This window comes from Methylosinus sp. Sm6, assembly GCF_019802345.1.
Classification (GTDB): Bacteria; Pseudomonadota; Alphaproteobacteria; order Rhizobiales; family Beijerinckiaceae; genus Methylosinus.
The window spans coordinates 1-57039 of sequence record NZ_JAINDZ010000011.1; the positions used below are offsets into that span (position 1 = coordinate 1).

A 57039-nucleotide genomic window follows, 5' to 3' on the forward strand; every position below is an offset into this window, starting at 1 on the left:
GCCGACGCCGAATAACAAGCCGGACCCACGCCAATACGAGATAATACTATGCCTATCTTGAACCGGACAGCCGTGGGGCGAGCCCGGCCATGACGGCCTCCTGGAAACGTGTGACTCCCTTAGCCCTGAAGGGGAGGGTGATACGCCCCTTCCTGCGTTGCCCTGCCCGCTCGCGGCCGCGCTCTGGCCTATCGGAGCGTCTTGCGTTAGAAACTTGTTTGGAATTTCGGGTCCAGTGTCGGCGCCAGGGTCTTGCGAGGTGTGATTCGCGTCGCGGGACCAAGTCGAAAAGCGGGGCGAGAATGACTCTCATCCGGACGATCGGGCGCTTCGCCCCTTACGGCGTCGCCGCCGGAGCGGCGCTCGCCCTCGGCGCCTGCAACGACTCGGGTCTTTCTCAGCGCTCGCTGCAACCCATTCCGCCCGAGACCCTGGCGCTCATGGAGCAGGCCGGCGTCGCCAAGGAATCGCCGACCCTCATTCGCAGCTATAAAAAGGAATCCGAGTTCCAGATCTGGAAGCAGCGTCCCGACGGCCGTTATGTCTATCTGAAGACATTTCCCATGTGCCGCTGGTCGGGCCAGCTCGGCCCCAAGGTCCGCGAAGGCGACCGCCAGGCGCCCGAAGGCTTCTATTCGATCACGCCGGGGCAGATGAACCCCAATTCGGCCTATTATCTCTCCTTCAACGTCGGCTACCCCAACGCTTATGATCGCGCGCTCGGCCACGGCGGCGGCTCGATCATGGTGCATGGAGCCTGCTCCTCGGCCGGCTGCTTCTCCATGACCGACCATCAGATCTCCGAGATCTATGCGATCCTGCGCACCTCCTTCAACAATGGCCAGCGCGCCATTCAAATGCAGTCCTACCCGTTCAAGATGACGGCGGAAAATCTCGCCAAGCACCGGCTCGACCCCAATATCGAGTTCTGGAAGCAGCTCGAGAACGGCTCGGATCATTTCGAGGCCACTTGGCGGGAGCCGACGGTCGGCGTCTGCGGCCGTCGCTATGTCTTCGACGCGACGCCGGCGAGCGGCCACTCGTTGGACGCCTCGGCGCCCTGCCCCGCGCTGAAGCGGGATCCTCAGATCGAGTCGCTCGTCGCGGAGAAGTCCGCCAAGGACGCGGCGAAAATCGCGGAGCTGGTCGGCGCCGGCGTGAAGCCGGTGCGCGTCGTCTATCAGGATGGCGGCCAGCATCCGGATTTCTACGCCCGCGTTGCGGAGGTCAGCCGGCCGGAGGCCCTGGCCGTGTCGCCGACCGAGATCCCGCTCGACGAGAAGCCGGCCAAGGGGCCGGTCAAGCTCGCCGCCAAATCTCCGGTCGTCGCGGTCGCGGCGGAGAAGGCCGCGCGCGCCCATGCCGCGGCCGAGACGCTCGCCGCGGCGCCGCAACAGCCGGCCCCGGCCAATGCGCCGGCGGCCGAGCCGGCGCTCGAAACGACAAAGCTCGCCGCCCTGGCGGCCGGCGCCGGCGCGATCGGCGGATGGCTCGGCCTGCGCAAGGACGGGGAGGCCGCGACCGAAGTGGCGAAATCCGAGGCGGAGCCGGCGAAGCCGGAGCCAGTCGTCGCCAAGCCGGCGCCAGCCCTCGCCAAGCCGGAGCCGTCGCGCCGCGCCGAAGGCGGCAAAAAGCCGCAGGCCTCGACCGAGGCGAAGAAGCCGCAAGCGGCCGTGGAGACGAGAAAGCCGCAGGCGTCGATCGGAACGAAAAAGCCCGAGGCTTCGCTCGAGACAAAAAAGCCGAGGAATGAAGCCGCGGCCGCCGCCACGCCCCCCGGCGTCGCGACCGCCAGCCTGCGTGACGCTCCCGTGCAGCCCACGCGGCCCTGACTCTAAAGCCACGGCGACAAGCCCATGACTTCGGCCTGCGGCCGTCCTTCGAGACGCTGCCTGCGGCGGCTCCTCAGGACGAGGTTCAGGATATTCTGCGAATCCGATCGCCCGGCCCGGCCTCACACCGTCGCCCGGCTGACGAGCGGCGGGGGCCGCCGCAACCGCCACGCAGCAGCGAGAGGCGGCAATTCTGTCGGCGCGCGCCGGAAATGCCGCAGAATCATGGAGGTTGCCTCGAGCGCGGCAGCGTATGGATTTTTTACGCTTGACACTTGTGCGCCGCAGCAATACAACAGTGCGACGCAGCGAGATTGATCTCGCTCCGTAGCCCTCCTTGGGCGTTTCCTCCCTTGACTTGGGCCGCTGGCTTCCGGCGGCCCTTTTTTTTGCGCCGCTCCAGACGCGGGGACGTTCCCCCGTCTGTGATTTGCGGTGACGACGCCGCTTTCAGAACGCGCCCGAATCGCGCGAGATGCTAGAAAGCTCCTTCCTCGACGCCGGGCGCCCATGCGATTTCCTCCCTCCTTCCTCGATGAGATCAGAGCCCGAGTGCCCGTCTCGGCCGTCGTCTCGCAAAAGGTCAAGCTGAAGAAGCATGGCCGCGAATGGCGCGGCCTGTCGCCCTTCAACGCCGAGAAAACCCCGTCTTTCTATGTGATCGACGAGAAGGGGTTCTTCCACGACTTCTCCTCCGGAAAGAGCGGCGACGGCTTCACCTTTCTGATGGAGACGGAGGGGCTCACCTTTCCCGAGGCGGTCGAGAAGCTCGCGGGGATGGCCGGCCTCCCCATGCCGGTCGAGACGAAGGAGGCGCGCGAGCTCGAGGAGAAGCGCGCCTCGCTCGGCGATGTGCTGGAATGGGCGGCGCAATTCTTCGAGGCGCAGCTGCGCGGGAGCGCCGTGAGCGCGGCGCGCGCCTATCTCTCGAACCGCGCGATCGGAGAATCGGATCGCGCGCGCTTTCGGCTCGGCTTCGCGCCGCCCGAGCGCCATGCGCTGCGCGACCATCTCGCCGGCAAGGGCGCGAGCGTCGAGGCGATGATCGAGGCCGGGCTGCTCGTGCATGGCGAGGACATCGTCGTCCCTTACGACCGCTTCCGTGATCGGATCATGTTTCCGATCTGCGACCGCGCCGGGCGCGTGATCGCCTTCGGCGGCCGCGCGATGCAGAAGGACGCGCAAGCCAAATATCTGAACTCGCCGGAGACGCCGCTCTTCCACAAGGGCGCGACGCTCTACAATCAGCACAATGCGCGCAAGGCCGCGCATGAGGCCGGCTATGTCGTCGCCGTCGAGGGCTATGTCGACGTCATCGCCATGACCGCCGCCGGCTTTCCGCAAACGGTGGCCCCGCTCGGCACGGCGCTGACGGCGGAGCAATGCGCTTTGCTGTGGACCATGGCCGAGGAGCCGATCCTGTGCTTCGACGGCGACAAGGCCGGCCGCAAGGCCGCCGACCGGGCGATCGACACGGCTCTGCCGCTGCTCGGCCCCGGCCGCAGCTTTCGCTTCGCGCTGCTGCCCGACGGCCAGGACCCGGACGAGCTGTTCCGCGCCGGCGGCGCCGCGGCCATCGCCGAGGCGATCGGCGCGGCGCGGCCGCTCGTCGATCTTCTGTGGGCGCGCGAGACGGAAGGCGCGCGGCTCGACACGCCGGAGCGGCGCGCCGCGCTGGAGCGCCGATTCGCCGAGCTCGCCCGCAGCATCGCCGACGAGGCGCTACGCCGGCACTATTCGCAGGAGCTCAACGACCGCTGCGCGACGCTGTTCGGCCGCTCGCGGAATTATCCGCCACGGCGCGAATGGCGCTCGAGCGGCGGCGGCGGCCGCGGGCCGATGCGGCGGTTCAATGAGCAGCCTTCGCTGCGCGGGCCGCTGACCATCGGCGCCTCGCTCGCGCGGTCGCCGCTGTTTCGCGGCCAGGCCGCCGCCATCGCCCCGCGCGAGGCGCTGATCCTGATCATCCTGTTGAACCATCCGCAGCTGCTGCAGACGCAGCTCGAGGCCGTCGCGGCGCTCGATCTCGACTCGGCGGAGGCGCGCGAGCTGCGCGCGGCGCTGATCCGCTGCGCCGCCGACGGGACCACGGATCGCGAGGCGATCGAGCGCGAGATCGCCGCGGCCGGATTGGAGGCGTTCTGCGCGCGCCTGGCGAATATGACGGCGCACGCCTCGCTGTGGAACGTGCGCGCCGGGGCGGCGGCGACCGACGCGGCCGAAAGCCTGCGTCAGGCTTTGATCTTGCAACATCGGGCGCGGGCGCTACATAAAGAACTCAGAAAAATCGAGTCCAGGCTGGCGGACGCGCCGAGCGACCATGATTTCGCCCGCCTGAGCGATATTCAAGCCCAATTGAACACGATCGAGGGAACCGAAGCCATGGTGGAGGGGTTCGGCTCTTTGTCCGGTCGGACGACTCGAACGGTTTGATTTCGCGCTGGACTCGATGTCTGGAGCGAAAGCGGGGCATTCGGTTAACGGAGTGTCAAGCCGGCGCTCCGACTGTGAGGCGACCGGCGAATCACCGCGGCGGCGGGGCCGGCCGCGGCTTGTCTTGTGCTTGCTCCTGTGGTTCGTAGGCGGCGAGCAAAGGCGACGGACCTGGGGCGCGGCCGCGGCGGAACGGCGGGCTTTGGAGCGAGGAATGGCGAAGAAAGACGACGAGAAAGTCGAAACCGAGGGCGCGGTCGCGGTGGAAACCGCCGACGGTCCTCTGCTCGACCTCAACGACGCCGCCGTCAAGCGGATGATCAAGCTCGCCAAGAAGCGCGGCTTCGTCACCTATACCGAGCTCAACGCGGTCTTGCCCTCGGAGGAAGTCTCCTCCGACCAGATCGAGGACATCTATGCGATGCTGCAGGAGATGGGCATCACCGTCTCCGAGGGCGACGATCCCGACGACGCCGAGGGCGAGGAGCAGGCGGAGGAAGAGGAGGCGGAGACCGGCGGCGAGGTCGTCGAGTCGGCTCGCTCGACCGCCGTCGCCACCCGCAGCGCGGAGCCGGCCGACCGCACCGACGATCCCGTGCGCATGTATCTGCGCGAAATGGGCTCGGTCGAGCTCTTGTCGCGCGAGGGCGAGATCGCCATCGCCAAGCGCATCGAGGCGGGCCGCGAGGCGATGATCGCCGGGCTGTGCGAAAGCCCCCTCACCTTCCAGGCCATCATCATCTGGCGCGAGGAGCTCGAGGCCGGCAAGGTCCTGTTGCGCGACATCATCGACCTCGAAGCGACCTACGCCGGACCCGAGGGCAAGAACGCCAAGCCCCCGGCCGGGCAGGACGAGCTCGCCCCGGCGACGGCGCCGCGCACGCCGCCGGCGGCGCTCGGCGAGGCCGGCGCGCCCGCCGAGGAGAGCTTCGAGGAGGAGGACGATCTCGAGAATTCGGTCTCGCTCTCGGCCATGGAGGCCGAGCTGAAGCCGCGCGTGCTCGAGACCTTCGCCCGCGTCGCCGACGCCTATAAGAAGCTGCGCCGGCTGCAGGACCAGAATGTCGAGAACAAGCTCAAGAACGAGACGCTGACGCCGGCTCAGGAGCGCAAATACAAGCAGCTCAAGAAAGAGATCGTCACCGATGTGAAATCTCTCTCGCTGAACCAGAACCGCATCGAGGCGCTGGTCGAGCAGCTCTACGACATCAACAAGCGCCTCGTCGGCTATGAGCGCAAGCTGTTCCTGCTCGCCGACGCGCAGGGCGTGCAGCGCGAGGACTTCATCGACAAGTTCCAGGGCTCCGAGCTCGATCCCAAATGGATCATGCGCGTGTCCAAGCTCGGCTCGCGCGGCTGGAAGGAATTCGTCGCCAACGAGAAGGACCGGATCAAGGAGCTGCGCGGCGAGATTCACGCGCTCGCCACCGAGACCGGCCTCGAGATCGCCGAGTTCCGCAAGATCGTCCACATGGTTCAAAAGGGCGAGCGCGAGGCGCGGCAGGCGAAGAAGGAGATGGTCGAGGCCAATCTGCGTCTCGTGATCTCCATCGCCAAGAAATACACCAATCGCGGCCTGCAGTTCCTCGACCTCATTCAGGAAGGCAACATCGGCCTGATGAAGGCGGTCGACAAATTCGAATATCGCCGCGGCTATAAGTTCTCGACCTACGCGACCTGGTGGATTCGTCAGGCGATCACGCGCTCGATCGCCGATCAGGCGCGCACGATCCGCATTCCGGTGCATATGATCGAGACGATCAACAAGATCGTGCGCACCTCGCGCCAGATGCTGCATGAGATCGGCCGCGAGCCGACGCCGGAGGAGCTCTCCGAAAAGCTCGCCATGCCGCTCGAGAAGGTGCGCAAGGTCTTGAAGATCGCCAAGGAGCCGATCAGCCTCGAGACGCCGATCGGCGACGAGGAGGATTCGCATCTCGGCGATTTCATCGAGGACAAGAACGCCATCCTGCCGATCGAGGCGGCGATCCAGTCGAACCTGCGCGAGACCACCACTCGCGTGCTCGCCTCGCTGACGCCGCGCGAGGAGCGCGTTCTGCGCATGCGCTTCGGCATCGGCATGAACACCGACCATACTCTGGAAGAGGTCGGCCAGCAATTCTCGGTGACCAGAGAGCGCATTCGCCAGATCGAGGCCAAGGCGCTGCGCAAGCTCAAGCATCCGAGCCGGTCGCGGAAGCTGCGAAGCTTCCTCGACAACTGACGGAGCATCCGCGAGCGAATTGCGAGCCTTAAAGGCTCGCATCTTTTCGTCGCCGAGCGCCTGATCTCCCATGTCCGCAGCGATCATCATTCCGGCGCGCTACGGCTCGTCGCGCTTTCCCGGCAAGCCGCTGCAGATCATCGCGGGCAGGTCGATGCTGGAGCGCGTCTGGCGGATCGCCCGCGCAGCGCGTCGCTGCTCGCGCGTCGTCATCGCGACCGAGGACGAGCGCATTCTCGCTCACGCCGCCGCCTTCGGCGCCGAGACCGTGCTCACCTCGCAGGACTGTCGCAACGGCACGGAGCGCGTCCATGAGGCCGTCGCATTGCTCGAGCTGCGCGAAGACGTCGTCGTCGGACTGCAGGGCGACGCCGTGCTGACGCCGCCATGGGCGCTCGACGCGCTGATCGAGGAATTGGAAGCGCATCCCGATGTCGAGATGGCGACGCCGGCCGTGCGGCTCGACGCGAAGGCCTCGCGCGACTTCATCGCGCATAAGGAGATTTCGCCGACGAGCGGAACCACGGTGGTCTTCGATCTCGACAGAAACGCGCTCTATTTCTCGAAAACCGTCATTCCTTCTCTCGGCCGGGAGGCGGCGGCTCCCGTTCATCGCCACATCGGCCTCTACGGCTTTCGCCGGGCGGCCCTCGCGAAATTCGTCGCTCTCGCGCCGACGCCGCTCGAGCGCGCCGAAGGGCTCGAGCAATTGCGCGCGCTCGAGCATGGATTGAAGATGCGCATCGTCGTCGTCGATTATAGAGGCCGCACTCATGCGTCCGTCGACACGATGGAAGACGTCGCCCGCGTGGAGGCGCTGATCGAAGCCGAAGGCGAATTGCTCGGCCATGAGGATCGCTGAATGAGGATCGCTGAATGCGGCTGATCCTCGCCCGACACGGAAACACGTTCGGCCCGAATGACGAGGTTCGCTGGATCGGCGCGCGCGCCGATCCGCCGCTCGTCGATAAAGGTCGCGAGCAGGCCGAAGCGATCGGCAGGGCGTTGGCGTCGATGACCATCGATCCTGCGCGCATTCTCACGGCGCCGCTCGCCCGCACGCTGGAAAGCGCTCGTCTCGCGGCCGCCGCCGGCGGCTATTCGTCCGCGCGGATCGAGATCGAGCCGCGGCTGATCGAGATCGACTATGGCGCCTGGGAAGGCCGGACCTCGGACGAAATCCGCGCGACGCGCGGAGCGCGGGAAATCGATGCATGGGAGCGCGACGGCCTGTGGCCGCAGGACGCCGGCTGGTCGCCGTCCGAAACGCAATTGCGTTCACGCATCGCGCAGACGCTCTCGTCGCTGCGCGCGAAACACGCGGACAGCGACACGATTCTGGTCGTTTCCAGCAGCGGCGTGCTCAGATGCGTCGGCGAAATTTGTGGCCTCGATCGCAAATCCGCGAAGATGCGGACGGGCAGCCTGTCGATTGTTCGAGCCGCTCCGCATGGGTTTTCCATCGAGCTGTGGGACCGGCGGCCGAACGAACGCTCGCCGAAGTAGCGGGCCGTCCGGCTCGCACCGCGAGAATGTCATTATCTTTCAACATGAACGTCACCGCACTGTAGTGACGGCGGCGTAACGAGGCCCCGGGGAAACAAAGGGGCCCGACACATGACGACCACTACCGATCGCCGCGATTTTCTGCGCCTCGTCGGAGGCGGCGCTCTCGCCACCGCATTCTCGCAGAGCATCGAGCGCGCATTCGCGATTCCGGCGAGCCAGCCGACCGGCACCATCAACGACATCCAGCATATCGTCGTTCTGACGCAGGAGAACCGCTCCTTCGATCATTACTTCGGCGTCATGCGCGGCGTGCGCGGCTACGGCGACCCGCGTCCGGTGCTGCTGCCCAATGGCAAGCCGGTGTGGAACCAGCCCGACGGCGCCGGCGAGGTGCTGCCCTTCCGTCCCGACGCGCGTCCGCTCGGCGACAAGTTCCTCGACGGCACGCCACACAACTGGCCCGACGCGCATCAGGCCTGGAACAACGGCAAATATGACCAGTGGGTGCCGGCCAAGGGCCGCCACACCATGGCCCATCTGACGCGCGAGGACATCCCCTTCCACTATGCGCTCGCCGACGCCTTCACGATCTGCGACGCCTATCATTGCTCGGTGATGGGCGCGACCGATCCCAACCGCTATTATATGTGGACCGGCTGGGACGGCAATGACGGCGCCAATGGCGGTCCGGTCATCGACAATTCCGAAGCCGGCTACGACTGGCGCACCTATCCGGAGCTGCTGGAGCAGGCCGGCGTCTCCTGGAAAATCTATCAGGACGTCGGAGCGGGACTGGACGCCGAGCATTGGTGGGGCTGGGGCAACAATCCCTATATCGGCAATTACGGCGACAATTCGCTGCTCTATTTCCATCAGTATCAGAACGCCGCGCCGGGTTCCGCGCTCTATCAGAAGGCGCGCCGCGGCACCAATATCTCCAAGGGCGGAACGCTGTTCGACATCCTCCGCAACGACGTGCGCAACAACGCCTTGCCGCAAGTGTCCTGGATCGCCGCGCCCGAGTCCTATACGGAGCATTCGAACTGGCCGTCGAATTTCGGCGCCTGGTACATCTCGAAGGTCCTCGACGCGCTGACGTCCAATCCGGACGTGTGGAGCAAGACCGTCCTGCTCATCAATTATGACGAGAACGACGGCTTCTTCGACCACGTCGTGCCGCCGACGGCGCCGCAAACTTCCGCGCATGGACGTTCCACCGTCTCCACGATCCATGAAATCTACCCGGGCGGGCCCACCTACGCCGCCGGCCCTTATGGCCTCGGCTCGCGCGTTCCGATGATCATCGTCTCGCCCTGGACCAAGGGCGGCTATGTGTGCTCGGAAGTCTTCGACCACACCTCGACCCTTCGCTTCATCGAGAAGCGCTTCGGCGTCGCCGAGACGCAGATCTCGCCCTGGCGCCGAACGGTCTGCGGCGATCTCACCTCCGCTTTCGATTTCTCGAAGCCCTTCAGCGGCGTCGTCTTCCTGCCCTCGACGTCGACCTTCGCGCCGAAGGACCGCGATCGTCATCCGACCTACACGCCCGCGCCGCCCAAGAAGCAGACCCTGCCCAAGCAGGAGAAGGGACTGCGCCGCGCCCGCGCCCTGCAATATGTGCTCGACGCGAAGGGCGCGGTGACCGCCAACGACGCCTCGCTGAAGTTCTATTACATCAACAAGGGCAAGCTCGGCGCCTGCTTCCACACGCGCTCGACGAGGACCTCGGCCGGCCCGTGGACCTATACGGTCGAAGCCGGCAAATCGCTCGCCGCCACGCTGAAGCTTCCCGCCCATGGCGATTACGGCTTCACGGTTCATGGTCCGAACGGCTTCTTCCGGACCTTCGAGGGCGGCGTCGGGGAGGGCCGCGCCGAGCTCGAGGTGAGCGCCCGCTACGAAGCCCAGCCGCAGGCCGGCGTCGAGCTCACGATCGTGAACCAGTCGGCCAGCGCCGTCTCGGTCGCCATCGCCAACGCCTACTCCGGCGGCACGTTCAGGAAGCGGCTCGCGGCGGGCGAGCGCCTCGTGAAGCTGTGGCGTCTGGGCGACACCCACGGCTGGTATGATCTGTCGGTCGGCGTCGACTCGGATCGCGGCTTCGAGCGCCGTCTGGCGGGGCATGTCGAGAATGGCGCGGAGAGCACCAGCGATCCGGCCCTCAGCCCGGGCGCGCTTCCCGCCGAGGTCGCGGCGACCAACGGCCAGTGACGAACGGGCGGAGCGAAAAGCGGTCGCTTTTCGCCCTCGCCTCGCATGATCCCGGAGCCGGCGATTCGCCGGCTCCCTCTCCCGAAGCGTCGATGATATCGTCCTTCATTCCCGGACTCGCGCGACGATTCGCATCGGGCCCGCTCTGATCGACGAGAGGTCATGGACGAAGCGGCCGCGAACACGCCATTTCTCACGCGACGCAAGCGCGAGGGCGTCGTCTACACGCCCGCTCCGATCGCTCGCTTCCTCGTCGAGCGCACCATCGCATTATCGCTGGACCAAGTCCGGGCGTCGCTCGCCGAAGCGCATCGCGGGCGCGAGACAATCGCTTTCTGGCGCGCGTGGCTCGCGGCGCTGCGATCCTTTACGGTCGTCGATCCCGGCTGCGGCGAAGGCGCTGGCTTCGATTGGGACGCGGCCTTTCCGCACGTGGCGGCGCGCGGCTTCGACGTGGTCATCGGCAATCCGCCCTATGTCCGGATGGAGCATCTGAAGCCGCTGAAGCCCTGGCTCGCGCAGCGCTATGAAGTGGCCGCCGAGCGCGCCGATCTCTACGCCTATTTCTTCGAGAATGGCCTCGCGCTGCTGAAACGAAGCGGGCGGCTGCTGGCAGAAGACGCAGGAATCGCAATTTCCGCCCGGCCCCGGATGGGCCGGCCGGCCGTCGGGCTCCGGCGCCGCGAAGCACAGGCTGGGCCCGGCCGCCGCGGCCTCGACGCCGAATCCGCCCGCCGCCGCCAGTTGCAGCGCGAGCAGCCGAGCGACTGCGCAGAGCGCGAACGCGCCGGCGCCGCGGAAAAAACGGCGGGGAGCGGCTATCGCATCATTGGAGACGGCGCGGCCGTCAAGGCGAAAGCGCCAAGGCTCGCGGCGCCGCGAGAGGATTTCTCCGGGCGTGGGCGTGGCCGCGTCATCCTTCTACGCGCCGGCGGCGGCGCAGGCGGTCGGGGAGAGGTCTCGGCGCGCCGTTTTTTCGACGGCGATCGAAAGATAGGGCACGATCTCGACCCCGGTGAGGCGCTTGACCGCCTTCGCCACGTCCCTCACGAGCCGCCGGCCGCGCGGATAGCTGTGGAAGGTGCCGCCCGCATGCCAGAGGTCGATCCGGTCGGCGACGCCCTCGCGATCGGGCGTCAGCAACGCCGGATCGCCCGATCCCGCCTTTCGCAGGAGAGCGAGAATCTCGCCTTCGCTGCCGCCGCGCACGCCCCCACGCAGGAGCTGCGGCCAGGTCACCTTCGCGTCGATGAGCCTCGAGCAACGCCGCGCGTAGACATGCGCGATCCGGTCGGGCAGATAATTTATCAGCGGAAGATAGGTCGTGTGCGGCTCGATCGGGAACCAGCGATGTGGCGTCTGGTCGAGGAAGAGAACGCCGCCCGCGGGCAGGAGGGACCAGAGCTTCGGCAGGAGGAGCCGGCGCTCGTCCGGGAGCAGATGCTCGAAGACGGCGCTCAGCACGAGGCAATCGACCGCCCCGATCTCCGCGGGCAGTTCCACGCCGCTCGGCGAGCGCAGGAGCCTCACATTGTCGAAGCCGTAGAAGCGGGCGCGCAGACGCGCGATCGCGAGGAGCCGCTCCTCGAGCTCGATCCCGACAATCTCGCTCGCGGGGAATCTCCGCGCCAGGATCATCGTCGAGGCGCCGCTTCCGCAGCCGAAATCGAGAATCCGCTTTCCGGCGAACCATTCCGGCGGGCGGAACGCCAGCAGGTCGAGAAGGAGGCTGCTTTCCACATAGGACGGATCTTCGTCGCGGGCGATCTCGTCGCCGAGCGCGGCCAGTCCCTTGACCTCCAGGATTTTCTCGATGAGCTCGGTCGGATAGCGCGTCTCGATGACGGGCCTCGGCATGAAGCGCTCGGCGTCCGCGAGCGTCACCGCAACGCGGGCGGGCGCGTCGGCCCGTCTTTCGATCCGAACCTCGCCGGCCGCGTGCTTCAGGACGATTGGGGAATCGAGAGCCATGGATATTCTCCCTCGGGGGCGGGGGCGCGCCCCCGTGCTGTAGTCGGGGCGAGCACGCCTGTCATCTCCGTAGGATTGCGTCCCAGGGCGATCAGACCTGCGCCTGTCGGAAGGGGGCGCGGCCGAGAATCTCGCCAGCGCGCCCGACGACGATGATGTCGAGCGCGGATTCGGCGCGTGCAGCGCGCGCGGGGCGGTCGTCCAAACGCCCAAGGCGGTCGGCGCGGCGAGGTCGAGGCCCGCGCGCGTCGCGGAGCGCCGCCTCCGCGCCGATCTCGGCGCAGGCGCTCTTCATCGCGGGCGCCAGGAACGGGCGCCGTCCTTCATTCCCGGGCTCGCGCGACGATTCGCATCGGGCCCGCTCTGATTGACGAGAGGTCATGGACGAAGCGGCCGCGAACACGCCATTTCTCACGCGACGCAAGCGCGAGGGCGTCGTCTACACGCCCGCTCCGATCGCTCGCTTCCTCGTCGAGCGCACCATCGCATTATCGCTGGACCAAGTCCGGGCGTCGCTCGCCGAAGCGCATCGCGGGCGCGAGACAATCGCCTTCTGGCGCGCGTGGCTCGCGGCGCTGCGATCCTTTGCGATCGTCGATCCCGGCTGCGGCGAAGGCGCTCTGCTCATCGCCGCCGCGGACGAAATGGCGCGACGCTATCGTGAAGCGGCCGAGCGCCTGCGCGCGCTCGCAGCCGCCGACACGCTCGATCCGGCGCGCGAGGCGATCCTCCATAATCTCTTCGGCGTCGACATCGACCCGCATGCGACGGCGCGCACGCGCCGCGCGCTGATGCGGCTCGCGCCTTGCGACGACGTCGCGCGGCGTCTCGAGGAGACGATCCGAACCGGCGACAGCCTCGTCGACGACGCTGCAGTGAGCGAGCATGGCCTCGATTGGGGCGCGGCCTTTCCGCACGCGGCGGCGCGCGGCTTCGACGTCGTCATCGCCAATCCGCCCTATGTGCGGATGGAACATCTGAAGCCGCTGAAGCCCTGGCTCGCGCAGCGCTATGAAGTGGCCGCCGAGCGCGCCGATCTCTACGCCTATTTCTTCGAGAAGGGCCTCGCGCTGCTGAAACGAGGCGGGCGGCTCGGCTTCGTCTGCTCCGCCACCTTCTTTCGCACCGGCTCCGGCGAGAGCCTGCGCGCCTTGCTCGCGCGCAGCGGCGCGATCGAATGCGTCGTCGATTTCGGCGATGTCGCGGTCTTCGACGGCGTCGTCGCCTATCCGGCGATTCTCACGCTGCGCAAGGGCGCGGCTTCACACGGCGATCTCACCTTTCTGAATTTGCGCGAGGCGGCGCCCGACGATCTCGGCGCCGCCTTTCGCGAAAAGGCGCGGCCGATGCCCCGCACGCGGCTCGGCGCCGGCTTCTGGCGCTTCGAGGACGAATCGCTGGCGCGTCTGCGCGACAAGATCGCTCGCGGACGCAGCACGCTGGCCGAGGTCCATGGATCGCCGCTGTGGGGCGTCAAGACCGGGCTCAACGACGCATTTCTGATCGACGCCGCGACGCGCGAGCGCATCATCGCGGAAGATGCTCGCAGCGCGGCGATCGTGAAGCCCTATGCTCGCGGCGCGCATATCGGCCGCTGGCGCGTCGACGCGACGCGCCTCTGGCTGATCGATCTGCCGAAAGGCGGCGGCGTCGACATCGCGGGCATTCCCGCCGTCGCTGCGCATCTTTCGCCTTTCCGCCCGCGGCTCGAGGCGCGCGCGACGCGACAGAAGTGGTTCGAGCTGCAGCAGCCGCAGCTCGCCTATCGCGCCGCTTTCGCTCGGCCGAAGATCGTCTTTCCGGATATTGCACAGGGGCCCAAATTCGCTCTCGACGACCGCGGAACGCTCATCGACGCCACCGCCTTCGCCCTGCCCTGCGCCGATCCGGCGCTGCTCGCTCTGCTCAACTCGCGGCTCGCCTGGTTCTTCCTGCATTCCGTGTCGAACCCGCTGCGCGGCGGCAAATGGCGTCTGCGGCTGAAGGCGCAATATGTCGGGCTCGTCCCGATTCCCCCCGCCCCGCCGCTGATGCGCGAACGGCTCGCGGCGGCGGCGCGCGCCATCGGCGAAGCCGCGCGCGAGCTCGCAACCGCCGACCCTGTCGGGGCGGCGCGGATCGCCTCGGAAATCGACGCGCGGGAGCGCGAGATCGATGCTATCGTCTATTCGCTCTTCGAGCTCACGGCCGACGAAATCGCCGCGATCGAATCGTCGCTCGAAGGCCAGTATTGACGGATTTTGCTCGCATTGTGCGTTGGCGCACATCGGGCGGCCGGCGCTCGCGCTAGTGACTTGCGTCGATGAAAATGAAGAGTGTTCGACGCCCCCTCCCCAACCCTCCCCCGCTTCGCGGGAGAGGGAGCAGATTCGGCGCTTCATGGAAGGTTCGCGAAACGTCGACGCCCCCTCTCCCGCGAAGCCCGGGAGGGTGAGGGAGGGGGCCTTCGGGCCTTCAATTCAGATGACGCAGATCACTGGCGAGAGAGCCGGTCCGCTCCTTCATTTCGAAGAGGAACAGCAACATGATCTCCTTGCGCCCACTCGTCATGCCCATCGCCGCCGCGACCGTCATGCTCGCCGCCCCCGCTTCAGCGGGCGGAACGGCCGACCAGCGCTCGGCCTGCATGAGCGACGCCTTCAAATTCTGCTCCGGCGACATTCCGGATGAATCGGCGATCGAGACGTGCCTGCGCCGAAACGGCCGCCGCCTCTCCTCCGCCTGCCAGCTCGCAATGGGCGTTTCGGCTCCCGGCGAAGCGACGACGCGCCGCGCGAGCCGTTCCATCGCCACGCCGGAGCCGGAAGCGGCCGACCAGCCGATGGGCGCGATCGCCTCGGCGGCCGGCGACGCTCCTGTCGTGGACGAGCGGCCCGCGCCCCGGCGCCATGACCGCCATCATCGTCGGCGCGCCGGCCACGCCCATCATCGCCATCACGGCTCTGGATTCGGCGTCGGCGATCTCGCCGGCATGGCCGAGCCGGCGATGGCCGTCATGCCCATGCTCGCCTCTCTCTTCGAGGACGGCGGCCCGAGCCTCGACGACGACGATTGATCAGCGTCCCGCGCGCAGCGCCGCGAGGCAGAAGGCGACCATCTCCTCGCAGCGCGGCCCGGGCTGGTCGGCGCATTCGACCATGAGGCGCGGATGGCAGAAGCGGATGCAAGCGGCGTGCACGAGCCGCGCCGCGAGCCGCGCGTCGCCGCGCGCGAACTCGCCGGCCTCCATGCCGCCGGCGATGACGCGCTCCAGCGCCGCGTCTATATGCGCGATATGGTCGGAGATGATCGGCCAATGCTCGGCGATCGCCGACTCCACCATGTCGTGCAGCTTGCGGTCGCCGACATAGCGCTCGCGGTTCATCGCCTCATTGGTCTCGACGAGGCGGGCGAGCCGCTCCGCCGCGGAGCCGGGACCGTCGGCGACGGCGTCGACCGCCGCCTCCACCTCGCCCGTCAGCGACCGGGCGACGGCGGCGTTGATCTCCGATTTGGCGCCGAAGAAGCGGTAGACATTGGCCGGCGACATGCGCAGCTCGCGCGCAATGTCGGCGACCGTCGTCTTCTGGAAGCCCATCTGCCGGAACAGGCGCTCCGCCGCCGCGACGATGCGCGCGCGCATCTCACATTCGCGCGTCGCCGGCTCCCCGCTCATTCCGCCGCTCCTCCCGCAAGATCGCCGATGCGCAAGCCCGCCGCCGAGGCGGGCGGCCGCTCCTCGAGGCGCGCGTCGAGCCGGCGCCGGAACCATAGCGCATAGAGCGCCGGCAGGAACAGCACCGTCAAAAATGTGGCCACGAACAGGCCGCCCATGATGGTGAGCGCCATTGGACCCCAGAAGGGTGAGCGCGACAGCGGGATCATGGCGAGAATCGCCGCGAGCGCGGTGAGCGCCACGGGCCGCGCGCGCCGCACCGTCGCGCCGATGATCGCCTCGCGATAATCGGCGCCGCGCTCCAAATCCTGGCGCACCTGATCGACGAGGATGATCGAGTTGCGCATGTCCATGCCCGACAGCGCGATGAGCCCGAGCAGAGCCACGAAGCCGAAGGGCGCGCCGGCGAGATTGAGCGCGAGCGAGGCGCCGATCAGCCCCAGCGGCGCGCTCATCATCACCAGAGCGAGCCGCGTGAAGTCCTGCAGCTCAACCATCACGATCACCAGCATGACGAGGATCATGACCGGGAAAACGGCGGCGATGGAGGCGTTGGCCTTGCTCGATTCCTCGATCGCCCCGCCCATTTCGATCCGATAGCCGTCGGGCAGCGACGCGCGCAGATCGGCGAGACGCGGCCAGATGCGGCTCGTCACATCGGGCGCCTGCACGCCGTCGCGCACATCGGCGCGCACGGCGATGAGCATGTCGCGATTGCGCCGCCAGATGATCGGCTCCTCCTGCTCGTATGAAATGCGCGCGATCTGCGACACGGGGACGCTCGCGCCATTCCGCGAGAAGATCACCATATCGGCGAGACGCCCGAGATCGCCGCGCTCCTCCGCCCGCGCGCGCGCGATCACATCGACGCGGTCGATCCCGTCGCGCAAGCTGGTGACCGTCACGCCGGAGATCATCATCTGCAGCCGGCTCGCCACGTCCTGCGGCGTCAGCCCCATCAGCCGCGCGCGGTCCTGATCGATGACGAGGCGCACCGCGGGCGCGCGCTCGTTCCATTGCAGATGCGGCTCGACGATCGCCTCGTCCTCGCGCATCGCGTCGCGCACCTTGTGGGCGATGGCGCGAACCTCGGCGGGATCGCGGCCGATGACGCGGAACTGCACCGGAAAGCCGACCGGCGGGCCGAAATTGAACCGATCCACCCGCGTGCGCGCCTGCGGCAGGGCGCCCGCCGCCAGCAGCGCATCGAGCCTGTGCTTGATGCGCTCGCGCGCCGCGACATCCTTGGCGACGATGACGATCTCCGCATAGGCCTCATTGGGCAGAGCGGGGCTGAGGCCGAGCCAGAAGCGCGGCGGCCCCTGGCCGATATAAGTGGTGAAGTCGGCCGCGTCCGGATCGGCTTTCAGCAGCGCCTCCGCCTCTTCCGCCGCGGCCTTGGTGGCGAAGATCGACGAGCCTTCGGCGAGGCGCAGCTGAACGAACAGCTCCGGCCGCTCGGAAATCGGAAAGAACTGCTTCTGCACATGGCCGAAGCCGAGCGCCGCGGCGACGAACACGCCCGCCGTGGCGGCGACGACGAGGCGGCGATTGTCGACGCTCCAGGCGATGAGCCGCCGCAGCGCGCGATAGAGCGGCGTCTGGTAGATCGCTTCGGGATCATGAGGCGCGGCGCGGGCCATGTCCGGCAGCAGCTTCACGCCGAGATAGGGCGTGAAGATCACCGCGACGAACCAGGAGGCGACGAGCGCGACGCCGAGCACCGAGAACAGCGAGCCCGTATATTCGCCGGTCGAGGAGGCGGCGAAGCCGACCGGCATGAAGCCCGCCGCGGTGACGAGCGTGCCGGTGAGCATCGGAAAGGCGGTCGAGCTCCAGGCGAAGGTCGCGGCGGCGATGCGATCATAGCCCTGCTCCATCTTCACCGTCATCATCTCGACGGCGATGATGGCGTCGTCGACGAGCAGGCCGAGCGCGATGATCAGCGCGCCGAGCGAGATGCGCTGCAGATCGATCCCCATCGCGTTCATGAAGACGAAGACGACGGCGAGCACCAGCGGCACGGACAATGCGACGATGACGCCGGCGCGAAAGCCGAGCGAGACGAAGCCGACGACGAGCACGATGGCCAGCGCCTCGACGAAGGAGCGGGTGAACTCGCCGACCGCCGCCGCGACGACCTTCGGCTGGTCGGCGATTTGCTCGATCTCGATGCCGACGGGAGTCTCCGCGCGGACCGCCGCGAGCGTCGCCGCGATGGCGCGGCCGAAGCTCAGCACATTGCCGCCCTTCGCCATCACGGCGCCGACGATGACGGCCGGCGCGCCCTTATGGCGCACGAGAAAGCTCGGCGGGTCCTCGAAGCCCGCGGTCACATCGGCGACGTCGCCGAGACGGAACACCTGTCCATTGGCTTCGACCGGCGTCGCCGCGATGGCGTCGGCGCCGGCAAGCGCGCCGGTGACGCGCACCGGCGCGCGCGTCGCGCTCTCGAAGACGCCGGCGGCGGTCACCGCATTCTGCTTGGCGAGCGAATCGAACAGCGCCTGCGGCGCGACGCCGAGATTGGCGAGCTTGGCCTCGCTGAACTCGACGAAGATCTTGCGGTCCTGCGTTCCATAGACGTCGACCTTCGCGACGTCCTGCGTCGCCAGCAGGCGCTGGCGGAACATCTCGACGACCCGATCGAGCCGATGATAATCGGCGCCCTCGCCGGAGACCGCGAAGAGCGCCGAATCGACGTCGCCGAACTCGTCGTTCACATTCGGCCCGATCACGCCCTGCGGCAGCTCGCCGCGAATGTCGCTCAGCTTCTTGCGCAGCACATAGAAGAGATAGGGAACCTGCGCGGGCGGCGTCGTGTCCTTGAAGGTGACCTGCATCGCGACGAAGCCGGGCTTCGAATAGGTCTCGATCTTCTCGAGAAAGGGCAGCTCCTGCAGCTTCTTCTCGAGGCGGTCGGAGACCTGGTCGCGCATCTCCAGCGCATCGGCGCCCGGCCAGATCGTCGTGATATTGGCGACCTTGATGGTGAAGGAGGGATCCTCGGCGCGTCCGAGCCGCAGATAGGAGTAGAGGCCGGCGACGGCGAGGACCAGCATCAGCGCCAGCGTCAGCGTCTGCCGGCGCACCGCCCAGGCGGAAAGATTGAGTCCCGTCACAGCCGGCCCCTCACAGCGCGTCGGCCGCGACGGGCCGCACCTTCTCGCCGGCGTCGAGCTTATGGGCGCCGAGCGCGACGACGCGATCGCCTTCGGCGACGCCCTGCGCGAGCAGCGCCGTCCGCGCCTCGTAGCGCAGCACCTCGACCGGCCGAAGCGTCAAGCGTCCGTCGTCCTCGACCTTCCAGACATTCGGTCCCTGGCCCTGATCGAAGAGAGCGGCGAGCGGCACGCTCGCTGCGGAGCCGCCGCCGCGGCTCTCGATGGAGAGGGTCGCGCTCATGCCGATGGCGACAGCCGCGTCGGCGCCCTCGATCGAAAAGCGCGCCGCAAAGGTCTTTGTCGCTGGATCGGCGGCGGCGCCGAGCTCGCGCAAACGCGCGGGATAGGTTTTGTCGGGAAGCGACCAGAGCGTCAGCCGCGCCTCGCCGGCGCCGGCGAGAGCGGCGAAAGCCTCCGGCAGCGCGACCAGCGCCTCGAGCTCCCCCGAGCGGGCGATGCGCAGCGCCGGCTGTCCGGCCGCGACCACCTGCCCCGGCTCCACCAGCGCCGCGGTGACGACGCCGTCCGCCTCGGCGCGCAGCGAGGCGTAATCGAGCGCATTGGCGGCGAGCTCGACCGCGCGCAATGCGCGCCTCTCGCGTCCGCGCGCCTCTTCCGCGGCCGCCCGCTGGCGATCGAGCGCGGCCTGCGGCGTCCAGCCGTCCTTGCGCAGCTTTTGCGCGCGGCGCTCGTCGGCGCCCGCCTGCTCCAAGGCCATGCGGGCCGCGGCGAGCTCGGCGTCCGCCTGCTCCCGCTGCAGCCGCAGATCGGTCTCGTCCAGCAGGGCGAGCGCGTCGCCGGCGCGCACGCGCTGGCCGTTCTCGACGAGGCGCCGCATCACCTTGCCGGCGACACGAAATCCCTGGTCGGTCTCGACGCGCGGCCGGATCGTCGCGACGAAACGGCGCGGCGGCGTGAGCGGCGTAAAATGCACAGGCGCGACAAGGACCACGCGAGGCCGGGGCGCCGAGGATCGCCCCGAAGGCTCGTTGCAGCCGGCGAGCGCGCCGGCGACGGCGAGCAGGCAACCGATCATGAAAAAGGAAAGGTCACGCATCCCGCCGCATCTCCGCGCGAGTCGACGACGATGCAGCTCTAGTCTGACCAGTGACGAAAATCAATATTCGTCATTCGTTAGACGCTGGCAAAACGCCGCCGTTTCGCTGGCGCGAGCCGCTCGCTCGTCATTGCGCCCAGCGGCCGAGGGCCGCGGCGATAAGCTCGAGCGGCTTCTCGAAGTCGACGCTCTGGCCGATGAGCGCGTGCAGGCAGATCGCCGCGGCGCAGCTGACCGCGACCGGACCTCGGCCGATCGCCGGCCGGGGCGCCTGCAGCCGGCGGAACAAGGCGAAGGCGCACAGGCCGATCCCGACGCCGATCGCCGCTTCGCTCGGGCTGTGGAAGCCGAGACCGACGCGGCTGGCGGCGACGGCCAGAGCGAGGGCCGCGCAGAGCGCGCCGACCACCCACGCGGGCTTTCGCGCCGCGGCAATGGCGCCGAAGCAGAGGAAGAAGGTCGTCGCCGAAGCCGCATGGCCGCTCGGGCTGTGCACCGCCGCGACATTGGACGCCATGAAGCCGATCTTGGCCGCCGCCGTGAGAGCGGCGCTGGTCACGATCACGAGGGCGAGAGCCATGGCGGTGCGGCGGTCGCCGGCCGCCAGCAGCGCCGCGACGAGCCCGCCCGAAGCGGCCAGGATGAAGCCCGGATCGCCCAGCGACGTTATCGCGCCGAGAAACGGTACGAGCGTCTCCACCACAGCCCCCATAAACCGATCGTCGTCGCGAATCACTCGCGCCAAGATAAGCGGAAAGCCCCAGCGGAACAGAATTCGCTTCGTGAGGACGCCAGCGGCGGCCTTGCCGCCACGGAGCGCTTCATTCTATATGCGCGTCGCTCTTGCGCCGATGCAGACCCAATACAATCTGAAGGGACGGTGAACGGCCGACGGGCCGGCGGGCCGAGACATGAGCCGCCGCACGTCCGGCCGCTGGCCGGGCCGCTTCGGGACCCGGCGAAATTTGGAACGAAAGGAACGGCGATATGGCTAAAATCATCGGCATCGACCTCGGCACGACCAATTCCTGCGTGGCCGTCATGGAAGGGTCGAGCCCCAAGGTCATCGAGAACGCCGAGGGCGCCCGCACGACGCCGTCGATCGTCGCTTTCACCGAGGACGGAGAGCGTCTCGTCGGCCAGCCCGCCAAGCGTCAGGCGGTCACCAATCCGGAGCGCACCTTCTTCGCCATCAAGCGCCTCATCGGCCGCTCCTTCGAGGACCCGATGACCAAGAAGGACATCGGCCTCGTTCCCTATAAGATCGTCAAGGCGCCCAACGGCGACGCCTGGGTGCAGTCCGACGGCAAGCAATTCTCGCCCTCCCAGATTTCCGCCTTCATCCTGCAGAAGATGAAGGAGACGGCCGAAGCCTATCTCGGCCAGACCGTCACGCAGGCGGTCATCACCGTCCCCGCCTATTTCAACGACGCCCAGCGCCAGGCCACCAAGGACGCCGGCAAGATCGCCGGCCTCGAGGTACTGCGCATCATCAACGAGCCGACGGCGGCCGCGCTCGCCTATGGCCTGGACAAGAAAGGCTCCGGAACCATCGCGGTCTATGACCTCGGCGGCGGCACTTTCGACGTGTCGATCCTCGAGATCGGCGACGGCGTGTTCGAGGTGAAGTCGACGAATGGCGACACCTTCCTGGGCGGCGAGGATTTCGACAGCCGCCTCGTCGAATATCTCGCCGGCGAGTTCAAGAAGGAGCAGGGCATCGACCTGACCAAGGACAAGCTCGCTCTGCAGCGGCTGAAGGAAGCCTCCGAAAAGGCGAAGATCGAATTGTCGTCGGCGACGCAGACCGAGATCAACCTGCCCTATATCACCGCCGACGCGACGGGTCCGAAACATCTGACCCTGAAGCTGACGCGCGCCAAATTCGAGGCGCTGGTCGACGATCTCATCCAGCGCACCATCGAGCCCTGCCGCAAGGCGCTCAAGGACGCCGGCCTCTCGGCGGCCGAGATCGGCGAGGTGGTGCTCGTCGGCGGCATGACCCGCATGCCGAAGGTGCAGGAGGTGGTGAAGCAGTTCTTCGGCAAGGAGCCGCATAAGGGCGTCAACCCGGATGAGGTCGTCGCCATCGGCGCGGCGGTGCAGGCCGGCGTTCTGCAGGGCGATGTGAAGGACGTGCTGCTGCTCGACGTGACGCCGCTGTCGCTCGGCATCGAGACTTTGGGCGGCGTGTTCACCCGTCTCATCGACCGCAATACGACGATCCCGACCAAGAAGAGCCAAGTGTTCTCCACGGCCGAGGACAATCAGACCGCGGTCACCATTCGCGTCTTCCAGGGCGAGCGCGAAATGGCGCAGGACAATAAGCTGCTCGGCCAGTTCGACCTCGTCGGCATTCCGCCGGCGCCGCGCGGCATGCCGCAGATCGAGGTGACCTTCGACATCGACGCCAATGGCATTGTCAATGTGACGGCGAAGGACAAGGCGACGAACAAGGAGCAGCAGATCCGCATCCAGGCCTCCGGCGGCCTCTCCGAGGCCGATATCGACAAGATGGTCAAGGACGCCGAGGCGCATGCGGCCGAGGACAAGGTCCGCCGCGAGCTCGTCGATGTGAAGAACCATGGCGAGGCGGCGGTGCATGCGGCCGAGAAATCGGTGGCCGAGTTCGGCGACAAGGTCTCCTCCGCCGACAAGAGCGCGATCGAGGCGGCCATCGCGGCCTTGAAGACCGCGCTCGAGGGCGAGGACGCCGAGGCGATCCGCGCCAAGACCAATGAGCTGACGCAAGCGTCGATGAAGCTCGGCGAGGCGATGTACAAGGCGCAGGCCGAAGGCGGCGCCGCGCCGGCGGGCGAGACCCATGCGCAGGACGATGTGATCGACGCGGACTTCAAGGAAGTCGGCGGCGACGAGAAGAAGAAGTAAGGGTTCGTTTCAAGCAAGGGCGCTCCCTTCTCCAGCTCGCGGGAGAAGGTGGCCCTCGCGTCGGCGAGGGTCGGATGAGGGGCCCGCCGAAATGCGACGACACGCTCGACTTGCGGGGCCCTCATCCGACCCGGCTACGCCGGGCCACCTTCTCCCACGAGTGGGAGAAGGTGCGCGCGTCGAGAGTCGGGCTATCGATTTTCTGGGTCGGCGTCTCATGCTCGTCGTTTTCAGCGGCCGACCCGGATCGGGCAAGACCACCATCGCCCGATTGCTGGCTCGACGGCTAGAGGCGGTCTATCTTCGCATCGATACGCTGGATGCGACGATTCACGCGGCCTTCGGCGGCGACACCGAGGACCTCTCCTATCGCATCGCTTATGGCGTCGCGGCCGATAATCTGGCGCTGGGACGAAGGGTCGTCGCCGACTGCGTCAATGACGTGAATGTGACCCGCGACGCGTGGCGGGACGTGGCGCTGCGGACGGCGGCTCGCGTCGCGGAAGTCGAGATCGTCTGCTCGGACGCGCAGGAACATCGCCGCCGCGTCGACGAACGGATCGCCGACATAGCCGGCCTGGTCCTTCCGAGCTGGGAGAAAATCGCCGCGCAACGGCCGGACCCCTGGCTGCGCGACCCGATCGTCATCGACACGGCCGGCCGCAGCGCAGAAGATTGTCTGTTGGAATTGATGGCGCGCCTGCCCTGCGATAAGAGATGACTTGTGGGGGCCGGATCATGAAACCCTCGGTCGCGCTCGAGATGCATCGCGAAGCCGTCCGCGCCGCGGTCCTCCGCTGCCGTGCGACCAATCCGCGCGTGTTCGGCTCGGTGCTGCATGGGGACGACCAGGAGGGCAGCGACATCGACATTCTCGTCGACCCGCTCCCCGGCGCGACGCTCTTCGACCTCGGCGGATTGCAGGTCGAGCTCGAGGAAATTCTGGGCGTTCGCGTCGATCTGCTGACCCCCGGAGACATCTCGCGCTTTTTCCGTGACGTGGTTCTAGCCGAGGCCCGGCCGATATGAAGCGCAAGACGCCGCTCGCGCCGGTCGGCCATATGCTCGAGTGCGCAGAATGGGCGATCTCCTACATCGACGGAATGGGAAAGGAAGACTTTCTCGAGGATCGCCGCACGCAGCAGGCCGTCATCATGAACCTGCTCATCATCGGCGAAATGGCGTCTCGACTCGCGCGCGATCACGCAGAGTTCTGGGAGAAATATCCGCAAGCGCCCTGGCGAGAGATGACGTCCATGCGCAATAGAATCGCCCACGGCTATTTCGACCTGCGCTTGGACACGATATGGGATACGGCGTCGACGTCGCTTCCCGAGCTGATCTCGATCGTCAAGCCGATCTTCGACGAGCTCGCCGCGTCTCACGCCGTGGAGGGTCGCCCAGGGGACGACGCGGCTTTCAAGGTAGCGGGTCTCGACGATAAGACCAATTAGTCGAGCCGAACAATCGGCGAGGCCGACATTGGCGGGGCCTCACCGCCTCGGCGCCAAAACCGAGCACGCCCAACACGCCTTTGGCGTCGCCCGGGAACCGTGGTAACAGATTTGCCCGAGTTCCTATATCGGCTGTCCGCGATCCTGAGGCGCGCCGCGTCCGCAGGACGGCTCTCCAACTGCTATCGATCGACCCATGTCCAAACGCGACTTCTACGAAATTCTCGGCGTTTCCAAGACCTCGACCGATGTCGAGCTGAAGATCGCCTTTCGCAAGGCCGCGATGCAATATCATCCGGACCGCAATCCCGGCGACGCCGAGGCCGAGGCGCGCTTCAAGGAGATCAACGAGGCCTATCAATGCCTCTCCGACACGCAGAAGCGCGCCGCCTATGACCGCTTCGGCCACGCCGCCTTCGAGCAGGGCGGCGGCGGCTTCGGCGCCGGCGACGGCTTCGCCGCCTCCATGGCCGACATATTCGACGATCTCTTCGGCGAGGTGATGGGGCGGCGCAGCGGCGGCCGCGGCTCCGGGCGCGAGCGCGGCTCGGACCTGCGCTACAATATGGAGATCACGCTCGAGGAGGCCTATCACGGCAAGGCGGCGACGCTGAAGCTGCCGACCTCGATCTCCTGCCAGGCCTGCGAGGGCACCGGCGCCAAGAAAGGCTCCAAGCCCAAGACCTGCCCGACCTGCGCCGGCCATGGCCGCGTGCGCGCGCAGCAGGGCTTCTTCGCCATCGAGCGGACCTGCCCGACCTGCCAGGGCCGCGGCGAGATCATCGACAATCCCTGCTCGGTCTGCTCCGGCACGGGCCGCACCACCATCGAGCGCACGCTGTCGGTCAATGTGCCGGCCGGCGTCGAGGACGGCACCCGCATCCGCCTCGCCGGCGAGGGCGAGGCCGGCATGCGCGGCGGCCCGCCCGGCGATCTCTATATCTTCCTCTCGGTGAAGCCGCACAGCTTCTTCCAGCGCGACGGCGCCGATCTCTATTGCCGCGTGCCGATCTCAATGGTGCGCGCCGCGCTCGGCGGCAAGATCACCGTCCATACGATCGACGGCGGCGAGACCGACATCAAAATCCCCGAGGGCACGCAGACCGGCAAGCAGATCAAGGTGAAAGCCAAGGGCATGCCGGTGCTGCGCGGGCGCGAGAGCGGCGATCTCTATGTGCAGATCAGCGTCGAGACGCCGCAAAGCCTCAACAAGCGCCAGCGCGAGCTGCTCACCGAATTCGAAGAGGAATCCTCGCATCACACACATCCCGAAGCGACCGGCTTCTTCGCGAAAATGAAGGAGCTGTTCGGCAAATGAGCGCACGCCATTGACCGAGCGGGCGACCTCGTACATGGTCGCGCGCGATTTAATCGATCGAGGGGCTGTCTCAGCGTGTCACTGAATATCGCGCCACTGAAATCCGCTCTCGCCGACAATGCGCGCTTTCTGCGGTCATGGGTGGAAAATCCCCGCGGCGTCGGCGCCGTCTCGCCGTCCGGGCCCATGCTCGCCCGCGCCATGGCGAGCTATGTCGACCTCTCCCGGCCCGGCCCCGTCGTCGAGCTCGGCCCCGGCACCGGGCCGGTCACCCAGGCTCTGCTCGAGCATGGCGTGCCGGCCTCGCGCCTGCTGCTCGTCGAATATGAGACGGCCTTCTGCGATCTGCTGCGGCAACGCTTTCCGGGCGTCGAGGTGGTTCAGGGCGACGCCTATTCGCTGAAGCAGACGCTGGACGGCAAGGTCGAAGGGCCGATCTCCGCGGTCGTCTCCAGCCTGCCGCTGCTCAACCAGCCCGAATCGGACCGGCTGCGCCTGCTCGATCAGGCGTTCGACATGATGGCGCCGGGCGGCATATTGATCCAGTTCACCTATGGGCTGTTCTCGCCCATGCCACTGAAGCGCCATCCCGACAGCTCCGCCTTTTCGGCGGCCGGCTCGCAGGTGTGGGCGAATATCCCGCCGGCGCGCGTGTGGCGCTATCGCCGGACGCGCTGACGCCGCCAGCTCTCAGGGGGCCACGCTGCGGGAGCGGTCGGGTCACGGAAATAAATCCCTGCGCCCTCGTCCTGAGGAGCCGCCGCAGGCGGCGTCTCGAAGGGCGGCGACAGGAGGAAGCCTCGGGATTCTCGCTGTGGCCGTCCTTCGAGACGCCCGCTTTGCGGGCTCCTCAGGACGAGGGTGTAGGTAGAGTTTCCTTCACCCGATCGTCCTGCTTGCGGGAGCGCATCGTGACGCTGACAATTCGCCGCGCCTCTGCCGAAGACGAGCGCGCCGTGGTCGCCCTGTGGAGCGACTGCGGACTCGTCGTCAGTTACAATGATCCGGCGGCGGATTTTCGTTTCGCTCGGGCCGGCGCCTGCTCGGATATTTTCGTCGCGGCGGATAGCGCCGAAAAGATCAAGGGTGCGGTGATGGTCGGCCACGACGGGCATCGCGGCTGGCTCTATTATCTCGCCTCGGATCCGGACTTGCGCGGGCGAGGGATCGGCGAACGTATGGTGCGCGCGGCGGAGGAATGGCTGCGCGAGCGCGGCATCCTCAAGGCCCAGCTGATCGTGCGGGAAACCAATCGGCGCGTCGTTTCATTCTATGAGCGAATGGGCTTCGAAGTGGCTCCGCTGGTTCTGATGAGCAAATGGCTGACCCCATCCGCCATCCCCGCCGATGAGGACGGATGAATGGCGAAACCGCTGGAGAGCGCCTACGACCGCCTCATCGTCGCGCTGGACGTCGAGGATGCGGCGGCGGCGCGGGCGCTGGTCGCGACGCTCGGCGATTGCGTCGCCTTCTACAAGATCGGCATGGAGCTGGCCTATGGCGGGGGCCTACCCCTCGTCGAGGAGCTGAAGGCGAAAGGGAAAAAAGTCTTCGTCGATCTGAAGCTCCATGACATCGGCCAGACGGTCGAGCGCGCGACTCGGCAAATCGCCCGCCTCGGCGCGGATTTTCTCACCGTCCATGCGTTTCCGCAGACGATGCGCGCCGCGCGCCAGGGCGCCGGCGACGGCGGCCTGCGGCTGCTCGCCGTCACCGTGATGACCTCCTATGACGATTCCGATCTCGTCGAGGCCGGCTATGCGACGAGCGTCGCCGATCTCGTCGCGCGCCGCGCAGCGCAGGCGCGCGACATCGGCATAGACGGGCTGATCCTGTCGCCGCAAGAGGTCGCGCCGATTCGCGCGCTGGTCGGGCCGAGAATGACGCTGGTGACGCCGGGCGTGCGGCCCGCGGGCGCCGCGCTCGGCGACCAGAAGCGCGTGATGACGCCGGCCGAGGCGATCGCCGCCGGCGCCGATCATCTCGTCGTCGGCCGCCCGGTGACGCAGGCGCAGGACCCGCGCGCGGCGGCGGAGGGGATCGTCGCGGAGATCGCGCGCGCGCAGGGCGCGTGAATACGCGCGCTCAATGTTCCTCGCAGGGCGGGCGTTGCGAAAATTCCAGCGTCACGAATTCGATGAAGGCCCTCACCTTCGAGGGCACGTGGCGGCGGCTCGGATGGACGATGAAAATGCCGAGCGGCTCGATCATGCGGTCGGCAAGAACCTGTTCGAGCTCGCCCGCCCGCAGAAGCTCGGCGACATAGAAGTCCGGGGCGCAGACGAGTCCGAGGCCGGCGGCCGCCATGGCGCAGAGCGACTCGGCGTTGTTGCTGGCGAAGCGGCTCGACAGGCGCACGAGCTCGGGACCGTCCGGCCCGTCGAAGGGCCAGGCGGCGCCGACCGTCGCATGGCTGTAGCGAAGACACTCGTGTTCGGAAAGATCGGCCGGCCGGCGCGGACGCCCGCGCCGGTCGAGATAGGACGGCGCCCCGCAGACCATGAGCTTCGCTGAAGCGATTCGGCTCGCGACCAGCGAGCTGTCCTCGAGCCGGCCGATGCGAATGGCGAGATCACAGCCCTCCTGGACGAGATCTACGAATTTGTCGTCGAGCAGCAATTCGACGCCCACTTTCGGATGGCGCTCGGCGAATTGGGCGATGAGCGGCGCGATGAACCTCGAGCCGAAAAAGGATGGCGCGCTCACCCGCAGGCGCCCGACCGGCTCGGCGGCGCCGCTCGTCGCCTCGTGCTCGGCGGCCTCGATCGCGTCGATGATCTCGCGGCAGCGCGCCGCATAAGTCGCGCCCGCCTCGGTGAGCCCGACCGAGCGCGTCGTACGGTCGAGCAGCCGCAGGCCGAGATGGGCCTCGAGGTCCATCACATGCTTGCTCGCCATGGCGCGGGACAAGTCGCGCCGTTCCGCGGCGGCGGTGAAGCTGCCGGCCTCCGCCACGGCGACAAAAGCTCTCATGGCCTCGAGCAGATCCATTGTCCGAAATCATAGAACAATCAATTCGATTTTCGTGAGATTATTCGGGGTCGCGCTTCGGCTAGCTTCCTCCCATTGGAAGGAGGCCGACATGGCTCACATCGCGATCGTTTTTCACAGCGGCTATGGACACACAGCCAGACAAGCGGAGGCCGTCGCGCGCGGCGCGGGCGCCGCGCCCGGCGCGACCGTGCAATTGGTGAAAGTGGAGGAGGTCGACGCGCATTGGGACGATCTCGCCCGCGCCGACGCGATCGTGTTCGGCTCGCCGACCTATATGGGCGGCGTCTCGGCGCCCTTCAAAGCCTTCATGGACGCCAGCTCGAAAGTCTGGGCGTCGCAGGGCTGGAAGGACAAGATCGCCGCCGGCTTCACCAATTCGGCGAGCCAGAGCGGCGACAAGCTCTCCACGCTCCAGCACCTCGCCGTCTATGCGGCGCAGCACGGCATGATCTGGGTCGGGCTCGGCCTGCTCCCAGGCAATAATTCGAGCCAGGGCAGCATCGAGGATTTGAACCGGCTCGGCAGCTTCCTCGGCGCGATGGCGCAGTCCAACGCCGATCAGGGGCCCGAACACGGCCCGCCTGCGGCCGATCTGAAGACGGCGGAGCTGCTCGGCGAGCGTGTCGCGAAAGCGGCGATCCGCTGGCGCGGCTGAGCGTTTCATTCGCGCGCCGCACGCGCTATGACGAGGGCCGGTCGCCGACCGGAGATCAGGCCCTTGCGCATCGCTACATGGAACGTCAATTCCGTTCGCCAGCGGCTGGAGCCGCTTCTCGCCTATCTGCGCGAGGTCGCGCCGGACGTCCTCTGCCTGCAGGAGATCAAATGCGAGGACGCGGCCTTTCCGCGCCTCGAGATCGAGGACCTCGGCTATAATGTCGAGACCCATGGGCAGAAGACGTTCAACGGCGTCGCCATTCTCTCGAAGACGCCGATCGAGGTGGTGCGCGGCCTGCCGAAATTCGAGCATGATCCCCAGGCCCGCTACATAGAGGCGCTCGTCTCGACGGAGCGCGGCGCGCTGCGCGTCGCCAGCATCTATCTGCCCAACGGCAATCCGCCGGACACGGAAAAATACGCCTATAAGCTCGCTTTCATGGACTGCCTCATCGCCCATGCGGCGAGCCTCCTCGCGCTGGAGGAGCCGGTCGTGCTCGCCGGCGACTATAACGTCATCCCCGCGGCGCGCGACGTGCATGACCCGGCCGCCTGGGCCGGCGACGCGCTGTTCCTGCCGCAGACGCGCGCCAAATTCCAGGAGCTGCTGAACCTCGGCTACACCGAGGCGCTGCGCGCGACCACCGACGCGAGCGGCCTCTACACGTTTTGGGATTATCAGGCGGGCGCCTGGCAGAAGAACAAGGGCATTCGCATCGACCATCTGCTGCTGTCGCCGCAGGCCGCCGACCGGCTGACGGGCGTCGCGATCGACAAGGATCTGCGCGCGGGCGCAAAGCCGTCGGACCATGTGCCGATCAGATGCGAGCTGGCGTGAGGCGCCGCTCCGCGAGCGCGTCGCGGGGAGCGAGCCTGAAGGCTCGCGGTCCAACGCGCCTCCCCTGGACCGCGAGCCTTCAGGCTCGCTCTCGAAGCCGCAACGCACCCTCTGGAGCATCCTTCGAGACGCGCCCTTCGGGCGCTCCTCGGGATGAGGGGATTGTTCTTTGTTGGACAAAACCAGCCCCTCGCCCTGAGGAGCCCGCGACGCGGGCGTCTCGAAGGGCAGGCCACGCGCCCTCCGGCCAGTCACGGACGAGGCGGCGATGAGCGAGGTCTGGTTCTATCACCTGCAGCGCCGCCCGCTGGAGAGCGCCTTGCCGAAGCTGCTCGAGCTGTCGCTGGCGCGCGGCTGGCGCGCCGTGGTGCAGGCGGCGAGCGAGCGGCGGCTCGCGGCGATCGACGAGCTCTTGTGGTCCTACAGTCCCGAGAGCTTCCTGCCGCATGGAACGCAGCGCGACGGCGACGGCGAGACGCAGCCGGTGTTTCTGACGCTCGGGCCGGAAAATCCCAATCGCGCCGACGTGCGCTTCTTCGTCGAGAACGCGGAGGCCGCGCCCGTGCTCGCCGATCCGGCGGCGGCGCCGGCGCAGCGCGCGATACTCATGTTCGACGGCAATGACGAAACGGCCGTGCTGGCCGCGAGGGCGCAATGGCGGACGCTGAAAGAGGCCGGCCATCAGCTCTCCTATTGGCGCCAGAGCGAGGACGGCAAATGGGAGAAGCAGGCGTGACCGAGGATTTTTACGCGCGCCGCACAGCGGCGCGGGCGCGGCTCGACGCGATCGATCCGCACAGGCGGCCGGGCGGCGACAAAGCCGATCCGCAGCGCAAGGACTGGTTCGAGGCGGTCTATCGCCTCGCCGAGGGCGACCCCGCCGGCGTGCCCTGGGCCAATCTCGCGCCGCATCCGCTGCTCGCCGCCTGGCTGGCGGCGCGAGGTCCGCTCGGCGGCCGCGCGCTCGATGTCGGCTGCGGGCTCGGCGATAATGCCGAAGCGCTCGCCGCCGCCGGCGCCAGCGTCTGCGCCTTCGATCTCGTCGCGGAGGCGATCCTCTGGGCGAAGCGCCGCTTTCCCGAGAGCCCGGTCGATTATCGCGCGGCGGACCTGTTCGCGCCGCCGCCGGAATGGCGCGGCGCCTTCGACCTCGTCCATGAATGCTACACGCTGCAGGCCCTGCCCGACGCGCTGCTCGACGCGGCGGCGCATGCGCTCGCCGCGCTCGTCGCGCCGGGGGGAAGGCTGCTGGTCATCGCGCGGGCGCGCGACGACGAGCAGCAGGTCGCAGGTCCGCCATGGCCGCTGACGAAAAGCCGGATCGAGGCGCTCGCGGTCGACGGCTTGCGTCTCGAGGCGCTCGAGGATATTCCCGCGACCGACGCCATGGTCCGCCATTGGCGGGCGGCATTCTTGCGAGCCTGAAGGCTCGCGGTCCAGATTCCGGGAGCAGGATGACCGACGCGCCGCTTCTCTCGATCAAAGGCGTGTCGAAGCGCTTTGGCGCCGTCACGGCGCTGGACGACGTATCGCTCGAGGTCGCGCGAGGCGAATTTTTCGCTCTGCTCGGACCATCCGGCTGCGGCAAGACCACATTGATGCGGCTCGTCGCCGGTTTCGAGGCGCCGGATGCGGGGCGGATCGAGATCGCCGGCGAGGATATGAGCGGCGCGCCGCCGCATCGGCGCCCGGTCAATCTGATGTTCCAGTCCTATGCGCTGTTCCCGCATCTCTCCGTGTTCGAGAACATCGCCTTCGGCCTGCGCCGCCAGGGCAAGGACAAGCCCGCGATCCTCGCGCGCGTCGCCGAGCTCCTGGAGATCGTGAAGCTCACGGGCGTCGAAAAGCGGCGCCCCGACCAGCTCTCCGGCGGACAGAAGCAGCGCGTGGCTCTCGCCCGCGCGCTCGCGCCCGGGCCGCGCCTCTTGCTGCTCGACGAGCCCTTGGGCGCGCTCGACCGGCAATTGCGCGAGGAGACGCAGTTTCAGCTGAAGGAAATCCAGAGGAAGCTGCAGACGAGCTTCGTCGTCGTCACCCATGACCAGGACGAGGCGCTGGCGATGGCCGACCGCATCGCGGTGATGCGCGCGGGACGCATCGAGCAGATCGGCGCGCCGGCGGAGATCTATGAGCGGCCGGCGACGCGCTTCGTCGCCTCCTTCATCGGCCAGATGAATTTTCTTCCCGGACGCATCGAGGACGGCCTCTTCGTCGGCGCCTTCGGCCGCCTCCCGGCGCCGCCGACGAATCTTCCCGACGGCGCGAAGGCCGCGCTGGCCGTGCGGCCGGAGCGCGTCGCGCCGACGACGGACGACGGGCTCGACGGCATCGTCGAGGACGTCGCCTTTCGCGGCGAGATCATCCACATTCGCGTGCGCCTCGCCAGCGGCGAGATTTTGCGCGTCTCGCGCGGCGCCGATCAGGGCGCGCGCGCATCAATCGGCGACAGGATGCGGCTGGCGATTGCGGCGGACGCGGCGCAGTTGTTCACGGATGAGCGATGAGAGCGCTCACGCACTCTCGCAGGAAGAGGCGCTCCGCCCTCCCTTTCGGACCGCGAAGCGATCCGGGATGGGGAGCCGCCGCCGCGACTCGAGTCCGGAGCGCACGCCCTATCGAATTGATCTCGAAGGCGTTTCGTTTCACTCTCAACGGCAAGGACCCTCATCCGACCCGACTTCGTCGGGCCACCTTCTCCCACGAGTGGGAGAAGGGACGCACGGCTTCGAGCGTCCGCAAAAACGGCTGCTTCGGAGCCGCCTCGGCATGACGGACTCCCCGCCCCGCGAGCCTCGCAGGCTCACCCGCGGCGAGTGGCTCGTCATTGCCGCGCCCGCTGCGTGGATCGCGCTGTTCTTTCTCGCGCCCTTCGCGCTGATCGTCAAAATCTCGCTGTCGCGGCCGGCGCAGGCGCGGCCGCCCTATGAGCCCGTCTTCGATCTTGCGAGCGGCGTCGCCGGCCTTCTCGAAAAAATCTCGCAGCTCGGCTTCGACGCCTATCGCGGCCTCGCCGAGGACACGCTCTATCTCGACTCTTATCTCTCATCGCTGACCACCGCTGGAATCGCGACGCTGGTCGCGCTCGTCGCCGCCTATCCCTTCGCGCTCGCCATCGCGCGCGCGCCGCAGAAATGGCGGCCGATCCTCATCGGCTTCGCCGTCGCGCCGTTCTGGACGAGCTTCTTGATCCGCGTCTACGCCTGGATCGCGTTGCTCAAGGACGAAGGGATCATCAATCATGCGCTGATGTCGCTCGGCGTCATCGACGCGCCGCTGCCCATGTTCGCGACGCGCGGCGCGGTGATCGTCGGCATCGTCTATTCCTATCTGCCCTTCATGCTGCTGCCGCTCTATGCGGCGATCGAGGGGCAGGACCCGTCCTTGCGCGAAGCCGCGGCGGATCTCGGCGCCTCGCCGCGCCAAGTCTTCCTGCGCGTCACCTTGCCGCTGTCGAAGCGCGGCATTGTCGCCGGCGTGTTGCTCGTGTTCATTCCGGCGGTCGGCGAATTCGTCATTCCCGATCTGCTCGGCGGCTCCGACACGCTGATGATCGGCCGCAGCCTGTGGAACGACTTTTTCGCCAATCGCGACTGGCCCGCGGCCTCCGCCGCCGCGGTGGCGCTGCTGGCGCTGCTGCTCGTTCCGATCCTCCTCTATGAGCGTGCGCAGACGCGCGAGGGGCGGCGATGAGCGCGCGCGTGCTCCGCAATGCGACGCTCGCATTGGGCTTCGCCTTTCTCTATGGGCCGATCGCGATATTGACGGCGATGAGCTTCAACGCCTCGCGGCTGGTGACCGTCTGGGGCGGCTTCTCGACCAAATGGTACTCTGCTCTCGTTCATGACGAGCGCATGCTGCAGGCGGCGACGATCAGCCTCTCGGCCGCTGCGCTTTCCGCCCTGATCGCGACGTTCAACGGGCTTCTCGCGGCGCTGGCGCTGGCGCGCTTCGGCGCTTTTCGCGGCCGCTCGCTCTTCGCCGGCTCGCTCTATGCGCCCTTGGTGCTGCCGGAGGTCGTGTTCGGCCTCGGCCTGCTACTGGTGTTTGTCGCGCTCGATGTCGAGCGCGGCTTCGTCACCTTGGTGCTGGCGCACGCCGCTTTCACAATGTGCTTCGCCACGGTGATGATTCACGCCGCGCTGAAGGATTGCGATCCGACGCTCGAGGAAGCGGCGGCCGACCTCGGCGCGACGCCCTTGCGCGCGTTTATTCTCGTCACCCTGCCGCTGATCGCGCCGAGCGTCGTCAGCGCCTATCTGCTCGCCTTCACTCTGTCGCTGGATGATTTCGTCATCGCCAGCTTCACCACCGGGCCGGGCGCGACGACGCTGCCGATGCGCATCTATTCGCAGGTGCGGCTCGGCGTCTCGCCCGAAGTCAATGCGATCTCGACCTTGCTGCTCGGCTTCGTCGCGCTGATTCTGACGGCGTCCGCGCTGCTGACGCGCGGCCGCGCGAAAGGCGGCGGCGCGGGGTGAAGCGCCCGTCCCTTCTCCCACGAGTGGGAGAAGGGACGGGCGTCGAGATCGGCGCAAGACGGATTTACTCGGCGTCTCGGTCGACATTGGACTGCGCGGCGGCGCGCCACTCGTCGGTCAGCATGCCGCAAAAGCCCCAATCCTGCTCATCGATCTCCTGGATGACGATATGCGTATGCTCGGGCTTCTTGTCGAGCACGCGAGCGAGCGTCTCCGTGAAGCCGGCCACGATGGCGCGCTTCTGTTCGCGGGTGGCTCCTCGCGTAATCTGAAGGTTGATGTAAGGCACGGCGCGTCCTCCTCGATCGAGCCGACACGGCTCGACGAGAGCTATCCTCGGGCGCCACGCGGCCGCAAGCCTTTCGCATGCTCGAGAGCTACGGAACATCCCTATGCGGGTCTCAGCGTCTGCTGGAAGCGGATGGGCTCGCCGGTCCCCGGCGCGAGCAGCTCGCCCTCCCACATCACCTTCGCGCCGCGGACAAAAGTCGCGACCGGCCAGCCGGTCGCCTCGACCCCGTCGTAAGGCGTCCAGCCGCAGCGCGAGGCGATCCAATCATTGCGGATGGTCTCGCGGCGCTTCAGATCGACGATGGTGAGATCGGCGTCATAGCCGACCGCGACGCGGCCCTTGCCGGCGAGGCCGAACAGGCGCGCCGGCCCGGCGCTGGTCAAATCGACGAAACGCTGCAAGGTCAGCCGGCCGGCGTTCACATGATCGAGCATCAAAGGCACGAGCGTCTGCACGCCGGTCATGCCCGACGGGCTCTCCGGATAGGGCTTGGCCTTTTCCTCGAGCGTGTGCGGCGCGTGATCGGAGCCGAGCACGTCGACGATTCCCCGCGCCACGCCGCGCCACAGCCCGTCGCGGTGGCGCGCGTCGCGCACCGGCGGATTCATCTGCGCGAGCGTCCCCAACCGCACATAGGCTTCCGCATCGAGCGTGAGATGATGCGGCGTCGCCTCGACGCTGGCGATGTCCTTGTGCGCGGCGAGCAGCTCGATCTCCTCGGCGGTGGACACATGCAGCACATGGACGAGCGCGCCCTTCTCGCGGGCGATGCGCAGCAGCCTCTCGGTCGAGCGCAGCGCCACGATCTCGTCGCGCCAGACGGGATGCGAGGTCGGATCGCCGGGCACGCGCAGCGGCTTGCGCTCCTCGAGACGATATTCGTCCTCGCTGTGAAAGGCGGCGCGCCGGCGCGTCTGCGACAATATGGCGGCGACGCCGGCGTCGTCGGCGACGAGCAGAGAGCCGGTCGAGGAGCCCATGAACACCTTGATCCCGGCCGCGCCCGGCAGGCGCTCCAGCTCCGGGATGTCCTTGATGTTGTCGTGCGTGCCGCCGACCCAGAAGGCGAAATCGCAATGCGCCCTGCCCTTCGCCCGCGCCAGCTTGTCCGCGAGCTCGGCGGCGCCGGTGGTGAGCGGCTTGGTGTTGGGCATTTCGAACACGCCGACGACGCCGCCGAGAACGGCGCCGCGCGTGCCCGTCTCCAGATCTTCCTTATGCGTCGCGCCGGGCTCGCGAAAATGCACCTGCGTGTCGATGACCCCGGGCAGAATATGGAGCCCGGCGCAGTCGATGCGCTCCGCCGCGGCGGCGCGGGAGAGGTCGCCGATCTCGGCGATGCGGCCGCCGGCGAGGGCCACGTCGCGCGCGCCGACGCCGTCGTGGTTGACGACGACGCCGCCGCTCAGAATGATGTCATAGGTTTTGGACATGGCTGGCGCCTCGCTTGCACGCCTCGTCTCTAGCCAACACATCTTCGACGCGAACGAAGGCGCGCTCGCCTCGGGCACGATCTAGCGCAACATGGCGCCGGCAGGAACCCCGCCATCAGCCTGGAGCCCGGCGCGACGCCCCGTCGGTTCGCCGACAGTTTGGAGCACATCGGACAATGGCCAGCGCCACTCTTCTCTCGGATCGCGCCGTCGTCGAGGTCGCCGGCCCCGACGCGGCGAAATTTCTGCACGGCATTCTCACCAATGACGTGAAATCGCAGGAGGCGGGCGAGGCGCGCTTCGCCGCTCTGCTGACGCCGCAGGGCAAGATCATCACCGACTTCTTCATTTTCGCCAAAGCGGCGGAGGACGGCCTCGTCTTCCTGCTCGACTGTCCGGCGGCGCTGAAGGAGACGCTGCTCGACCGGCTGAAATTCTACAAGCTGCGCGCCGCCGTGACCCTCGCCGACCGCAGCGCCGAAGTCTCCAGCATCGCCATTCCCGAGGCGACCGAGAGGCCCGAGCTCGACACGATCGCGCTCGCGCCGGACCCGCGCGCGCCGACGCTCGGCTGGCGCGGCCTCGTCACGGCGGAGAGCGCCGCGACCGTGGCCACCGCTCCGCGCGAAATCTACGACGCGAAGCGAATCGCCGCCGCGGCGCCCGATGGCGGCGTCGATTTCGATTATGGCGACGCCTTCCCCCATGAAGCCAATATGGACCGCCTGGCCGGCGTCGATTTCAAGAAGGGCTGCTTCCTCGGCCAGGAGGTGGTCTCGCGCATGAAGCACCGCGGCCCGGTGCGCAAGCGCGTCACCACCTTTCATGCGCAAGGCGCGGCACCCGCCCCCGGCACGCCGGTCAAGGCCGGCGAGGTCGAGATCGGCGTGACCGGCTCCGCCGTCGGCGACGAAGGCCTCGCGCTGATTCGCCTCGACCGGCTCGCCGACGCCAAGGCGGGCGGCGCGACCCCGCTCGCCGGGGGCGTCGCGCTCGACTTCTCCGTGCCGGAGGCCTGAGGCAACCTCGGACGACGACTGCCCCGACTGTGACCAAATTGTCGCGGTCCTCGGAAAATAAGCCGATACCGCGACAATCCCTAAGTTGCTCTGCTTAGGGTCTGATATAAGCGGGAACGGGGCAGTCGAATCGTGAGGTTGAAAAATGAAGAGGTTTCTGCTCGGCGCATTGCTGGCGACGACGGCGCACGCCGCTATTGCCGCCGATCTTCCGAGCCGCAAGGCTCCGCCGATGATGCCGCCGCCGCCGCCGCCGCCGCCGGTTTGGACGGGCTTCTATCTCGGCGCCAATGTGGGCGGCGGATGGCTGGATAATGCCGCCGGCCGCAACAGCACCGTGGGCTGGAACGGCCAGGCTTGGGTTCGCGGCGCGGCCAATGCGGCCGATCGCAGCACCTCGAACGGCGGCGTCGTCGGCGGCGGTCAGGTCGGCTATAATTATCAGCTCACGCCTTTGTTCGTCGTGGGCCTCGAGACCGACATTCAGGCCAGCAACATCGGCGACAATGATCCGCCCTTCTACGGCGTCACGCGCGCTGTGGATTGGTTCGGCACCGTGCGCGCCCGCGCCGGCGTCACGCTATTCCGGCCCGACCTGCTGATCTACGGCACGGGCGGCTTCGCCTATGGCGACATTCGCCTGAAGCATCCGGCCGCCTTCGGCGGCACGATCGGTCAGACCGGCACCGGCTGGACGGCCGGCGGCGGCCTTGAGTGGCTGTTTGCGCCCAATTGGTCGGCGAAGGTCGAGTATCTCTATACCGACATCGGGGCCAGCGAGTGGGGCGGCGTCAACACGTTCGAGCAGCGCGTGCATATCCATTCCGTCCGCGCGGGCGTGAATTATCACTTCAATCTGTTCGCTCCGCCGCCTGCGCCGGTCGTGGCGAAATTCTGATGAAGCGAGCGGGGCCTGCGTAGAGTGGCCCCGGCGCCGCGCGTATCTGCGACGCCTCCGAATGGGGGAAATCCACGCCGCCGCGTCGGAGATTGCGCTCATGTCGCAACTCCGCCGCAGCGGCGCTGTTTTTTTGGATCGCGCCGCGCGCCGTCTCAGGAGCTCGGCGGAGCAGGCTCGGGCGCCTTGGCCTTTTTCAAGCGCAGAAATGCGAAGCGGCCGCCGACCGCGGCGACGAGACCGGCAAACAGCAAATAGGCGTAGAATTCCGTATTATCGAGCAGGCCGACCGTGAACTGGCGCCGCCCGACGAATTCCTTCGCGCCATCGTCGCTGTAGAGGCGCGCATAGATTATGTATTTGCCGGCGCCGGCGATATTCACGTCGAAATTCACCATTCCGTTCCGATATTTCTGCGGCGGCAGCCGCAGCACCGCATCGGCCTCCGACGGCTCGCCGCCCGCGGCGGACCCGCTGTCGCGAAGAACGCGAATATCCCAGTTCATCTCGCGCAGCTCGGCGTCCGGAGCGTCGAGCGCGATGACGGTGGGCCCCGTGTCCGGCAGGGCGTCGCACACCCGGTCGATATTCTTCTTCGGCTGCATCGCGACGAATTTCATCGTCTTGGAGCCGCCGAGCGCGATCGGGCACTCCGGATCGTAATAATGCCAGCCGGCGGCGAGCGCCTGCGGCCCGGAGAGGACGGAGATGGCGAAGAAAGCGAGCCGAAGCGGGCTCGAAAGGCGACGCGAGACCAATTCCCGGATACTCCCGAAACATCGTGGCGAGACTAAACTGCGATGTTTCGTATTTTTTTGCAATTCCGAGGACCGCGCCCCGCTCAGCGCGGGCCGCGCCCCGAGGCTGCGGCGCGCCCGGAGAGAGCGGCCTGCGAGCAGGCGACATCCTCGCGCCAGTCCGCGACATTCATGCGCTTGTCATAGCAGTCGCGCTTCGTCGCCTCCACGCAATCGGCTCCGCCCAAAAACTGAAAGGTGATGCAGGCGCCGGTCGGTGGCGGCTCGTCCTGCTTCGCGGCTTTCTCGCCCTCGGCCATCTTCGCCCGCGACGCCTTGCCGGCTTTTTTCGAGTGACGCTTTTCCGCTTGTGGACTGTTTTTTCCGACCGCCGCGGCGGGCGGCCCGAATGTCTCATAAGCATCCGCGCAGCCCGACAGGGCTGCGGCGAGCGCGATCACGGCCATTGGCGGCGGCCGGAGCGTCCTCATGACGTCCTCCTGCGCGAGAGCGGCGTCCCGATGCCTGCAGGAAATGGCTTTCGGATTGGTAAATCGTCCGTCGCCTCAGCGCGAAGGAACGGCGCGGGCGAGCCGCCGTCCGCGATCATGCGCGCGCAGCATGCCCAAGGCTTCGTCGAGGCTGTCGACGACGGCGAGGCAGAGCTCCCGATCCTCGGGCGAAGGCTCGAGCAGGTCGGGGGCGAGAATGGTCATGGCGCCGGCGGCGGCGGCGGAGCGTAGGCCGGTCGGCGAATCCTCGATCGCGAGGCAGCGCTGCGGCGGCGCGCCGAGCGCCCGCGCCGCCAGCAGATAGGAATCGGGATGCGGCTTGCCGCGCGCCACATCGTCCCGCGTCACCAGCGCGGAAAAATGGGCGAGCAGGCCGGAGCGGCCGAGGTGGTGCTCCGCGGTCGGACGGCGCGAGGAGGTGGCGACGGCGAGCGGAATATTCATCGCCGTGAGATATTCGACCAGCTCGCGCGCCCCCTTCTTCAGCGGCACGCCGGCGCGCGAAGCGCGTCCGACGACCGCGCCGCAGGCTTCGATGCAGGCGTCGAGCGGAAAATCGGGACCGAAGCGGTCGACCATCAGCGCCTCGCAATCCTGCAGCGGCCGGCCGATCATCTCGAGGCAGAAGGCGCGGCCGATCTCGACGCCTATGACGCGGCCGGCCTCGATCCAGGCGTCGACATAGAGCCGTTCGGTGTCGAGCAGCGTGCCGTCCATGTCGAAGACGACGGCCTCCACCGGATGAGGGAACATATCCGCTTCCTTCCGCCTCGCCCCGAGGCATAGGAAGCCGATTCACAACGCGTTCCAATGACGAACAGGTCACGGGCGCATGTCGGAGGCGTGCGGACGCCGGAAGTGAACCATGCTCTCGGCAACCGGACAAAACGGCGCGCAGGGCGTGAGCGCTTCTTATCGACTGAGCACTCGAACCAATCGCCCTGGCCCCGAGGCGCCCGCACGGCGGGTGCCTCGAAGGGCGGGGGCTCGCGCCTTCAGGATGAAGGGGCGGTGATTGCGACCGAGCCGAGCGCGTCCGCCACAGCGGCAATCGACGGGCGTCCGTTCGGCTGAAGACAGGCGTGGGCTAGTTCTCTGAGCGGCCGCGCCTCGCTTCTCTCGGCCAATTCCGCGAGCAGCACGCCGAGGGCGCGGACCTCGACGCGCGTCCAGCGCTCGCCCGCGGCGCCTTCGGGCAGCGCGCTCGCCGCGCCGAAATCGGCGAGCGCCGCGTCGCCGTCGCAGCCGTCCCAGACGATGTTATGCGCATAGAGATCGCCATGCAGGACGCCGCGCGCGTGCAGATGCGCCGTCGCCGCCGCGACGCCGCGCGCGAGGCGCAGCGCCGCCGATGGCGAGAGTCGCAGCTCCGCGTCATAGACGTCGCGGCTGCAGGTCGAGAAATCGGGCGGTCCGGCGAGCGCGCGCCAGCTCTCCGGCAGCAGCGGCGTCAACAGCCCGTCTCGGCGCTCTGGGTGTCCCTCGAGGCGCCCGAGCGCCGAGACGAGATGAGGATGCGCGCCGGCGGCGAGGCTCGCCGCCATCTCGCTCGCCGGCGCGCCGTCGCTCGTCATCGCCCCGCGAAACAGTTTTAGGGCCACGGGCCGCGGCTCGGCGGGCGCCGCGCGCCAGGTCGCGCGAAAAACCTCGCCCGAGGCGCCGCCGCCGAGACGCTCGCCCATGGCGATGTCCGCCCATTGCGCCGCCGCGGCGGCGGCGGCGGGGAGCGCGCGCTCGGCCGGATTGCCGCTCCAGGACATCCAGGCGAGCTTCGGCAGTTCGGCGAGCCAGCCGGGAATCTCCTCGAAGCGATTGGCGGCGAGGCGAATGAGCTCGAGCGCGGGCGCTTCGGCGAGTCCGCGCGGAAGCGAGGAGAGCCGATTGCCGGCCAGCATCAGCTTTTGCAGCAGCGGCCGCCGCCCGAGCGCATCGGGCAGGCGCTCGATCGCATTGTCGGTGAGGATCAGCCAACGCAGCGAGGGCGGCAGGGATTCGGCGGGAATTTCGCGCAGCCCGGCGGCGCGAAAGCCGATCTGGCTCAGGCTCTCGCAATCGCCGAGCGCGGGCGGCAGACGCTCGAAGCGATTTTTCGACGCGAAGAGAATGCGCAGCCGGCGCAAGCGCCCCATGTCGTGCGGCAGCGACGTGAGGACGCCGTCGCCGATGTCCAGAACCTCGAGCGTGTCGGCGAGGCCGAAGATTTCTCGCGGCAGCTCGGCGAGCCCGGGCAGACGCAGCGCCCGCGCGCCGGACAGGTCGCCGCGGCGCAAGGCGTCGAGATCGGAGGCTCGGTTCGGCATTTCGCTTTCGCTCCGGCTCGATTATTCACTCGGGTCCATGCAGAGGGAAGACCCCGCCCGCCGCTCGGCGATCATGCGCGCGGTCAAATCGCGCGACACGGCGCCCGAGCGCGCGGTGCGCGCCTTGCTGCGCGGCGTCGCGCCGCATTACCGGCTGCATCGCAAGGACATCCCCGGCAATCCCGATGTCGCCTATGTCGGACGCAAGCTCGCCATTTTCGTGCATGGCTGCTTCTGGCACGGCCATGATTGCGCGCGCGGCGCCCGCATGCCGAAAGCCAACGCCGATTATTGGCGCGCCAAGATCGGCCGCAACCGCGCGCGCGACGCCGTCCACAAGGAAAAGCTCGCGGCGCTCGGCTGGCGCGCGCTGGTGGTGTGGGAATGCGAGCTGAAGGATCGCGCGGCGCTGGAGCAGAAGCTGCGGGCGTTTCTGGCGGATGTAGAGCGAGCCTGAAGGCTCGCGGTCCAAAGGCGCACGCTGGACCGCGAGCCTTCAGGCTCGCGTCTGCGCCGCGGCGCGCGCGAGATTGAGCTCGAGCAGCTTCGCGAGCGCCTCCTCGGTGGCAATCTCCTCCGGCCAGCCATAGGCGGCGGCGACGGCGCGGTCGAGCGCGTCCTGAGGAGCCCGCGAAGCGGGCGTCTCGAAGGACGGCCGAGGGAGGACTCCAGCGGATTCGCCCGTTGCCGTCCTTCGAGACGCCGCCTGCGGCGGCTCCTCGGGACGAGGGTCGGGGAATTTGTCCTTCACCCGATCGCCGCAGCACGGACGCGAGCCTGAAGGCTCGCATCATGTCAGAGAAAGCGCGCGGTCAATCCTTCGCGCGCTCGACATAGCTGCCGTCTTCCGTCTGGATGACGATGCGCGTGCCGGCCTGGATGTGCGGCGGCACCATCACGCGGGCGCCATTGGAGGCGATCGCCGGCTTGTAGGAGGAGGAGGCGGTCTGGCCCTTCATCGCCGGCTCGGTCTCGGTGATCTCGAGCGTCACGCGCGCCGGCAGCTGGATCGCCACCGCGGCGCCGTTGAACAGCGAGATGATGCAGACCATGCCTTCCTGCAGCCATTGCGCCTGATCGCCGACGATGTCCTTGGGCACGATCACCTGGTCGTAGGTCGCGGTGTTCATGAAGGTGAAGCCGTCGTCATCGCCGAACAAATAGCTGAAATCCTGGTCCTCGACGAAGGCGCGCTCGACCTGCTCGGTGGTCTTGTAGCGGTCGGCGACCTTCACCCCGTCGGAAAGGCGGCGCATGTCGATCTGCGTGGTCGGCGTGCCCTTGCCGGGGAAGAAGCTCTCGGCCTTCAGCACGACATAGAGGTTGCCGTCCTCCTTCTCGATGATGTTGCCCTTGCGGATCGAACTGGCGATGACTTTCACGATTGTCCATCCTCGATTGCTGGCCGCGCTCGGCGGGTCTATGAACCTTTGGGGATCGAGCCGCGCGCGTCGCTCTCGAACCTCTCGCTCTCGAACCTCTATGGCCGACGAATGACGCGAGTGTCGCCCTGGTGGGCCCGCGATGTTTACGCCGATCGCAAGCCTTTTCTCAAGGCTCGCGCGAAAATTGCCGCGGCCCTGCGACAGTTTTTCGCCCGCGAAGGCTTTTTCGAGGTCGAGACGGCCGCGCTCCAGGTCTCGCCCGGCAATGAGACCCATATCTCGGCCTTCGCCACGGATCTCGTCGACGCCGCAGGCGCGGCGCGCCGGCTCTATCTGCATACGTCTCCGGAGTTTTCCTGCAAGAAGCTGCTGGCGGCGGGGGAGGAGCGCATTTTCACCTTCGCCCGCGTGTTCCGCAATCGCGAGCGCTCCGCCCTGCACCACCCCGAATTCACCATGCTGGAATGGTATCGCGCCGGCGAGCCGCCGGAGCGGATCATGGAGGATTGCGCCGGCCTCGTCGCCGCCGCCGCCGAGGCTGTGGGGGCGGAGCGCTTCGTCCACCGTGGCGCGAGCGTCGATCCGTTCGCGGAGCCGGAGGCGATCTCGTGCTGCGAGGCCTTCGACCGCTATGCGGGGATCGATCTTGCCGCGCTGATCGGCGACCGCGACGGGCTCGCCCGCGCCGCCGCCCATGACGGCGTTCGCGTGACGCCGGATGATTGCTGGTCGGATCTGTTCAGCAAGATCCTGTCGGAAAAAGTGGAGCCCGAGCTCGGGCGCCGGCGCGCCAGCCTGCTCTGCGATTATCCGCTGAGCGAGGCGGCGCTGGCGCGGCCCAAGGCGCAGGACCCGCGCTTCGCCGAGCGATTCGAGCTGTTCGCCTGCGGGGTCGAGCTCGCCAATGGCTTCGGCGAGCTGACCGATCCGGCCGAGCAGCGGCGGCGCTTCGAGGAGCAGATGGCGCGGCGCGAGCGCATCTATGGCGACCGCTATCCGATCGAAGAGGATTTTCTGAGCGCGCTCGCGCAAATGCCTCCGGCGAGCGGCGTCGCCCTCGGCTTCGACCGCCTGGTGATGCTGGCCACGGGAGCGGAGCGGATCGAGCAGGTGCTGTGGACGCCCGTGGCGGGGACGGAGACAAGGGGCTGAGAACCGTGGTCCTCGGTTAGTAGAACCGACGAGGCGAGGACTCGGGGCGTCGCTGCGCTTGGCGGCGGGCTCGGGCTGAAGGCATTGAAGCATTTGATTCGCAGCGCCGCCGGGCTGCTGCGGCGATGACGCGAATGCTCACGCCGACGCCGCGGCGCCGAGCGAGCAAGGGGCCGAGAAGGTCCTGTCGAGCAGCAGATCGCGAAAATTCGTCGCCTCCATCGGGCGGCCGAAATAATGGCCCTGGACCTCGTCGCATCCCGCTTCCTTGAGGAATTCGGCCTGCAGCGCCGTTTCCACTCCTTCCGCGAGAACCTGGAGGCGCAGGCTGCGGCCCAGCGCGAGAATGGCTCTCGTGATCGTCATCTCGTCGGAATCCCCAGGGATATCGCGAATGAACGAGCGATCGATCTTCAGCTTGTCGACCGGCAGGCGATTGAGATAGCGGAGCGACGACTGGCCGGCGCCGAAGTCGTCGATGGCGAGAGACACCCCGAGCGCGCGCAAGTCCTCCATCACTTTGATGTTGCGCTGCGTCTGCCGCATGATGAACGACTCCGTGATCTCCAGCTCGAGATATTCGGCCGGGAGCGCGGCCTCCGCGAGCGCGCGGGTCACAGTCGCCAGAATATCGCTGCGCTCGACCTGCACGCCCGACACATTCACCGCCATGCGCGGCGACTTCAGCCCCGCCTTCATCCAAGCCTTGGCCTGATGGCATGCGGCGCGCAACACCCACTCTCCGATCGACACCATGAGCCCAGCGTCTTCTGCGATCGGAATGAACAGGTCCGGCGAGATCCAGCCGCGTTGCGGATGGCGCCAGCGCAGCAAGGCCTCCGCCCCGACGAGGCGGCCGTCGTAAAATGCGAACTGCGGCTGGTAGTGAACCGCCAATTCATTGCGCTTCAGAGCATTGCGCAGCTCGCTCTCGAGGAACAGGCGTTCTCCGGCGTGGGTCGTCAGATGAGCCTCGTAGAAGCGAAAATCGTCGCGGCCCGATTCCTTTGCCCGATACATGGCGAGATCGGCGTTCTTGATCAGAGTGGTCGCGTCGTCGCCATCGCCGGGGTAGCAGCTCACCCCGATCGAGGTGCGGACGTCCAAGCGGTGGCCATGCACCATGAAAGGCTTATGGAAGGCCGCGAGAATGCGTCGCGCCGTCGCCTCGATGGCGCGCCGGCTGCGCACATTTTCGAGAAGCACGATGAATTCGTCGCCGCCGAGCCGCGCCACCGTGTCGCAGCGCCGCAGGCAGTCCTTCAGACGCTGCGCTACCTCGCGCAGCAGGGCGTCTCCGACAGGATGCCCGAGACTGTCATTGACATATTTGAACCGATCGAGATCGAGGAACAGCAGGGCGAGCGAGTGGCCGCCGCGCCGCGCCCGCTGCAGGGCGCGCTCGCAGCGCTCCCCGAACAATTGCCGATTGGGCAGCTCGGTCAGAGTATCGTAGTAGGCGAGATGCCGGATATGATCGGCCGATCGCTTGTGCTCGCTGAGATCGAAGAAAACGCCGACAAAGTTCGCGATCCGGCCCTGCGCGTCCCGTACCGCCGATATGCTCTGCCACAGCGGAATGCTCCGGCCGTCCTTGCTCCGGTCCCAAATTTCGCCCTGCCACTGCCCCTCCTCCCGGAGCGTGGCCCAGAGCGTCCGATAGAATTCCTGGTCGTGGCGCCCCGACTTCAGCAGGCTCGTCTTGCGGCCGACGATTTCCGCGGCCGAATAGCCCATGATCTTGCTGAACGCCGGATTGACCTTGACAATACGGGCGTCGGCGTCGGTGACGACGATGCCGTTGAGACTGTCGTCGAAGACATTGGCGGCGAGCCGGAGCTGCTCCTCCGCCGCGCGGTTGGCCGTGATATCCTGCACGGTGCCGACGGAGCGCAGCGGACGCCCGCCGGAGTCGTAATGGGTGACGCATCGTTCGGCCACCCATTTCACGCGGCCGTCGGCGAACAGCAGTCGGTGATCGATCGCATAAGCGCGCCTGGCGCTCAGCGACGACATGTAGGCCTCGTCGACCGCGGCGCGGTCGTCGGGATGGACGAGGGCGATGAAGTCGGCATATCCGAACGGACCGCTGACGGGCTCCAGCTCGAAAATGCGGAAGACCTCCTCCGACCAGTTCAGGCGATCGCGCGTCAGATCCAGCTCCCAATGGCCGAGCTGCGCGATGTGCTGGGCCTCCTTGAGCAGGCTTTCGCTGCGACGAAGACGTTCCTGCTGCTGCTTCAGCGCAGTGATGTCGGCCGCCCAAACGACCGCGCCTTCTTCCTTGCCCTGCGGATCGTATTGCAGGCTGGCTTCGAGCCAATAATTGCGATAGTGGCCTTCGCGCTCGCGCAGGCGATGCTCCGCGGCGTAGGCCCCGCTCCTGCGCAAGGTCTCGATCAATGGGGACAGCACGGGCCACGGCAAGCGCAGGAGGGATTTGCCGAGGTCGGATCTTTCGTCGGGATGAAGCCAGTCGTCCAGCACGCGGCCTTCGGGCGCCGCGGCCGGATCGCTCATTTCCTCGATGAAGCGCCTGTTGACCTGGCGGATGCGGCCGTCCGGCCTGAGCACGACCACGAGCGCTCCGGCCGTGTCCATGACGCGCTGGGTGAAGTCGCGCTGGCTCGACTGGCGCAAATTGGCGTCGCGCAGAGCGCTCGCTTGCGCCTCCAGGCCGCGCAGCATCGTCTCAGCCTGCTCGGCCTCCTTCGACAATTGCCGCTCCAACGCGCCGTTCGCCAGCCTCAGCGCCTCGATCTCGGTGCGCAGATGCGCGATTTCGTCGTCTTTCGGCTCAGCCATGGCGGTGCGCCCCGATATAGGCGCTCAGCTCCGCGACGGCATTCTCCACGGCTCTGGCGACAGGTCTCGACAGCCCCGGCTGGAACGGCGCGAGGCTCGACGCCTCGGCCGCGAGAACAATTATTTTCGGCGCCGGCTCGGGCTGCGCGGCGAGGACTCGCAACAGATAGCCCAGGCCCGAGCCATGGCCGGCAACCGCGCTTTCGAGAGAAATCGATTCCGGGGACAGATAGCCGAGCCGGCCCGGCGCGCCGGCCGGGGCCGCGGCGTCGACGATGACGGCCTCGTCGCAAGCCTCGAAGGCGGCCAGCGCGGCGAGCCCGGCGGTTCCGCAGTCGAAAAGGCGCAGTCCGCGCGGCAGGGGGAGCGAAGCGAGCCGCTGGTAGACGGCAGGACCGAAGCCGTCGTCGCCATGAAGCGGATTGCCGAAGCAGACGATGTGACGCACGGGCGAGCCCGATGTGAGCAGGGTCAAGGCAGGTAGCTTACGCGCTTTCCGGTTTCCAGGACGTGTACGGTGCAGACGAGGCAAGGATCGTGAGAGCGGATGATGTGACCGATCTCGACGGGGTCGTCGGGATCGCTCACCGCGACGCCGACGAGGCTCTGTTCCCAGTGCCCGGGCCGGCCCTCGCTGTCGCGGGGCGAGGCGTTCCAGGCGGTCGGGGTGATGATTTGATATTTTTCGATCAGGCCGTCCTTGATCCTCACCCAATGGCCCAGAGCCCCGCGCGCCGCCGTGAGAAGGCCATGGCCTTCGCCGTCGCATTCCTGCGCTTTCGCCGGGCCGATGAAATGAGGTTCGTCGAGATGACGCGCGAGCTCGTTCAGCATGCGACGAGCATAAAATATTTCGTGAGCGATGCGCCGCACTCGGGCGAATTGTCGCAACCAGGCATTGCCGCCCTCGGCTGCGTGTAGCGACGCGATCAGAGGATCGCCGCCGATCAGCAGCTCCGCGAGCGGGCCGGTCTGCACCACCTTGTCGCCATAACGCGGCGCTTTGACCCAGGTGTAGCGGTCGCCGCCGGGCTGGAATTGCGGGATCGTCTCCCCGGCGAAAGGATGGCGCCCGCCTTCGTAAGGGCGGAACCATGAATGGCGCACATGCTCATTGATCAGCTTCTGGTCCAGCGGCTCGACCGCCCCGCTCTCGCCGTCATAGAAACCGCCGCGCATCAGCTTCGCATCATAGGGCGCTCCCCATTGTTCCGGATCGCAAACAGCGCCATAGCTCAGCATGTGCGATGCGCCGCCGGCGGCGTTATGCAGGCCCAGAGAACGAGCCGCGCGCGTGACGAGGCCGAGGGCGCTCCGCGCATGGGCGGGCGTCTCCGCCCAGGCGAAATAGTCCTCCGCCGCGCTCATGGCGAGCCAATCGTCGAGCGCCGCGCCGACGACGCGGTCCTCGTACCAGCGCTGCGTCTCGTCGAGGATCGCGCGGCAGGCGACGATCCGGCGAAGATCGGCCGGCGTCGTCACCCCGCCCGGCGCCATGTAAGAGGAATGCGGCCACTGGCCGCCGAAATGCGCGACGATCTCGATCACCCGCCGGGTCGCGGCGAGCGTCTCGCGATACATGGAGCCGCGGAACGGCTCGAACGCCTCGGTCAATGTCTCGAACCAGGGCTCGCGTCGATAAGCCTCATTGCAGAAGTCCGGCGTGAAGAACAGGAACGTCTGGCGCAGGTCGTTTTGCACGCCCTCGGAGATGAGGCACAAGTTGCGGATGCGCGTCGCATTCGCCGGCGGCGGAATTCGCCAGATGTGCTCCAGGGCCATCACCGCCGAGTAGAGGTGCGCCGTGCCGCAGATGCCGCAGACGCGCGGCGTGATGACCAGAGCGTCGCGCGGCGTGCGGCCGACCATGATCTGCTCGAAGCCGCGATACAGCGTCCCGACGGTTCGAGCCTCGCTCACGCGTCCATCCTGCAGCGTGAGGGCGATCTCCAGATCGCCTTCGACCCGATTGAGATTGACGTTGATTTCGATCTTGGCCATTCAGTTGTCTGTGTCCGCGCCCTTGACTCGCGCCGGAGCGGCGGCGCGCGCTAGATTCTTGTACGCCATGTAGCGGGGACGCTCGACGCCGAGCGGAAGACGCAGCGGAATCTCGCCGATTTTTTCGGTGTGGAACAAATCGACGTCGCGCGGAAAATCCGGCGCGGTGCAGCCGAAGCAGGGAACGCCGGCGCGCGTCTTGCTGCTCACGCCGTTCCACAGATCGCTGTTGCAGACGGCCTGTGTCGTCGGGCCCTGGCAGCCGAGATTGAAAAACAGACACGCCTTTCCGCCGAGCTCGACATCTTCGATGTCGTATTCGTGGTGCTCGTTGCGCGTGCAGCCCTGATGCACGAGCGTTTCGAAAAACGCGCGAGGCCGATTGAGCGCATCGAGCTGCAGCGGAAGATCAGCGGCCAGCCAAGCCAATGTCTGCGTCATCGCGTGCGGATGGGCGGGACAGCCGGCGATGTTGACGACCGGATATCCCTCGCGCGAGCGCCACTCCGCGGGAAGAAGGCCGCCGGGGTCGGCTCGGTCATATTGCAGGCCGATGCAGTCGCCCGGGTTCGGGGTCGCGGCATGGACGCCGCCGAACGCCGCGCATGTGCCCATCGCCACGACCACGCCGGCCCGCGCAGCCAGAGCTTTGGCGATTTCCATTCTCGCTCGGCCGCGATAGCTGTCGTAAAGGCCCGTGCCGCGCGGCGCGGTGACGATGCTTCCCTCGACGCAGAGAATATCCAGCTGCCGCGAGCCGTCGAGAATGCGCTCGAGCAAGGCGTCGTAGAGCCGCATCGGCGCGTGCGAAAGCGACGGATGCCAGAGAAGCTCGAGCCCATGCTGCGACAAAAGCTGTTCGAAGCTCGGCGACTGTGCGCCGAGAATAGCCAGCGACTCGCCGCCGCAGGCTCCGGTTTGCAGCCAGAGCAAGCTCTTCAATCGCCCTCCCCGGCGGGCCCGCCGCTTCTTGTCATTAATTCATTATACGCTTTTTCGAATATCATCCCATCTGCATTTTTGTCGCGGACCGCAGACGGATATTGCTCTGGTCTAGATCGGGCGCGCGACGCCCGCTCAATCGCTCGCACGCATTTGCAGAACCTGCAGCGCGACCGATGTCGCCGACGAACGGCTGTCCACGCCGAGCTTGACGAAAATCCGCTCCAGATGCTTATGCACCGTGCGCGGCGAAATGCAGAGAATCTCCGCAATGTCGGAGTTCGACTTGCCGCGCGCGATCCAGCTCAGCACCTCCGCCTCGCGCAGCGTGAGCGCGAATTTGCGCACGAGAAACGCCTCGTCGGTGACGACATGCCGCTCCGTCAGACGGAACAGCAGCTCCGCGCCGCCGATCTCGCACAAGAACGAAATCGACATTCGGTCGGTTTCGCCGACCGAGCCGCCATGGTCGCGCCGCTCGATGGCGCTGCGCAGCAGCGCGGAGAAGGATTCGGGCGGCGCTGCGCGCAGCGACTCGAACGAGCCGAATTGCGCGGCGAGCAGATCAGCCGCCTGCGGCGTGCACCATAGGACGCGGCCGTGTCTGTCCACCGCCAGAAGATGCCGACCCGCGGCGTCGAGCGCGACTCGCGCGCCGAACGCCGCTTTCGCATTCGACACATGGATGCGGATGCGCGCCACGAGCTCGTCGATGTTCACCGGCTTCACGACATAATCGACGCCGCCCGCCGCGAGGCCCATCAGCACATGGCTGATGTCCTTGAGCCCGGTCAGAAATATCACCGGCACATGGGCGAAGCGGGGATTTTGCTTGATCCGCCGGCACGTCTCGAAACCGTCGAGCCCCGCCATCACGGCGTCGAGCACGACGACATTGGGCGGAACGCGCCCCAGCAGCGACAGCGCCGCCTCTCCGGTGGTCGCCGCGAGCACGGTGAGATCGGCGCGCTCCAGCGCATCGACGAGAAAGCCGAGCTCGTCGCGATTGTCGTCGACGACGAGCGCCGTGTCGCGCTGGCGCAGGTCAGCCGACATCGCCGCTTCCGACTCGCAATGCATTCCCGAGCGCCTCGAACTCGAAGTTCTTGGCCATCGCGCGCAATTGCGCGACGACGGCGCCATGGGCGGGAGACTGCCCCTCGATCTCCCGCAGCGCCGCTTCTATGCCGCGGCTGTAGCCCATGTCGCACAGGCGCAGCAGCCGCTCCACCTGTTCCGGGGCAAGGCCATGTCGCGCCGGCGCGAGCGGCGCGCCGCAGGAGGCGGAGCGCGCCGCGACATAGAGCCAGTCGAGCCCGAGCAGATTGCCGACGCGGTCGAGCATTTCAGAGATGTCGATCGGCTTGATCAGAAAATCATCATGCGGCGAATCGGGTCGGCGGCGCTCGATCAGCTCATGCGCATTGGCCGAGACCATCATGATCGGCGTTTCGACGGCGAGCGAGGCGCGTAGGTGGCGCGCCGCCTCCCATCCGTTCATCTTCGGCATGGCGATGTCGAGCATGACGAGATCGGGGCGGCGCTCCAGCGCGAGCGCGAGGCAGTCCGCGCCATTCGACGCCGTCAGCACCTCGAAGCCGAGCGCCCCGAGCGCGCGCCGCATCAAGTCGAGATGAACCGCCGTGTCGTCGGCGATGAGGATGGTCTTGCGCGGCCCGGCATAGCCTCGGATTTGCGGCGGCTTCGGTCCCTCTTCCGGAGAGGGCGCCGCGGTCAGATAGAGCCGCACGACGAATCGGCTGCCGACCCCCACTCTGCTCTCGACCTTGATCTCTCCCCCGATGATCTGCGTCAGCAGCTTGGTGATGGTGAGACCGAGACCCGTGCCGGGAATGGCGGAGACTTGCGGCAGCCGGCCGCGCTCGAAGGGCACGAAAATATCGTCCATGTCCTCCGGGAGAATGCCGACGCCGGTGTCCTCCACGATGAACTCGGCGATATCATTGCGATAGCCGACCGTCAGCGCGGCATGGCCGGCCTCGGTGAACTTCACGGCGTTGGAGACGAGATTGATCAAGATCTGCCGCAGCCGCTTCTTGTCGGTGCGCACATAGCGAGGCAGCAGCGGGCTGCGCTCGTAATGAAAGGCGATGCCCTTGGCGGCGGCCTGCAGGCGGAACATGTCGACGAGCTGGTCGAGCGTCTCGTCGATGCGGAAGATGTCTCGCGCGACATCGAGCGAGCCCGTCTCGATCTTGGCGACGTCGAGCAGACCGTCGATGAGATTGGCGATGTGCTCCGCGCTGCGCCGAATGACGCGCGCGGCGTCCAAAGGCGCATCCGCCACATCGCGCTCGAGCAGCTGGGCGTAGCCGTTGATCGCATTGAGCGGCGAGCGGATTTCGTGATTGAGGCCGGCGATGAAGCGCGTCTTGGCGATATTCGCCGCCTCCGCGGCTTCCTTCGCCCGCTGCAGCTCCGCGTCGGTGCGCTCATGCGCCGCGATCTCCTCGCGCAGAAACTCGGTCTGGCGCCGCGTCTCCTCCTCCGCCACGCGACGGCTCTCCTGCGCGAGCACCAGCGCCCATGCGGCGACGCCCATGACCAGCAGGAGCCCGACGAAGACGATCTCGAGCGTGGTGCGCACGATCGGACGCGCCGCCGGGCCGAGCACGGCCGAATATTGCAGATAGATCGCGCCGAGGATCGCCCCGCTGACGAGCGTGAGAAGCGCCAGCACGACGATGAATCGGCCGGCCCGCGACGCGAGCGCGTCGCCCGCCCCGCGCGGCAGCAGGCGGCCGAACCAGGCCTGCGCTTGCTCGACGAGACGCCCGTCCGGCTTGCAGCGGTCGCCGCATCGCATATCGAGCGAGCAGCACAGCGAGCAGATCGGCCCGCTATAGGCCGGGCAGCAGGCCATATCCTGCGGCTCGAAACTGTTCTCGCAGATCATGCAGCGGACCGGCTGCCCGCCTGTGGCGAAAATCGTCGGCGAACGCGCGACGTAGTAGCGGCCACGCGTGAGGTGAGCGAGCAGCGGCGCAAGCGAGAACGCGACCACGAAGCCGATCGGCGCCGCGAGCGGCTGCAGAGTATCGCCGGCGAGGCCATAGAGAGTCGCGGTCGAGACGATGAGCGAGGCCAGCATGGCGCCACATCCGACCGGATTGACGTCATAGAGATAAGCGCGACGAAACTCGATCTGCGGCGGGCTGAGGCCGAGCGGCTTGGAGACGACGAGATCGGCGGTCAGAGCGCCGATCCAGGCCACGGCGAAATTGGAATAGAAAGCGAGCACGCTGTCGACGACGCGGGCGACGCCGAACTCCATCAGCATCAGCGCCAGCATCACATTGAACACCAGCCAGACGACACGGCCGGGATGATTATGCGTGAGGCGCGAGAAGAAATTCGACCAGGCGATGGACCCCGCGTAGGCATTGGTGACATTGATCTTCGTCTGACAGACGACGACGAAGACGAGGGTCAGCCCGAGCGCCAGCGGCGGCGAGTTCAGCAGCCCGTCGAAGGCGAGGCGATAGAGCTCGCTCGGCTCCGCGGCCCGCTCGGCGGGAATGCCGAACGCTAGGGCCTGGCTCGCCAAAAAAGAGCCGGCGGCGAGCTTGAGCACTCCGATCACGATCCAGCCGGGCCCGGCGCAGAGCAGCGCGCTTTGCCGGCTCGCCGCGCCGACGCGGCCCTTGCTCGGCAGGAAGCGCAGATAATCGACCTGCTCGCCGATCTGCGGCAGCAGCGAGAGGAGGATGGAGACCGCCGCGCCAAAGCCCGCGAGATCGAAGCCGGCGCCCTGCGCGCCCTGGGCTCCGGGATGCGATGCCCAGGCGCGCAACGCCGGCGGGCCGGCGACCATGACATAAGCGAGCGGCGCGATCTGCAGCACGAGCCAGATCGGCTGCGTCCACAGCTGAAAGCGGCTGATGAAGCGAATGCCGAGCGCGGCGATCGGCAGCACGCCGAGCGCGGAGATCGCATAGGCGACGCCGATCGGCAGGCCGAGTCCCATCTTCAGCGCCTCGGCCATGATCGTGCCTTCGAGCGCGAAGAGAATGAAGGTGAAGCAGGCGTAGATGAGCGAGGTGACCGTCGACCCGATATAGCCGAAGCCGGCGCCGCGGGTCAGCAGATCCATATCGACGCCGCATTTCGCCGCGTAATGGCCGATCGGCAGGCTGACGAGGAAGGTCAGCGCGCCGACGGCGAGGATCGCCGCCATGGCGTTGGCGAAGCCGAAGCTCAAAGTGACGCCGCCGCCGAGCGCCTCGCAGGCCAGAAAGGAGATCGCCCCGAGCGCCGTGTTGGCGACGCGCCACGGCGTGAAGCGGCGCGCCGATTCGGCGGTGTAGCGCAGCGAATAATCTTCGAGCGTCTGATCGGCGACGAACTGATTATAGGTCCGCCGGACGGGAAAAATACGCTGCTGGTCGGTCATTCGCTCTCTTGAACTGGCCTCACACCGGGCGGGGCTCGCCGGCCGGCCGCCAGCCCTCTCCCTCGAGGCAGTCTAGCATGGCTTGCGACAGGATCGTCGTCGCGGGCGTCGACTGCCGAACCGGCCGCTCTCCCTCGCCCAGCTTCTTCACGCAGCTGTCGGTCGCCTTCTTCAGCCCGCCCATGTCGCCGCCGACGTTCCACCACAGATCGACGGCGAATCGCTGCGCCACGACGGTCTTGGGCCCTTTGACGGTCTCGCCGTTCGCCTGCTGGACGAGGACGAGCAGCGCGAGCGCGCCCGCCGTAATTCCGATGATGTCCATTGCCGTCGATTTGCGCATCGCTTGCTCCCCCTGCCGGCGGAGCTTCGCCGGCTTCCGCCCCATTCGACACGAGGCCACGTACGGATCAATACGCATTTCAGCGTATTTCTACGTAGGCGTCAGCGCCGCTAATCCTCGAAGCGGGCGTCGAGGTCGCGCCGTCGAGTCGCGGCCCTCGGCCGACGACGACGACAGGGCCGAGCGCGCGAGGCGCGCGAAAAATCGAGGGGGACAAATGACCGTAACCGGCGACGAGCAGGCGCGCGACGACGCGCGCCTGCGACGGAGTTCTTTCGTGAAGATCGTGTCGAAGGCCGCGCTGGCCGCCGGCCTTCTCGCCGCCGCGGGCCCGGCGCAGGCGCGCGTCGTGCTGCCGCTCGGCGACGATGACCAATGGTTCAGCGTCGGCTTCGGGCTGCGGCCCTTCTTCAGCGACGTGACCCGCAACAATGCTCCCGGAACCAATCCCGACCGCGTCGATCTCGAGAGCTTCCGCATCTTCTCCTCGGCCTCCTTCAATCAATATCTGAAGGCGACGTTCAACACGGAGATCACCAGCAACAGCACCATTCAAGTGCTCGACGGCTACGGCCAGATCGAGCCGATGGACGAGATCAACGTGTGGGGCGGCCGCATGCTGCCGCCGAGCGACCGCGCCAATCTCGACGGTCCCTATTATCTGCTCGGCTGGTCCTATCCCGGCGTCGTCTCCCGCTATCCGGGCAAAGTGTCCGGCCGCATGGACGGCGGCACGATCTGGGGCAAGCTGTTCGAGAAGCGGCTCACTTACTCCTTCGGCGTCTATGACGGCCACAATCAGATCGTCGGCGCTTCGAATCAGTCCGGGCATCCGCTGTTCGCGGGCCGCGTCAACCTCAATCTGCTCGATCCCGATCCCGATCCGGCTTATTATACGAGCAGCACCTATTTCGGCGGCGCCGACGTCCTCGGAATCGGTTTCGCGATCCAACATCAGGAGGACGGCGTCGGCAATGCGCTGCAGCGCGCCGATTTCACCGCCTGGAACATCGACGTGTTGTTCGAGAAGAAGCTCGGCGAGTTCGGCGCCGCGACCTTCGAGGGCGCCTATTACCGCTACTACACGCATGGCGTGAACGACGTCGCCGCCAATTTCAACGGCGCGCGCTCGACCGATCTCGTCGGCGGCATTCGTCCGGGCGAAGCCTATATGCTCGGCGCCGGCTATCTCATTCCTTACGTGATCGGCTGGGGCAGGCTGCAGCCCTTCTTCCGCTACCAGTCGTTCCGCGACACGCTCGCCGCGACATGGGAGCGCCAATACGACATGGGCGTCACCTATGTGATCGACGGCCATAATCTGCGCGTCACCGCCAACTACGCGATCAATCAGTTCACGGCGCGCAAGGACATCGACAGATTCATCCTCGGCCTGCAGATCCAATTCTGACGCGCCTCTCGATCAGGACCAGGGAGCGAAACCAATGAAACGTAGAATAGTGGTCAAGAGCCTCGGCTTCGTCGCCGCGGGCGCATTGCTCGCCGCGGGCGCGATCCTGCCGGCGCGCGCCGCCGACAAGAGCCCGATCAAGGTCGGCGTCCTTCATTCACTGTCCGGCACGATGGCCATCAGCGAGACCGTGCTGAAGGACACGGCGCTGATGGCGATCGAGGAGATCAACGCCAAGGGCGGCGTGCTCGGCCGCAAGCTCGAGCCGGTCGTCGTCGATCCGGCGTCCAACTGGCCGCTGTTCGCTGAAAAGGCGCGGCAGCTGCTCGCCACCGACAAGGTCGCAGTGGTGTTCGGCTGCTGGACCTCGGTGTCGCGCAAATCCGTGCTGCCGGTGTTCAAGGAGCTCGACGGCCTCCTGTTCTATCCGGTGCAATATGAGGGCGAGGAGCTCGAGAAGAACGTCTTCTACACCGGCGCGGCTCCGAACCAGCAGGCCATCCCCGCCGTCGAATATCTGATGAGCAAGGCCGGCGGCGGCGCCAAGCGCTTCGTTCTGCTCGGCACAGACTATGTCTATCCGCGCACGACCAACAAGATCCTGCGCGCCTTCCTCCGCTCCAAGGGCGTGGCCGACGCCGACATCATGGAGGAATATACGCCTTTCGGTCACAGCGATTATCAGACGATCGTCGCGAACATCAAGAAATT

Annotated in this window: 52 protein-coding genes and 1 pseudogene (1 of these 53 only partly in view); 30 read left to right on the plus strand and 23 right to left on the minus strand. The window is 67.3% G+C overall.

Going from position 1 to position 57039, the window contains the following annotated elements; all coding sequences use genetic code 11:
- The first annotated feature begins 302 nt into the window (after positions 1-302).
- From K3F48_RS09275 to K3F48_RS09305, 7 genes and pseudogenes are all read left to right on the plus strand, one after another.
- Entirely contained in the window at positions 303-1832 is a 1530-nt protein-coding gene (locus tag K3F48_RS09275) for a L,D-transpeptidase family protein (RefSeq protein WP_222575152.1), read from the plus strand.
- A 510-nt stretch (positions 1833-2342) separates the two neighbouring features.
- Positions 2343-4265: a DNA primase gene (dnaG, locus tag K3F48_RS09280; protein ID WP_222575153.1), complete on the plus strand. Its 1923-nt coding sequence runs from the start codon at positions 2343-2345 to the stop codon at positions 4263-4265.
- 214 nt (positions 4266-4479) lie between these two features.
- Positions 4480-6489 carry an RNA polymerase sigma factor RpoD gene (gene rpoD / locus K3F48_RS09285; RefSeq protein ID WP_222575154.1) on the plus strand — a complete coding sequence of 670 codons (2010 nt, stop codon included), beginning with the start codon at positions 4480-4482 and terminating at the stop codon, positions 6487-6489.
- 70 nt (positions 6490-6559) lie between these two features.
- Positions 6560-7351 carry a 3-deoxy-manno-octulosonate cytidylyltransferase gene (gene kdsB / locus K3F48_RS09290; protein ID WP_222575155.1) on the plus strand — a complete coding sequence of 264 codons (792 nt, stop codon included), beginning with the start codon at positions 6560-6562 and terminating at the stop codon, positions 7349-7351.
- Between the two features lie 14 nt (positions 7352-7365).
- On the plus strand, positions 7366-7995 hold the full coding sequence (locus K3F48_RS09295; protein ID WP_222575156.1) for a histidine phosphatase family protein: 630 nt from the start codon (positions 7366-7368) through the stop codon (positions 7993-7995).
- Positions 7996-8106: 111 nt separating this feature from the next.
- Positions 8107-10209 (plus strand): phosphocholine-specific phospholipase C, encoded by a 2103-nt coding sequence (locus tag K3F48_RS09300; RefSeq protein ID WP_222575157.1) that lies wholly within the window; start codon positions 8107-8109, stop codon positions 10207-10209.
- A gap of 162 nt (positions 10210-10371) precedes the next feature.
- Positions 10372-10797: pseudogene (locus K3F48_RS09305) on the plus strand (Eco57I restriction-modification methylase domain-containing protein); the annotation flags it as partial.
- A 333-nt stretch (positions 10798-11130) separates the two neighbouring features.
- Here the strand turns inward: K3F48_RS09305 and K3F48_RS09310 are convergent.
- On the minus strand, positions 11131-12180 hold the full coding sequence (locus K3F48_RS09310) for a class I SAM-dependent methyltransferase (RefSeq protein WP_222575158.1): 1050 nt from the start codon (positions 12178-12180) through the stop codon (positions 11131-11133).
- Positions 12181-12271: 91 nt separating this feature from the next.
- Complete coding sequence (locus K3F48_RS09315; protein ID WP_222575159.1) at positions 12272-12475, minus strand: hypothetical protein; 204 nt, start codon at positions 12473-12475, stop codon at positions 12272-12274.
- Between the two features lie 85 nt (positions 12476-12560).
- On the opposite strand from K3F48_RS09315, the gene K3F48_RS09320 reads away from it, so the two are divergent.
- Entirely contained in the window at positions 12561-14414 is a 1854-nt protein-coding gene (locus tag K3F48_RS09320) for an N-6 DNA methylase (RefSeq protein WP_222575160.1), read from the plus strand.
- Between the two features lie 220 nt (positions 14415-14634).
- Here K3F48_RS09320 and K3F48_RS09325 read toward each other — a convergent pair whose 3' ends face one another.
- Entirely contained in the window at positions 14635-14808 is a 174-nt protein-coding gene (locus tag K3F48_RS09325; RefSeq protein ID WP_222575161.1) for a hypothetical protein, read from the minus strand.
- Between K3F48_RS09325 and K3F48_RS09330 the strand changes: the two genes are divergently transcribed.
- Complete coding sequence (locus K3F48_RS09330) at positions 14807-15235, plus strand: hypothetical protein (RefSeq protein WP_222575162.1); 429 nt, start codon at positions 14807-14809, stop codon at positions 15233-15235. The two genes, K3F48_RS09325 and K3F48_RS09330, sit on opposite strands and share 2 nt — an antisense overlap.
- Here the strand turns inward: K3F48_RS09330 and K3F48_RS09335 are convergent, their stop codons facing one another.
- The 4 genes from K3F48_RS09335 to K3F48_RS09350 form a co-directional block, all read right to left on the minus strand.
- Positions 15236-15835 (minus strand): TetR/AcrR family transcriptional regulator, encoded by a 600-nt coding sequence (locus K3F48_RS09335; RefSeq protein WP_222575163.1) that lies wholly within the window; start codon positions 15833-15835, stop codon positions 15236-15238. It abuts the gene before it with no gap.
- Positions 15832-18957, minus strand: coding sequence for an efflux RND transporter permease subunit (locus K3F48_RS09340; protein WP_222575164.1), 3126 nt, complete (start codon positions 18955-18957; stop codon positions 15832-15834). Before K3F48_RS09340 ends, K3F48_RS09335 begins: the two co-directional genes overlap by 4 nt.
- Before the next feature lie 10 nt (positions 18958-18967).
- A complete protein-coding gene (locus K3F48_RS09345) occupies positions 18968-20056 on the minus strand; it encodes an efflux RND transporter periplasmic adaptor subunit (RefSeq protein WP_222575165.1) in 1089 nt (362 codons plus the stop codon).
- A 127-nt stretch (positions 20057-20183) separates the two neighbouring features.
- Positions 20184-20768 carry a phosphatase PAP2 family protein gene (locus tag K3F48_RS09350; RefSeq protein WP_222575166.1) on the minus strand — a complete coding sequence of 195 codons (585 nt, stop codon included), beginning with the start codon at positions 20766-20768 and terminating at the stop codon, positions 20184-20186.
- Between the two features lie 275 nt (positions 20769-21043).
- On the opposite strand from K3F48_RS09350, the gene dnaK reads away from it, so the two are divergent.
- The 8 genes from dnaK (at position 21044) to pyrF (ending at position 27792) form a co-directional block, all read left to right on the plus strand.
- The gene (gene dnaK / locus K3F48_RS09355; protein WP_222575167.1) at positions 21044-22945 is read left to right on the plus strand and encodes a molecular chaperone DnaK; all 1902 of its coding nucleotides are present in this window, start codon (positions 21044-21046) and stop codon (positions 22943-22945) included.
- A gap of 217 nt (positions 22946-23162) precedes the next feature.
- On the plus strand, positions 23163-23666 hold the full coding sequence (locus K3F48_RS09360; RefSeq protein ID WP_222575168.1) for an AAA family ATPase: 504 nt from the start codon (positions 23163-23165) through the stop codon (positions 23664-23666).
- A 17-nt stretch (positions 23667-23683) separates the two neighbouring features.
- Complete coding sequence (locus K3F48_RS09365; protein WP_222575169.1) at positions 23684-23974, plus strand: nucleotidyltransferase family protein; 291 nt, start codon at positions 23684-23686, stop codon at positions 23972-23974.
- Entirely contained in the window at positions 23971-24399 is a 429-nt protein-coding gene (locus K3F48_RS09370) for a DUF86 domain-containing protein (protein WP_222575170.1), read from the plus strand. The genes K3F48_RS09365 and K3F48_RS09370 overlap by 4 nt, the downstream gene beginning before the upstream one ends.
- A 196-nt stretch (positions 24400-24595) precedes the next feature.
- Positions 24596-25717, plus strand: a complete 1122-nt coding sequence (gene dnaJ, locus K3F48_RS09375; RefSeq protein ID WP_222575171.1) for a molecular chaperone DnaJ — start codon at positions 24596-24598, stop codon at positions 25715-25717.
- A gap of 75 nt (positions 25718-25792) precedes the next feature.
- The gene (locus K3F48_RS09380) at positions 25793-26395 is read left to right on the plus strand and encodes a methyltransferase domain-containing protein (protein WP_222575172.1); all 603 of its coding nucleotides are present in this window, start codon (positions 25793-25795) and stop codon (positions 26393-26395) included.
- A 233-nt stretch (positions 26396-26628) separates the two neighbouring features.
- The gene (locus tag K3F48_RS09385; protein ID WP_222575173.1) at positions 26629-27078 is read left to right on the plus strand and encodes a GNAT family acetyltransferase; all 450 of its coding nucleotides are present in this window, start codon (positions 26629-26631) and stop codon (positions 27076-27078) included.
- On the plus strand, positions 27079-27792 hold the full coding sequence (gene pyrF / locus K3F48_RS09390) for an orotidine-5'-phosphate decarboxylase (RefSeq protein ID WP_222575174.1): 714 nt from the start codon (positions 27079-27081) through the stop codon (positions 27790-27792).
- A 10-nt stretch (positions 27793-27802) separates the two neighbouring features.
- On the opposite strand, the gene K3F48_RS09395 is transcribed toward pyrF, so the two are convergent.
- A complete protein-coding gene (locus K3F48_RS09395) occupies positions 27803-28708 on the minus strand; it encodes a LysR family transcriptional regulator (RefSeq protein ID WP_222575175.1) in 906 nt (301 codons plus the stop codon).
- Positions 28709-28799: 91 nt separating this feature from the next.
- On the opposite strand from K3F48_RS09395, the gene K3F48_RS09400 reads away from it, so the two are divergent.
- The 7 genes from K3F48_RS09400 (at position 28800) to K3F48_RS09430 (ending at position 34684) form a co-directional block, all read left to right on the plus strand.
- On the plus strand, positions 28800-29366 hold the full coding sequence (locus K3F48_RS09400; RefSeq protein ID WP_222575176.1) for a flavodoxin family protein: 567 nt from the start codon (positions 28800-28802) through the stop codon (positions 29364-29366).
- 63 nt (positions 29367-29429) lie between these two features.
- Entirely contained in the window at positions 29430-30206 is a 777-nt protein-coding gene (gene xth, locus K3F48_RS09405; RefSeq protein ID WP_222575177.1) for an exodeoxyribonuclease III, read from the plus strand.
- Positions 30207-30474: 268 nt separating this feature from the next.
- The gene (locus K3F48_RS09410) at positions 30475-30942 is read left to right on the plus strand and encodes a DNA polymerase III subunit chi (protein WP_222575178.1); all 468 of its coding nucleotides are present in this window, start codon (positions 30475-30477) and stop codon (positions 30940-30942) included.
- A complete protein-coding gene (locus K3F48_RS09415) occupies positions 30924-31631 on the plus strand; it encodes a bifunctional 2-polyprenyl-6-hydroxyphenol methylase/3-demethylubiquinol 3-O-methyltransferase UbiG (protein WP_222575179.1) in 708 nt (235 codons plus the stop codon). Before K3F48_RS09410 ends, K3F48_RS09415 begins: the two co-directional genes overlap by 19 nt.
- 29 nt (positions 31632-31660) lie before the next feature.
- Positions 31661-32710, plus strand: a complete 1050-nt coding sequence (locus K3F48_RS09420; RefSeq protein ID WP_222575180.1) for an ABC transporter ATP-binding protein — start codon at positions 31661-31663, stop codon at positions 32708-32710.
- Between the two features lie 262 nt (positions 32711-32972).
- Complete coding sequence (locus K3F48_RS09425) at positions 32973-33896, plus strand: ABC transporter permease (protein ID WP_222575181.1); 924 nt, start codon at positions 32973-32975, stop codon at positions 33894-33896.
- Positions 33893-34684, plus strand: a complete 792-nt coding sequence (locus K3F48_RS09430) for an ABC transporter permease subunit (protein ID WP_222575182.1) — start codon at positions 33893-33895, stop codon at positions 34682-34684. The genes K3F48_RS09425 and K3F48_RS09430 overlap by 4 nt, the downstream gene beginning before the upstream one ends.
- A gap of 64 nt (positions 34685-34748) precedes the next feature.
- Here K3F48_RS09430 and K3F48_RS09435 read toward each other — a convergent pair whose 3' ends face one another.
- A complete protein-coding gene (locus tag K3F48_RS09435) occupies positions 34749-34973 on the minus strand; it encodes a 4-oxalocrotonate tautomerase family protein (protein WP_222575183.1) in 225 nt (74 codons plus the stop codon).
- Positions 34974-35074: 101 nt separating this feature from the next.
- On the minus strand, positions 35075-36409 hold the full coding sequence (locus tag K3F48_RS09440; RefSeq protein ID WP_222575184.1) for a dihydroorotase: 1335 nt from the start codon (positions 36407-36409) through the stop codon (positions 35075-35077).
- 176 nt (positions 36410-36585) lie between these two features.
- Between K3F48_RS09440 and K3F48_RS09445 the strand changes: the two genes are divergently transcribed.
- The gene (locus K3F48_RS09445) at positions 36586-37428 is read left to right on the plus strand and encodes a folate-binding protein YgfZ (RefSeq protein ID WP_222575185.1); all 843 of its coding nucleotides are present in this window, start codon (positions 36586-36588) and stop codon (positions 37426-37428) included.
- A 145-nt stretch (positions 37429-37573) separates the two neighbouring features.
- On the plus strand, positions 37574-38326 hold the full coding sequence (locus tag K3F48_RS09450) for an outer membrane protein (protein WP_222575186.1): 753 nt from the start codon (positions 37574-37576) through the stop codon (positions 38324-38326).
- A 155-nt stretch (positions 38327-38481) separates the two neighbouring features.
- On the opposite strand, the gene K3F48_RS09455 is transcribed toward K3F48_RS09450, so the two are convergent.
- The 4 genes from K3F48_RS09455 to K3F48_RS09470 form a co-directional block, all read right to left on the minus strand.
- On the minus strand, positions 38482-39084 hold the full coding sequence (locus tag K3F48_RS09455; RefSeq protein ID WP_222575187.1) for a hypothetical protein: 603 nt from the start codon (positions 39082-39084) through the stop codon (positions 38482-38484).
- 83 nt (positions 39085-39167) lie between these two features.
- The gene (locus K3F48_RS09460; protein ID WP_222575188.1) at positions 39168-39554 is read right to left on the minus strand and encodes a hypothetical protein; all 387 of its coding nucleotides are present in this window, start codon (positions 39552-39554) and stop codon (positions 39168-39170) included.
- 75 nt (positions 39555-39629) lie between these two features.
- Positions 39630-40328: an HAD family phosphatase gene (locus K3F48_RS09465; protein ID WP_222575189.1), complete on the minus strand. Its 699-nt coding sequence runs from the start codon at positions 40326-40328 to the stop codon at positions 39630-39632.
- Between the two features lie 242 nt (positions 40329-40570).
- A complete protein-coding gene (locus tag K3F48_RS09470) occupies positions 40571-41875 on the minus strand; it encodes a leucine-rich repeat-containing protein kinase family protein (protein ID WP_222575190.1) in 1305 nt (434 codons plus the stop codon).
- Between the two features lie 37 nt (positions 41876-41912).
- Between K3F48_RS09470 and K3F48_RS09475 the strand changes: the two genes are divergently transcribed.
- Positions 41913-42332 (plus strand): very short patch repair endonuclease, encoded by a 420-nt coding sequence (locus tag K3F48_RS09475; protein ID WP_222575191.1) that lies wholly within the window; start codon positions 41913-41915, stop codon positions 42330-42332.
- 39 nt (positions 42333-42371) lie between these two features.
- On the opposite strand, the gene K3F48_RS09480 is transcribed toward K3F48_RS09475, so the two are convergent.
- Complete coding sequence (locus K3F48_RS09480; protein ID WP_222575192.1) at positions 42372-42626, minus strand: hypothetical protein; 255 nt, start codon at positions 42624-42626, stop codon at positions 42372-42374.
- Between the two features lie 61 nt (positions 42627-42687).
- A complete protein-coding gene (efp, locus tag K3F48_RS09485; RefSeq protein ID WP_222575275.1) occupies positions 42688-43260 on the minus strand; it encodes an elongation factor P in 573 nt (190 codons plus the stop codon).
- A 108-nt stretch (positions 43261-43368) separates the two neighbouring features.
- On the opposite strand from efp, the gene epmA reads away from it, so the two are divergent.
- Positions 43369-44412, plus strand: coding sequence for an EF-P lysine aminoacylase EpmA (epmA, locus tag K3F48_RS09490; protein WP_222575193.1), 1044 nt, complete (start codon positions 43369-43371; stop codon positions 44410-44412).
- Positions 44413-44550: 138 nt separating this feature from the next.
- On the opposite strand, the gene K3F48_RS09495 is transcribed toward epmA, so the two are convergent.
- The 7 genes from K3F48_RS09495 to K3F48_RS09525 form a co-directional block, all read right to left on the minus strand.
- Complete coding sequence (locus tag K3F48_RS09495; RefSeq protein WP_222575194.1) at positions 44551-47217, minus strand: EAL domain-containing protein; 2667 nt, start codon at positions 47215-47217, stop codon at positions 44551-44553.
- Positions 47210-47692: a hydrogenase maturation protease gene (locus K3F48_RS09500; protein WP_222575195.1), complete on the minus strand. Its 483-nt coding sequence runs from the start codon at positions 47690-47692 to the stop codon at positions 47210-47212. Before K3F48_RS09500 ends, K3F48_RS09495 begins: the two co-directional genes overlap by 8 nt.
- Entirely contained in the window at positions 47689-49218 is a 1530-nt protein-coding gene (locus K3F48_RS09505; RefSeq protein ID WP_222575196.1) for a nickel-dependent hydrogenase large subunit, read from the minus strand. Before K3F48_RS09505 ends, K3F48_RS09500 begins: the two co-directional genes overlap by 4 nt.
- Entirely contained in the window at positions 49219-50160 is a 942-nt protein-coding gene (locus tag K3F48_RS09510; protein ID WP_222575197.1) for a hypothetical protein, read from the minus strand.
- Positions 50161-50295: 135 nt separating this feature from the next.
- The gene (locus K3F48_RS09515; protein WP_222575198.1) at positions 50296-51216 is read right to left on the minus strand and encodes a response regulator; all 921 of its coding nucleotides are present in this window, start codon (positions 51214-51216) and stop codon (positions 50296-50298) included.
- Positions 51206-54574: an ATP-binding protein gene (locus tag K3F48_RS09520; RefSeq protein ID WP_222575199.1), complete on the minus strand. Its 3369-nt coding sequence runs from the start codon at positions 54572-54574 to the stop codon at positions 51206-51208. The genes K3F48_RS09515 and K3F48_RS09520 overlap by 11 nt, the downstream gene beginning before the upstream one ends.
- A 19-nt stretch (positions 54575-54593) precedes the next feature.
- Positions 54594-54917 carry a hypothetical protein gene (locus tag K3F48_RS09525; protein WP_222575200.1) on the minus strand — a complete coding sequence of 108 codons (324 nt, stop codon included), beginning with the start codon at positions 54915-54917 and terminating at the stop codon, positions 54594-54596.
- Between the two features lie 217 nt (positions 54918-55134).
- On the opposite strand from K3F48_RS09525, the gene K3F48_RS09530 reads away from it, so the two are divergent.
- Both K3F48_RS09530 and urtA read left to right on the plus strand, forming a co-directional pair.
- Positions 55135-56328 (plus strand): hypothetical protein, encoded by a 1194-nt coding sequence (locus tag K3F48_RS09530; RefSeq protein WP_222575201.1) that lies wholly within the window; start codon positions 55135-55137, stop codon positions 56326-56328.
- A 34-nt stretch (positions 56329-56362) separates the two neighbouring features.
- Positions 56363-57039, plus strand: the 5' portion of a protein-coding gene (gene urtA, locus K3F48_RS09535) for an urea ABC transporter substrate-binding protein (RefSeq protein ID WP_222575202.1). It continues 598 nt past the right edge of the window; only the first 677 of its 1275 coding nucleotides appear in the window; the start codon lies at positions 56363-56365; its stop codon lies beyond the right edge, outside the window.

Coding starts and splice junctions, on each gene's coding strand:
- K3F48_RS09400 (WP_222575176.1), top strand. CDS start 28,800: ATGGCTCACATCGCGATCGTTTTTCACAGCGGCTATGGACACACAGCC.
- K3F48_RS09325 (WP_222575161.1), bottom strand. CDS start 14,808: ATGCAGGCCGAGCGCTGGTCGGCCGTTCCGCCCGCTGAAGCGGGGGCG.
- rpoD (WP_222575154.1), top strand. CDS start 4,480: ATGGCGAAGAAAGACGACGAGAAAGTCGAAACCGAGGGCGCGGTCGCG.
- K3F48_RS09315 (WP_222575159.1), bottom strand. CDS start 12,475: ATGAAGAGCGCCTGCGCCGAGATCGGCGCGGAGGCGGCGCTCCGCGAC.
- K3F48_RS09395 (WP_222575175.1), bottom strand. CDS start 28,708: ATGGATCTGCTCGAGGCCATGAGAGCTTTTGTCGCCGTGGCGGAGGCC.
- K3F48_RS09330 (WP_222575162.1), top strand. CDS start 14,807: ATGAGCGACGCCTTCAAATTCTGCTCCGGCGACATTCCGGATGAATCG.
- K3F48_RS09360 (WP_222575168.1), top strand. CDS start 23,163: ATGCTCGTCGTTTTCAGCGGCCGACCCGGATCGGGCAAGACCACCATC.
- K3F48_RS09495 (WP_222575194.1), bottom strand. CDS start 47,217: ATGGCTGAGCCGAAAGACGACGAAATCGCGCATCTGCGCACCGAGATC.
- K3F48_RS09295 (WP_222575156.1), top strand. CDS start 7,366: ATGCGGCTGATCCTCGCCCGACACGGAAACACGTTCGGCCCGAATGAC.
- dnaJ (WP_222575171.1), top strand. CDS start 24,596: ATGTCCAAACGCGACTTCTACGAAATTCTCGGCGTTTCCAAGACCTCG.
- K3F48_RS09335 (WP_222575163.1), bottom strand. CDS start 15,835: ATGAGCGGGGAGCCGGCGACGCGCGAATGTGAGATGCGCGCGCGCATC.
- K3F48_RS09365 (WP_222575169.1), top strand. CDS start 23,684: ATGAAACCCTCGGTCGCGCTCGAGATGCATCGCGAAGCCGTCCGCGCC.
- K3F48_RS09310 (WP_222575158.1), bottom strand. CDS start 12,180: ATGGCTCTCGATTCCCCAATCGTCCTGAAGCACGCGGCCGGCGAGGTT.
- K3F48_RS09525 (WP_222575200.1), bottom strand. CDS start 54,917: ATGCGCAAATCGACGGCAATGGACATCATCGGAATTACGGCGGGCGCG.
- epmA (WP_222575193.1), top strand. CDS start 43,369: ATGACGCGAGTGTCGCCCTGGTGGGCCCGCGATGTTTACGCCGATCGC.
- K3F48_RS09465 (WP_222575189.1), bottom strand. CDS start 40,328: ATGTTCCCTCATCCGGTGGAGGCCGTCGTCTTCGACATGGACGGCACG.
- K3F48_RS09505 (WP_222575196.1), bottom strand. CDS start 49,218: ATGGCCAAGATCGAAATCAACGTCAATCTCAATCGGGTCGAAGGCGAT.
- kdsB (WP_222575155.1), top strand. CDS start 6,560: ATGTCCGCAGCGATCATCATTCCGGCGCGCTACGGCTCGTCGCGCTTT.
- K3F48_RS09320 (WP_222575160.1), top strand. CDS start 12,561: ATGGACGAAGCGGCCGCGAACACGCCATTTCTCACGCGACGCAAGCGC.
- pyrF (WP_222575174.1), top strand. CDS start 27,079: ATGGCGAAACCGCTGGAGAGCGCCTACGACCGCCTCATCGTCGCGCTG.
- K3F48_RS09300 (WP_222575157.1), top strand. CDS start 8,107: ATGACGACCACTACCGATCGCCGCGATTTTCTGCGCCTCGTCGGAGGC.
- K3F48_RS09470 (WP_222575190.1), bottom strand. CDS start 41,875: ATGCCGAACCGAGCCTCCGATCTCGACGCCTTGCGCCGCGGCGACCTG.
- K3F48_RS09475 (WP_222575191.1), top strand. CDS start 41,913: ATGCAGAGGGAAGACCCCGCCCGCCGCTCGGCGATCATGCGCGCGGTC.
- K3F48_RS09520 (WP_222575199.1), bottom strand. CDS start 54,574: ATGACCGACCAGCAGCGTATTTTTCCCGTCCGGCGGACCTATAATCAG.
- K3F48_RS09530 (WP_222575201.1), top strand. CDS start 55,135: ATGACCGTAACCGGCGACGAGCAGGCGCGCGACGACGCGCGCCTGCGA.
- K3F48_RS09410 (WP_222575178.1), top strand. CDS start 30,475: ATGAGCGAGGTCTGGTTCTATCACCTGCAGCGCCGCCCGCTGGAGAGC.
- K3F48_RS09445 (WP_222575185.1), top strand. CDS start 36,586: ATGGCCAGCGCCACTCTTCTCTCGGATCGCGCCGTCGTCGAGGTCGCC.
- K3F48_RS09450 (WP_222575186.1), top strand. CDS start 37,574: ATGAAGAGGTTTCTGCTCGGCGCATTGCTGGCGACGACGGCGCACGCC.
- K3F48_RS09370 (WP_222575170.1), top strand. CDS start 23,971: ATGAAGCGCAAGACGCCGCTCGCGCCGGTCGGCCATATGCTCGAGTGC.
- K3F48_RS09275 (WP_222575152.1), top strand. CDS start 303: ATGACTCTCATCCGGACGATCGGGCGCTTCGCCCCTTACGGCGTCGCC.
- K3F48_RS09430 (WP_222575182.1), top strand. CDS start 33,893: ATGAGCGCGCGCGTGCTCCGCAATGCGACGCTCGCATTGGGCTTCGCC.
- K3F48_RS09425 (WP_222575181.1), top strand. CDS start 32,973: ATGACGGACTCCCCGCCCCGCGAGCCTCGCAGGCTCACCCGCGGCGAG.
- dnaK (WP_222575167.1), top strand. CDS start 21,044: ATGGCTAAAATCATCGGCATCGACCTCGGCACGACCAATTCCTGCGTG.
- dnaG (WP_222575153.1), top strand. CDS start 2,343: ATGCGATTTCCTCCCTCCTTCCTCGATGAGATCAGAGCCCGAGTGCCC.
- K3F48_RS09515 (WP_222575198.1), bottom strand. CDS start 51,216: ATGTCGGCTGACCTGCGCCAGCGCGACACGGCGCTCGTCGTCGACGAC.
- K3F48_RS09415 (WP_222575179.1), top strand. CDS start 30,924: ATGGGAGAAGCAGGCGTGACCGAGGATTTTTACGCGCGCCGCACAGCG.
- K3F48_RS09420 (WP_222575180.1), top strand. CDS start 31,661: ATGACCGACGCGCCGCTTCTCTCGATCAAAGGCGTGTCGAAGCGCTTT.
- K3F48_RS09345 (WP_222575165.1), bottom strand. CDS start 20,056: ATGCGTGACCTTTCCTTTTTCATGATCGGTTGCCTGCTCGCCGTCGCC.
- K3F48_RS09460 (WP_222575188.1), bottom strand. CDS start 39,554: ATGAGGACGCTCCGGCCGCCGCCAATGGCCGTGATCGCGCTCGCCGCA.
- K3F48_RS09440 (WP_222575184.1), bottom strand. CDS start 36,409: ATGTCCAAAACCTATGACATCATTCTGAGCGGCGGCGTCGTCGTCAAC.
- K3F48_RS09350 (WP_222575166.1), bottom strand. CDS start 20,768: ATGGGGGCTGTGGTGGAGACGCTCGTACCGTTTCTCGGCGCGATAACG.